Source organism: Buttiauxella sp. 3AFRM03 (genome assembly GCF_003675305.1).
Taxonomy (GTDB): domain Bacteria; phylum Pseudomonadota; class Gammaproteobacteria; order Enterobacterales; family Enterobacteriaceae; genus Buttiauxella; species Buttiauxella ferragutiae.
Genome location: NZ_CP033076.1, coordinates 2,415,536 through 2,473,206 on the forward strand (window position 1 = coordinate 2,415,536; position 57,671 = coordinate 2,473,206).

Sequence of the window (57,671 nt, forward strand, 5' to 3'; positions counted from 1 at the left end):
TGGCAATTCGCTGGCATTGTTGATGCCACCAGAAACCCACGACCGCGGTTTCGCGATGACCAGCAGCATTACCACCATGATGGCGAGTTGCCTTGCGATGTTTGCGCCCGATGTCATCAACAGCGCCACTTTCCAGGATGTTGCCGAACGCTGTGAGCAAATTATTGCCTCGCAATGTGACCTTAGCGAAAGCGTGTTTGGCGACCTGCCTTTCAAACGTGTCGTGTACCTCGGCAGTGGGGGTTTACAAGGTGTGGCACGAGAATCCGCGCTGAAAGTTCTGGAGCTAACGGCAGGAAAATTAGCCGCGTTTTATGACTCCCCAACGGGTTTCCGCCACGGTCCAAAATCGCTGGTCAATAACGAAACGTTAGTCGTGGTCTTTGTCTCAAGCCACCCGTACACACGCCAGTACGATCTCGATTTACTGGCTGAACTGCGCCGTGATCAACAGGCGCTGCGCGTTGTGGCTATCTGCGCTTCACCGTGTCCAGAAGTCGAAGCCGGGCCGCACATCTGGCTGCCCCCTTCCCGCGATTTTATCGATGTCGAGCAGGCTTTCTGCTTCCTGATGTATGCCCAGATTTTCGCACTGACCGAATCAATCAAAGCAGGCATTACCCCTGACACGCCATCTGCCACCGGCACGGTTAACCGTGTTGTGAAAGGTGTGATTATTCATCCGTGGAAAGGCTGAGAGGATTACAACATGAGTATTATTTCCACTAAATATCTTCTGCAAGATGCGCAGGCCCGAGGCTACGCCGTACCTGCGTTTAATATTCATAACGCCGAAACTATCCAGGCGATTCTGGAAGTCTGCAAAGAGATGCAGTCTCCGGTCATTCTTGCGGGCACGCCAGGCACCTTTAAACATATTGCGTTTGAAGAGATCTACGCGCTGTGCAAAGCCTACTCCGAAAGCTACGACATGCCGCTGGCGCTGCATCTGGATCACCATGAATCGCTGGCCGATATCAGCCGCAAGGTGAATGCTGGCGTGCGCAGCGCCATGATTGACGGCAGTCACTTCCCCCTGGCAGAAAACGTACGGCTGGTGAAGTCAGTGGTCGATTTTTGCCACCGTAGCGATTGCAGCGTCGAAGCCGAATTAGGTCGCCTTGGTGGGGTGGAAGACGATATGGATGTGGATGAAGAAAGCGCTTTCCTCACCGATCCGCAAGAAGCACGCCGCTTTGTTGAGCTCACCGGGATCGACAGCCTGGCGGTTGCCATCGGCACTGCCCATGGCCTTTATACCAAACGCCCAAAAATCGATTTCCAGCGCCTGGCTGAAATTCGCGAAGTGGTGGATATTCCGTTAGTTCTGCACGGTGCCAGTGATGTTCCGGATGAATATGTCAGACGTGCCATTGAGTTGGGCGTGTGCAAAGTGAATGTTGCTACCGAATTAAAAATCGCCTTTGCCGCAGCGGTTAAAAAATGGTTTGCCGAAAATCCGGAAGGCAATGATCCCCGCTATTACATGCGTGTCGGAATGGACGCCATGAAAGAGGTGGTAAGAAGTAAAATTAACGTCTGTAAGTCCTACAGTAAATTACAATTAATATCAGTTGATTAATTCTATATTCAAAATATTTTAAAAAAAACAAAAAGAACACACCTCAAATATATCAAAGGTCATGGTTAACTCTTCATGACCTTGTCACTATACTGATTGAAATTAAGGAGTACCCTATATGACCAAGGACAAGTCGTTCAAATCCAGCTTGTGGGAATTCTTCCAAAGTCTCGGTAAAACTTTTATGTTCCCAGTATCCCTGCTCGCTTTTATGGGATTATTATTAGGTGTTGGTAGTTCAGTAACAAGCCCCTCCACAATTAAAAGCTTTCCATTTCTCGGTGGTGAATTTACTCAATTAGTATTTGGTTTTATTAGTATGGTTGGTGGGTTTGCATTTACCTATTTACCAGTAATGTTTGCCATAGCCATTCCATTTGGGATGGCCAAAAGAAATAAAGCAGTTGGTGCCTTTTCAGGTTTTGTCGGATATATGCTGATGAATATGAGCATAAATTATTATCTGAGCGCCACCCACCAACTCGCTGACGCTGCAACAATGAAACAAGTCGGTCAATCTATGGTGCTCGGGATCCAGACGCTGGAAATGGGTGTGCTGGGTGGCATTGTGGTGGGCGTCATTACCTATTTTCTGCATGAACGATTTCAGGACACCGTACTGCACGATGCTTTCGCTTTTTTTAGCGGTATCCGTTTTGTCCCGATCATTACTTCATTAACGCTTTCTCTGGTCGGCCTGTTTATTCCAATACTCTGGACCTATGTAGCAATGGGTATTGCAGGTATTGGCCATATCATTCAAAGCACCGATGTTTTTGGGCCGTTCTTGTATGGCGTAGGCGTGCTTTTATTGAAACCATTTGGTCTTCATCATATCTTGCTGGCCATGGTCCGTTTTACACCAGCGGGTGGGACAGAATTTATAAATGGTCAGGAAATCGCTGGCGCATTAAACATTTTCTATGCAGAGCTTAAAGCCGGTTTGCCTTTTAGCCCCCATGTCACCGCTTTCTTATCACAAGGGTTTATGCCGACCTTTATTTTCGGTTTACCCGCCGTAGCCTTTGCTATATACAGGACAGCAAAACCAGAAAATCGCCATATTATTAAAGGCCTGCTCATATCTGGTGTATTGGTTTCCGTAATAACCGGTATCTCCGAACCGATTGAGTTTCTATTTCTGTTTATTGCCTCCGCACTGTATGTATTCCATATCGTCATGTCTGGGTTAGCACTGATGGTAATGGCATTGCTAGGCGTAACTATCGGTAACACGGATGGGGGGATTCTGGATTTACTGATTTTCGGCGTAATGCAGGGAATGTCCACAAAATGGTATTTAGTCTTCCCAGTCGGCATTATCTGGTTTGCTACATATTTCTTTGTCTTCCGTTGGTATATCCTCAAACACGATATTAAAACCCCTGGCCGCGAAGATAACACAGAGAACACATCCCAATCGGTTACTGCAAATGCCAAAGCTCGCGGAAAGTCAAAATATGATCATGGCGTTATTCTGGCGGCATTAGGTGGCAAGGAAAATATCGAATCTCTTGATAATTGTATTACTCGCTTACGTCTGGTTGTAAAAGATATGACCAGGGTTAATAAACAACAGTTAAAAGAAGCAGGAGCACTGTCGGTTGTCGTACTCGATGCTCATAGTGTTCAGGTCATCATCGGGCCGCAGGTGCAAACCGTAAAAACTGGCATTGAAGCCTTAATATAATAGAGGAGTCACTATGTTCGATTTTGATAAGATCATTGAGCGTAAAAACGATAAATGTCGGAAATGGGATCATCGGTTCGTCTGTTCACGATTCGGTGAAGTCCCTGAAGACTTTATCCCTTTATGGATTGCCGATATGGATTTCAGTGCTCCGCCTGCGGTAATTGAAGGGTTCCAGCGCATCGTGCAGCACGGTACTTTCGGCTACACATCTTGCTTTGATGAATTTTACGACGCGGTGATAACTTTCCAGCGCGAAAGCCATCATGTTGCGGTAGAACGCGACTGGATTACGCTTACTTATGGCACCGTATCAACGTTACATTATGCCGTGCAAGCCTTCTGCCAACAGGGCGATTGCGTAATGATGAATACGCCGGTATATGATCCTTTTGCTATGGCGGCTCAGCGTCAGGGAGTGAGTGTTCTGGCAAACCCGCTCAAAATAGAACATGGTCGCTATATCATTGATTTTTCTTTAGTCGAAGACCAGATAATAACCCATCGGCCCAAAATGTGGTTTTTCTGCTCCCCACATAATCCTTCGGGCCGGATCTGGAACAAAGAAGAAATACGTCAGGTTTCCGATCTGTGTAAACGCCACGGCGTTATCCTCGTGGTCGACGAGGTACATGCTGAACATCTTCTGGAAGGTAAATTTATCAGCTGCCTGGCATCAGGCTGTACCGAACTGGACAATCTTATTTTGCTCACTTCGCCAAACAAAGCATTTAACTTAGGTGGCCTGAAAACATCTTATTCCATTATTCCGGATAAAACGTTGAGGAAAAGATTCCGCCAGCAGTTGGAAAAAAATTCAATTACCTCTCCCAATATATTTGGTATATGGGGACTTATTCTTGCTTACCAGCACGGAAGACCCTGGTTGAATGAACTCAATGTTTACCTGCGCAACAACGCTCAATTTCTTACTGATGCGGTAGTCCTGCATTTTCCTCAATGGAAAATGATGACTCCTGAATCCTCATATCTGGCCTGGATTGATGTAAGCGAAAGCACAATGAGTGCAACGCAATGGGTTAACCATTTCGCCCACCACGCTGGAGTCATTATTGAGGATGGTAGCCATTACGTACAGAACGGTGAAAATTATATACGTATTAATTTTGGCACCCAGCGGTATTGGTTGGAACAGGCAATAGACCGTATGCGCAAACAATACGATTATCAACGTCACAGTTAAAAAAGGGTTTGGCGAAAACCCGAAAGGCAACGATCCCCGCTATGACATACAGTTGGAAATAGATGCCATGATTAAAGATGCTGAGTAGCCAGAAGGCGAAGATAGATTGTTGAGGTTCACAAAATACAATTGCTGGTAGCGGGTGCAGACAAACCTGTTTTCCTGGTCGGGTAACCGTAAACGTTACCCGACCAGGAATTAATCAGCCGCTCGTTCAGCCACCAGCACGATACCCCGGCGGGATTCATCGGGCGCAAGACTCCAGATTTCTGACTCGGGAATACTTTCACAGTCGTAACGAGTGCGTTCACCGTCATAAGGGTAAAAACGCCCGCTTTCCGTATCAAGGATAAATACATCAATTTTTTTAGACACCCTGGCGATGCGTTTCCAGATATTCTGACCGCCAATATATTGATCATGATCGCTCATCAGGATCAGTCCCTTTTCAACGATCAAATGCTCATAAAGCGTTGTCGCTACTCGGGTATCTTGCACAGATCTATCAACCACAACACCCTCAACCTGCAAAACTGCTTTAGATTCCCAATAGCGCTTAACCGCCAGAATAGATTCATTCTGGTTCGTGCTTTTACGCGGAATCAAATCCAGTTTAGCGGCGACAAGATGGCGCAATTCACCATTTTCTTCCTGTGAGGGTTCTGCATAAACAATTGCCGCAGCCGTTTTATCTTTTCGCAGCACAATCAATGCAGGCACACCAAGAATATCGGTAGTGCCGGACACATCAAATGCTCGCTCAAGAGCGGAAGGGCTATAGCTGATAGGGTAAAGAATCATGTTTGAATCTCCCTGATACAACACCGGCATAATTTGCTCATCCTGAACAGACTAAAGTATGAGCAAACTACCATCGCTTATTAAAACCATACTAACAATAGTGATACCTGTAACAAGAGAGTGCGAGGCTTCTCGAAAAACGTTACTTCTCGCTGTTTTCTAACGCATATTTATACAGCGCATTTTTCTTCACGCCGTGAATTTCAGCCGCCAGAGCCGCTGCTTTTTTCAGTGGCAGTTCGGTTTGCAACAGTGCCAACGTGCGCAGTGCATCGGCTGGCAATGCGTCATCGGCTGGCGCTTTAAAGCCTTCGACGATCAGTACCATTTCACCTTTACGGCGGTTTTCGTCTTCTTTAACCCACGCCGCCAGCTCACCAATCGGCGCGCCGTGAATCGATTCCCAGGTCTTGGTCAACTCACGCGCCAGCACCACATAGCGCGATTCACCGAGCACAGCGCAGATATCGTCTAAACTATCGAGCAGGCGATGTGTAGACTCGTAGAAGATAAGCGTACGCGGTTCTTGCTCAATCGCTTTGAGTGCGTCGCGACGGCCTTTAGATTTGGCAGGCAGAAAACCTTCATAGCAGAAGCGGTCGGAAGGTAAACCCGCCGCGCTTAATGCAGCAATGGCGGCACATGGGCCTGGCAACGGAACCACGCGAATACCCGCTTCGCGACAAGTTCGTACCAAATGATAACCAGGGTCGTTAATTAATGGCGTTCCTGCATCAGAAACTAACGCAATGCTTTGCCCTTCTTTTAGCTTAGCCAGCAAAGTTTCTGATTTTTGTTGCTCGTTATGATCGTGCAATGCGAACAATCGCGCATTAATGGCGAAATGTTGCAGCAGTAAACCGGTATGGCGAGTATCTTCAGCGGCAATCAGGTCAACGCTTTGCAACACGGTTAACGCCCGCTGTGTGATATCGCCGAGGTTACCGATGGGTGTCGGAACGATGTAGAGCGTGCTGGCAGAAATAGCCGCCGATTCGAGTTGTTTCATTGTTTCATCCGTATTGCCGATTTAATATTGAACACTGAGATAAAAATTACACTGGATACAGAATGGTACCGTCTAAATTTATTCGTTCTAAAGCCGGGCGCTGTCTGCCGGTTGTGCTGGCCGCGCTGTTCTTTGCCGGCTGTACTACTACTAAAGCACCAGACCAGTCGACCGCGCATATGCAGGGCGAAGCGACTGCCGATTCAGCGTATTACCTGCAGCAAATGCAGCAGAGCGCTGATGATAGCAAGACCACCTGGCAATTACTCGCCATTCATGCGCTGGTAAAAGAAGGTAAAACTCAGCAAGCCGTTGATCTCTACAACCAGCTACCCAAAGAGATGAATGACGAACAGCGTCGTGAACAACAGCTGCTGGTGCCTGAAATCAGAGTCGCGCAGAAAGATTACGCCGCCGCGAACGCCGCGCTCGCCAAAATCAATCCGGCAGAATTGAGCAAAAACCAGCAGGCCCGCTATTACCAGTCTGTTATCGACGCCAGCCAGAATCGTGCGTCGCTGGAGCTGCTGCGTGCTTATATTGCCCAGGAGCCTATCTTGACCGGCCCTGCGCATCAGAAAAATATCGACGGTACCTGGCAGGCATTATCTCAGATGACGCCAGAGCAGATGAATTCACTGGTCATCAATGCTGACGAAAACACGCTGCAAGGTTGGCTGGATCTGCAACGCGTGTGGAATGACAACCGTAACGATCCTGAAATGCTGAAAGCCGGTATTAAAGACTGGCAAACGCGTTACCCGCAGAATCCGGGTGCAAAAACGCTGCCGACTCAGTTAAGCAATATGCAGAACTACAAAGCGGCTTCGACGAACAAAATTGCCCTTCTGCTGCCATTAAGCGGCCAGGCGGCGGTTTTTGGTCGCACGATTCAACAAGGTTTTGAAGCGGCGAAAAACATGGGTTCGGCTCCGGTGGCGCAATCTACGGCTCCTGCCACAACTCCAGATACCAACGCACAACCTGTCGATACCACCCAGGCTGCCTTACCGCAGCCAACTGATGCCAACATGGTGGCGAGCCCGTCAGCCGCATCGGTTGATGACTTAACGCAACAGCCAGCGGCAGATGCTGCACAACCAACGCCAGTGCCGCAATCTGCACCGCAAGTACAATCAGCAGCAACGGCTCCAGCGAATCCATCCGCTGAAATCAAAGTCTACGACACCACCACGCAGCCACTGGCACAGATACTGGCGCAAGCCCAGCAAGATGGCGCGACTATCGTTGTCGGCCCGTTGTTGAAAAACAATGTCGATGAGTTAGCAAACAGCACTTCGCCACTGAACATTTTGGCGCTCAACCAGCCAGAGAAAGTGCAGAATCGTGCCAATATCTGTTACTTCGCACTGTCGCCAGAAGATGAAGCCCGTGATGCAGCTGGCCATATCTGGCAACAAGGCCATCGTGCACCGCTGTTATTGGTCCCGCGCAATGCGCTGGGTGATCGCGTCACTAAGGCCTTCGCTGAAGAATGGATGAAGTTAGGTGGCGGTACTGTTCTGCAACAGAAATTTGGCTCCGTTGCCGAACTCAAACAAGGCATTAATAGCGGTTCTGGCATCGCATTAACAGGTTCTCCAGTCACCCCAGCATCCGCTCAACCGGAAGGTGTGACCATCGGCGGGCTGACTATCCCACCACCACCGACTGACGCACAAATTACCGCAGGCACCTCCGGCGGCGTTGATGCAGCTTATATCGTGGCAACGCCAGATGAAGTCGCGTTGATCAAACCGATGATTGCCATGCGTACCGGAAGCCGCAGTCCAGCGCAACTGTATGCCAGCTCGCGCAGCTCACAGGGCGTGAACGGCCCGGATTTCCGTCTGGAAATGGATGGTTTGCAGTTCAGTGAAATCCCAATGCTTGCCGGTAACAACCCGTCGATGATGCAGCAGGCGCTGAGCAACGTGCATAACGATTACTCGCTGGCGCGTCTGTACGCGATGGGTGTCGATGCCTGGTCTCTGGCAAATCACTTCTCGCAAATCCGCCAGGTACCGGGTTATCAGGTCAATGGCAACACAGGTACGCTGTCTTCAAATCCAGATTGTGTCATTAACAGGAAGTTAAATTGGCTGCAATTCAGTCAGGGTCAAATCGTTCCAGCGTCCTGACACGTCAACAAACTGGCGCGCGCTACGAATTAGCGGCGCGCCATTTTCTTGAACGCAAAGGACTGCGTTTCATGGCCGCCAACGTGCATTCTCGCGGTGGCGAAATCGACCTCATCATGCGACACGGCACCGTTATCGTCTTTGTGGAAGTACGCTACCGGCGCTCTAACCACTTTGGTGATGCCGCCGCCAGCGTCACACCACGTAAGCAACAAAAGTTATTACAAGCTGCCCGGTATTGGCTAGCCGGCACATCAGGAAGTTTTGATACTGTGGATTGCCGTTTCGATGTGTTAGCCTTCACCGGCAATGAAATAGAGTGGTTAACCAACGCGTTCACCGCAGATTTTTAAAGTAACCAGGTAAATAAACGTGCTCGAAAGAATCAAAGCCTGCTTCACGGAAAGTATTCAAACCCAGATTGCCGCAGCTGAAGCTCTGCCAGATGCTATCTCCCGTGCAGCAATGACACTGGTTCAGTCACTGCTCAATGGCAATAAAATTCTGTGCTGTGGTAACGGCACCTCTGCGGCTAACGCCCAGCACTTTGCCGCCAGTATGATCAACCGCTTTGAAACCGAGCGCCCGAGTTTACCTGCCATTGCACTTAACGCCGATAATGTGGTCTTAACCGCTATCACAAATGATCGTTTACACGATGAAGTGTATGCGAAACAAGTACGTGCGCTTGGTCATACCGGCGACATCCTGCTCGCGATTTCAACCCGCGGCAACAGTCGTGATATCGTCAAAGCGGTAGAAGCCGCCGTGACGCGTGATATGACTATCGTGGCATTGACTGGCTATGACGGCGGGGAGTTGGCTGGTTTATTAGGGCCACAGGATGTTGAAATTCGCATCCCTTCTCATCGCAGCGCGCGCATTCAGGAAATGCACATGTTGACGGTAAACTGCTTGTGCGATCTGATTGATAATACGTTATTCCCTCACCAGGACGATTAAGGAGTACAGATGAAGGCCTATAAGCCACTTGCAGTCCTTATTACTGCGTTACTTCTACAAGGTTGTGTTGCTGCTGCAGTAGTGGGTACCGCTGCTGTCGCCACGAAAACTGCGACAGATCCGCGCACAGTCGGTACTCAGGTTGACGATGGCACGCTGGAGCTGAACGTCAGTAGCGCTCTGAACAAAGACGCACAAATCAAGAAAGAAGCACGAATTAATGTCTCTACCTATCAGGGCAAAGTCCTGTTAGTCGGCCAGGCACCAAATACTGAACTCGCAGCCCGAGCCAAACAAATTGCGCTGGGCGTTGATGGCACCACCGAGGTGTACAACGAAATCCGCCAAATGGCGCCAATCGGCCTGGGTACAGCTTCATCAGATACCTGGATTACCACTAAAGTGCGTTCGCAATTGCTGGCAAGCGACCAGGTGAAATCAACCAGTGTGAAAGTCACGACAGAGAATAGCGAAGTGTTCTTGTTAGGTCTGGTGACCGAGCGGGAAGCCAAGGCTGCGGCAGATATTGCCAGCCGGGTTAGTGACGTTAAGCATGTGACGACTGCGTTTACGATTCTGAAGTAATTTCTGCCCTCACCCTAACCCTCTCCCCCAGGAGAGGGAATTTCCCCGCTAAAACCGGCTCAAACAATCCATCGCCACCGCTTTAAACTCCTCAAAATTCTTGCTATCACGCAGCCTCGGCATCGCCCTTTCACGCAGGAAAGTGACAAAAAGATCGTAAATCGCCATCGCCTCCTCGTACTCGCTTTTACTGATTGCCAGTAAGAAAATGACGTGTGCTGTTTCATCGCCCCAACTGATGCCCTGCGGCGCAAGCACGGTATAGACCACGGTTTTATTCGCCATCAGCCCCAATGAGTGCGGAAGCGCGATGCCCTCGCCCAACACGGTACTAACAATCGCTTCGCGTTCGACCACTGACGGATAAAACTCTGCTCCGACAACGCCTTCTTGCTCAAGCTGCTGGCAGAGCGTGCGGAACAACTCCTGCTGTGTCATTGGCTCGTCAATCACCCGGAAATGGCTGGCATCGAAGAATTTATCCAGCATGTACGGGCGCGTTCTGTCCACCAGCACCAGCTTACCCAACTGTTCGAGCTGGTACTCCGTCGGGAACGGGGCGACGACCACGGTAGGCTTTGCTTTATCGGTAACTCTGGCGGTAGAGATAACAAAATCTTCCTCAACGCTTTCGAGCTGTTCGTAGTCGCGTAGCGAAATGATACGTCTGACCTCGATTTGCGGATATTTGCGCAGCAACATTGCCTGAATCATGCGCACCGTGGAATTACCGGTATCGCAAACCAGCAGCACTCGCGGGTTACGCTGATAGCCAATGTTGTAGTGGCGCTCCAGCCCGACACCGATATGCAGCACCAGGAAACCAATTTCGTTTTCGCTGATCACAAAAGGCGTGTACTTCCCCCAACTCGACACCGCCGCCAGCGTCATGTCATACGCCATGGGATAGTGCTGTTTGATGTTGCCAAGCAGCGGGTTAGGGATGTTTATCTGATAACGCACGCGGGTGATCATAGTTTTGATATGCGTGAGCAAATCCGCGTGTAACTGCTTATCACTCAGTAGGTTGTAGTTATAGTTGTTGTTGATAAAACTCAGAATATAGTTCACCAGCGCTTCGTCATCGTCGGCACTAATGGCGCTCGGAGCTACTTCTTGTACCTGACGTGAAGCGATATGCACTTGCAGCCACTGTTCTTCAGCTTCAGAGAGCGGTTTACCGGCCAGCGTCTGTAACAACGCGGTGATTTGCCGCGCGGCTTCACGTACCGCTTCGTCGACATCGTCGGCGCTAAACTCCGGCAATGGGTAGCCTTCGCTAATACGACGCACTGCAACAGCACAGTACAAACGAATAAACTGCTCACCTTCATCCGTCAGCCGGATTCGACAGCGCGTAAAACAGTTGTGTAGTTCCGCTGCCAGTTGTTCTGGCACCCCAGCATTCAATGCTTCTTCGGTTAACAGCGGGTTGTCGCTGTCTTCCTGGCTCAATTGCCAGAGCAGTTCAGTAAGGCAGGCGCGCACCGACATTTCACTACCAAACAACTTCATACCGTGGCGCGGACGAGTTTCAATTACCAGGTTGTAGCGCGCCAGCCATTCACGCACTTCTGCCATATCACTTTGCAACGTCGCGCGGCTCACAAACCACTCGTCGGCCAGGTCTTCGAGTTTTAAAGAGAATGCAGAGGTCAGGAAGCGCGCCACCAGATAATGCACCCGCTCAGGCGAGTTACGCGGAATACGCAACTGGCGCGAAGGCTGCTGCACCAGCGCCTGATAGAGGGCTGTATCGGCAATATTGAGTTGGTAGCCTGCGCCGCGATTCAGAACAAATTGCGCACCATGCCCGGCCATCAGCGCATTTAAGGCGGTAATGTCAGTGCGCACCGTGCGAGTAGAAACAGATAAGCGCCGCGCCAGTTCATCCTGGGGCAGCGTTTCGTTTTGTAGCATCTCAAACAATTGGGCCAGACGTTGGTTCGGGAATCTCACTGCCGTTTCCTTTCGTTAAAAGATACTTTCCATTATGGCTGAGAGTTAACGAATGTGGCGCCCTAACCCTCTCCCCCAGGAGAGGGGGACTGTCCGGTATTCTCCCTCTCCCTCAGGGAGAGGGCCGGGGTGAGGGTGGTGTTAGCCAACCAACTTCTTCGTCATCTCCAGCAAGGTACGCACATCTTGCGGACGCGTATTGCCGCTCGCTTTATCAATAATCGAGCTGTAAATATGCGGAATGATTTTGCGGACACCCGCGTCCAGCGCGATCTTGAGGATCTCCTCGTAGTTTTCGAGATCAATACCGCCGGTTGGTTCGAGCCAGAAATCATGCTTCGCACAAGCAGCAGCAACCGCTACAAACTCCTCGCGGCATTCCAGACCACCCATTGGGAAATATTTGATTGAGCTGCCGCCCATATCTTTCAGCAATTTAATCGCGGTTTCGACAGGCACAATGCCGTCCGGTGCGCCCGAACTCAGCGGGCCGGTGGAGATTTTCACCATGCCAACCGTGCCGGTTGGCGAAACCAGGCCATTGACCACGCTTTCGCTTTGCCCAAGCAGCGCACGCGAAGTGCCAACCCCGGTAAACACCTGGTTTACGTGCTGCGGTTGTACCTGACGGGAGATTTCACTGACCATCGCCGACTGGTTCGGATCGCCCGCGCCAAGGCCAACAGACAGTGCATTTTCAATCAATGCCGCATACTCACGCATGTCCGCAACGGCACTAGCAATATCGGGATAGTTTTTGGAAAGTACCCCGACTAAGACATGGCCTTCTGCCGCGTCATAAATCTCTTTAGCGTTCTCTTTCGAACCCGCCAGCACATTCAGGCAAACACGATCACGGTAAAAATTCGGGGCTAATTTCATGCCTGTTTCTCCTTGCTGACCAACGCTTTAATGCAGTGATAAACAATTTCTAACTGCTGTGGGCTAACGCTGCGTACATCAGCTTCAATAATGCCTTCGTTGGCTTTGTAGCCACGGAAGAAAATCGCATACTCGCCTTGCTTAAGCGCACTCACCAGTTCACTGGTGCTGGTACCAATCACCGCTTCGTCGAACTTGATTTCCGTACGCGCAATATCACGGCCAGCGGCGTCCCACACCACGCGCGCGCTGATGCCATCAAGGGTGTTGAGGTTGTCGATAAATGGCGACATTTTTTCCACCATTTGCGCCCCGCTCTCTTTAGCCGCCGTTAAATAGTGTTCAATGGCGCAGGTCAAACCGAGGATGCCTTCTTTGCCCACTTTCATGGCACGACCAATGCCGCCGGTTTGCAGTTTCACCCACTCAACATATTGCGCCTTGCCAATCACCAGCCCGCTGGTTGGCCCTTCAATGGCTTTGGCACCGCTATAAATCACCAGATCCGCACCCGCACGGTAGTAGCACTGCAAATCTTCTTCGGCAGCCGCATCAACAATCAGTGGTAAGTTATGTTTGCGGGCTACCACAGCGGCTTGCTCCACACTGAGCATGCTTTTCTGCACTGAGTGGTGCGATTTGATATACAGAATGGCAGCGGTGCGCGGGGAAATCGCCGCAGCGAGTTGATCGGCCGAACATTCGTTGGCGTAACCCGCTTCCACAACTTTGCCACCACCGAGATTGACCATGGTGCCAACCGGTGCGCCGAAGTTCACATTGTGGCCCTTTGGCAGCACGATCTCGTTGTTCTCTAGTGGTGCAGCGTGCAGGTTTTCAATCAGCCAGGCGTTGTCTTTCACCAGTACCGCCGCTACGGACAGTGCGATTCCCGCCGAGGCACAAGAGACTACCGTCGCCCCTTCCACTTCCAGCAGATTTGCGATGTAGTCCCCGGTTTTGTTCACCAGGTCTTTCATCTCAAAATAATGATTCATACCATTAGTGACCGCATCGACCACTTCCGCACGCGGGGTAGAAACACCGAGCGCCGTCATACGGCCAGATGCGTTAATCACTTGTTTTAGATTGTATTTTTCATAAATCGAAGACATGTTCTTCTTCCCCTTGTTCGGTTGTAAACCACTGACCGGCGCGAACGACGGCCAATGCGACCAGCAACTGCTCACCTGCGAGCGTCTGATCTTCGGAATCGGTAAATACTGTCGGCTGGCGGCGTTTGGCAAAGATAGTCAGATCACCATCGAGGCCAACCGTCAAACGCCCTTTATTTGCCAGGCGCAGGCCATCGGCGGCATGAGAGGTAACACAATCAATCACTTGTGGCAGCGACATGCCTATCGAGAGGAATTTTGACATCACCACCGCCAGGCTATGTACCGGGCCATTGATGCGGTTGCGGCAGTAAATATCGGAGCTGATAGTGTGTGGCAAAATCCCTTTGCTGATGGCGATTTTCGCCACTTCAAAGCTGAAACTCGCGGTGCCGTGGCCGACATCCAGACGCACGCCGCGCGCAATCGCACTGGCAATCGAGGCGCGTAATTCGCCTGCTGGCGTCAGAATGCGGTTAGGTTTGCCATTGTAGCAATGGGTGATGATATCGCCCGTGGTCAGTAAATCGGTGATTTCATCGAGATCCGGCGGGTTGTTGCCAATGTGCACCATCAGCGGCAGATCACCGTTTTCACGCTGGATTTCTTTGGCACGTTGCAGTGGTTTAATGCCGTTGGCCCCCACCACGCTGCTGCTCATACGCGCTTTAATGCCGACGATAAAACCCTCATGGCGCTGTAGCGCATCACGCACCGCAGCTTTGTCGATATTCGCCATGTCTGACAGTTCGTTTTGCGCAATCAACCCAACGCGGGAGATGTTCAGTATCGCGTAAACCTCTGTCACCGCCTTGCGCGTTAACGCGTAAAAGTCGTCAATATCGTCAGCGCCAGTACTTCCGGCATCCACCACGGTTGTCACGCCAGTGTTGATGCCGATGCTGTCGGGTTCGTCGTGATAAATCGGGGATTTTTGGTAGCAGTGAACGTGAGAATCAATCCAGCCTGCGCTGACGTAATACTCGCCGTTGAGCTGGCGTTCTTCCTTTGCCTCGCCGCTGAACTCACCCAGCGCGGCAATTTTTCCATCCTTCAACGCGATGTCGATAACCGTATCGTCCACCAGACACGCATTGCGCAGGATTAAATCAAACATGGTTTTCTCCTTACTGGCGGATGGCGCGTTGCTTATCCGCCCTACGAATGATGTTGTAGGGTGGATAAGCGCAGCGTCATCCACCACTGGGCTACAAAGCAATCGGGAAGAACGCCCCCAGGAGCATCGCACCCAAAATTGCACCACCGGTGATCGGCTTGTTCCACAGGTAAAACAGCAGAGAACCCACCAGCGAACCGATACCGATTGGAATAGATGCGGTCATCGCACTGAGGATAATCAACGGCCCCAGGAAGCGACCGGAGGCATTACCCGCGCCCATCATCACGTCTGCGCCGTAGGTGGAATTGCTTTGGTTGATGGTGAATTTACGCGCCAGAATAATCACATAACCAATCGCCACGCCAATCGCCAGCCCCGTCACCAGTGATGCGGCAAAGTTGGCTACCGGGAAGACAATCCCCGCGCCCAGCAACAGAGCTGGCACACCTAGCCCGACACCGGTTTGAATCGCGCCGCCGATATCCAGAATACCGACCAGCGAACCTTCAATAATGCGCGCAAACAGGAAGCTGGCACCGAACGCCGCCACCGCGCCATACACGCCGGTATCAATCCCGGCGCGCAGCATGGAAACAAACGCCACTTCGTTAAATGCGCCGATACCGTACAGGTAGTACATGTGTGTCCCGGCGAACACGCCGGAAGAAAGCAGGCCAACAAAAATTGGGAAAGACCAGTCGGCGTACCAAAAACCTTTATTTTCTTCCATCACAGCTTCCTTATTTTCCGCTCAGCGAGTTGTGAATCAGATCGAGCCAGTTCGGCACGGTCAGATGGAAGGATTCGATCATTTTCATATCGAAGCCACGGAAGAAACCGCTCAGCACAAACAGCGCAACAATCGCCACCATCATCACTTTGGTGACGTGGTTCCAGCCGCTCTCTTCAACACCTTTACCAATCAAGATGCCCAGCACCAGGCCTGGTACGGCGTTGCCCATAATCAGTTGCGCACAGCCGCCGAAAATCGTCGCCCAGAAGCCCGATTTCTTACCGGCATCAATCGCTGCCAGCCAGAAAATGACCGGCATCACGGTGTTAACCAGCAAGTTAGCCGCCGGAACCAGCACTTTTACCGCCGTCACCTGCAATGCCGCAGGAACCGCAGAGGCTGTGGAGTTAAGGAAAGCGACCACAATCATGCCGATGATGCCGCAAGCGAAAGCCATCTTTTTCGGGTCGTGCAGGGTTTGGGCAACGTTACGGTTTTTCAGCATTAACGCGGCCGCACCCCAGTTAGGGATAATGCGGTGGTCAACATCCTGCGTGAAAGCACCCGCAGCAACGGAAGATGCCCAGGCGTTAAAGAAGAAGCCCAGACCAAAAGAGAAGTGTGAAGCCGGATCACCCTCACAAGAGTTTAGTTCACCGAGCGTACGAAATGCGCCCATCCCTTGAGTGGTCGGCGCATGGAACATACGTGCCGCCCCGGCGCCAACACCTACGCCAACCAGGCCGCCGATGATCAGCGATTTTATTAATATAATTAAGAACATCAGTCTGTCCTTTCTGTGTGATTTTATTGGGGGATGAAGTCTACTTTGTCCATATTAATGGCTGTTACATTGACCGAAACATCCAACTCCACGCTGAACAATTGTTTCTCGCGCTTGAGAAAGAAGAACAAAAAGGCCTCTTTCTTCACCTGGACTCGCGCCTGAACAACCTGCACATCTTGTGGCTCAATGCGCAGCAAAATATGGGGAGAAGATTTCATCACCGAGCCCTGAACATGATTCAGGGCGTCAGCAAAGGCTTTGGCTTTAGTGTCGCCGCGCCCTTTCACTCTCACCTTTTCGGAGAAGTGTTCTTTCATACTCACTTACCGTACTTCTTGGCCCAGGCCTGAACCAGGCGCTCGCCCAGCTCTTCTTTATCCATAAAGCCGAAGCCCAGCACGTTGTTACCTTCGTTGATGGCGGTGACGCCCTCTTCCACTGAGCGCATACCGTACTTGGCTTTGTAGCCGTGTTTGGTTTGTGCCGTGATGGCACCTGCACCGCCACTGCCGCAGAAGGAGATGCCGAATGTGGCGTTCTCCGCTTTCATCACGTCACCCAGTTTCATATCAGCGGCAACGCCTGCAATAACCACGGCGCGGCCACCCGCTTTTTCGATGCCTGCTGCCACTTTTTGGCCTTTACCCAGGCGGTCGCCAATTACTACGGTAATTTGTTCCATCGTTATCTCCTGATTATTCAAAGATTGTCTTTCGCGACTTCGAAATGCACTGACAGCAACCACGCCTCTTCAACCGGCAGATTGCCAAACTGTTCCACTACCTCTTTTGCCATCACCAGAGAATCTTCAGAGATTTCATCAAACAGGCTCTCTTCGACTTCTGGTAGCGGCTCACCGGTCAGTGACCGATGTGCCATGGCACGAACGTGGGACGTCAACATCTGAACTTGCACCGCGTTCGGTGTGATGTTTCTGTTCTTTAGCAGCGTATCGATAAACGCCAGCACCCGTTCCGTAAGCTGCGTTTGCTCGGTACTCCCGGCTTCATTAACCATTACCGCTCCGTTCTTCACACTGCGTACCTCTTCGCTGTTAGGCTTTTAAGGTATCGGCAGAGGTTAAAGGTTTGTAGCGAGTTGTTTTCCACTTCGAAACGGAAATCGCAGCCGCATTAGTGATACGCGCCACAAAAAGTGCCCGATTCGCGATAATTCGCTGGGTTATTGTGATTTCAGTCACGGATTAGTGAGGGTGAATCTATTGGTGGCAGTGATAGTTTTTGAGCAAATTTGTGATGTGTGGGATGTTTTCGGTTAATTATTGGAAAGGCTTATGGGTGGGTTTTGTTTTGGGGAGTGATTGAGATTGAGTGTTGGGTTAGTGGCAGAATCGTACCTTGCTTACATTACATTAAATTATGTTAATAATTAGACTCAGGTCAGCAGACGAATCGCCTCGTCTACCAGGTCATTGATGAAAAGGACGTTGTCTTTGTCGTTTCAGTTGGGAAAAGAGAACGTTCAGACATTTATTCAGAAGCTGTAAAATGGGTTCTCTGAATCACGATTGGGACACCATCATCAGAACAATCACAACGCAGCGATGTTACAGCGAGAGGGTAAATAAGAATCTATTCTTCAATATTAAATAATCGATTATGGTTTACCTGATCAAAAAAACAACGATATTAATCGTTTTTGTCTATTTCATGATCAAATTTGTTTTCACCAAAGCATTATCCCACAATAAAACTATTGTTTTCCAAGTCGGATATATAAAGTAAAAACAAGAATAAACATTCAATACAAATAGTGAGAAGATTCTCATTCAACAATTCCAGAGAAATACGCCCCCCTCATGTAAATAAATATTTCCACAGAATACTTAAGTCAAATCAACAGACGCTAGATTTTACATCAGGATAACCGCTTGAGTATTAACAGCACCACTTAATGATTACCCTTCAATAACCCATCATTCAAAAACAAATTAAATACATTTAAAATCAATAATTTAAACAATAATAACCATTAAAAAATAATGTCGTTACTTTATATGAAATGGCCAAAAAATTCAGACCGTAATAGCTAATGATTTCTCTTGGCTTCTCGGGAAACTTGAATAATTACACTTAACTCAAATTAATAATAATGGTGATCAATTCCCACCACTCTACCTGTAATGATACATTAACGGGTAACGAGTTGTATAAAAACCAAGCAAACAGCGTCTTCACATGCTGGCTTTCGCTCGTTTTTATATAGCCAGAAATTGTATTTATTGCAACCAGAAACATGGGAATGAATCCCAATCTATTAGAGTATTAATAATAGATTCCGAGATAATAAACGCATGAAATATATTTATAAAGCGGTATCCCGCGAAGGGCTGGGCTTATTTATCGCAGCCTCGCTGTGTACGACTACTGCTCACGCTTTAATGATCAATAAAGACGATACCTTTGCTGACCTTCCTGAAAATCCGGACGCCTTATATGTCGGTAGGAACGGAACAGGCTCGCTGATTATCAAACAAGGTGAGACTGTTGTCGCCGGGCAGACGTCTGGTGGAATCACTGGTTCAGTACTGGGCTACGATAATGGCGACAGCGGGACGGTGGATGTCGATGGCGGCACCTGGTACGACAGTGTTACCTCCTCTAATGACCCATCGGGCAAAGGAACAACCACTGTTGGCGGCAGCGGAGATGGCACGCTGAATATTAAAAACGGCGGCAATATGTACGCCATGTTTATTAATATCGGGCAAAACGGCAGTGGTAACGGTGTCGTTAATGTCGATGGTGCCGATTCCCATTTATTTGTCACTGCGGATTCAAGCTCGGGGATCACCGTCGGAACCAACGGCACCGGGACGTTAAACATCACCAACGGTGGGAAAGTGACCTCCAACTCATCATCCTCCGTTGGCCATGGTAAGAAGGCTAACGGTACCGTGAACGTCAGCGGAAAAGGTTCAAACCTCACGATTACCAGCGGCGGATTAAGTGTGGGTGGCAGCGGAACCGGCACCTTAAACGTTACCGATGGTGGCACCATCAACAGTAATGGTGGGGCCATTGCCGCAGCATCCGGATCGACGGGCATTGCAACCATCAGTGGCGCAGGTTCAAGCTGGGATCTCGGCGCGAATCGCACACTTTCCATTGGTTTTAGCTCCAAAGATGGCACTGAAGCCGAAAGTACCGGAACGTTGGTTGTTGCAAATCAAGGCCGCGTGGTGGCTGGAAATGGCATCAACGTGGCGGGTGATGGCAGCACTATTTACATCGGTGCTGAAGAAGGGTCTGCTGCGACTGCTCCAGGCACACTGGAAACACCAAAAATTGATTTACTCAATGCAAGTAATGCGCTGGTGTTTAACCACTCAGATACCTCAGGAAACTACCTGTTCTCGCCGAAAGTTTCAGGCAAGGGGACGGTCACCAACTTAAACGGCACAACCGTACTGACTGGCGCGAATACCTACACCGGCGGCACCACCATCAGCGGTGGCACTCTGCAACTAGGCGATGGCAGCACGGCTGGCTCCATCGTCGGTAATGTCGTCAACAACAGCGAATTTGTCATCAATAACCCAGCGGAAACCACACTGTCTGGTGTGATTTCAGGCACAGGTTCGATGACTCAACAGGGCGATGGCACCACCATTTTAACCGCCCAAAATAGCTACACCGGCAAAACCATCGTCAATGCAGGCGCGCTGCGTACAGATGAAGTTGACAGTATTGCCACCAGCAATGAAGTGAATATCAATGGCGGCGTGTTTGATCTGAACGGTAACAACCAACTGGTGAATCGCCTTGGTGGCACCGGCGGTGAAGTTCAGTTGAATGGCGCGACACTGACCGTCAACAATGCGACAAGCGCAGATGATTCCCGCTACGCGGGCAATATTGTCGATGGCACTTCCGAAGGCAGCCTGACTAAAACCGGTGACGGTTCTCTGACGCTGACCGGTAAAACAGGCTGGACAGGCGATACCCATATCGATGGCGGCGAGTTGGTGCTTGATGGCAGCAACGGCGGCGCACAGCTAGTCAGTAATATCATCGCCAAAGACAACACTGCGCTGTCTTTGCGTAACGGTGCAAATCTGACCGGCTGGATTGACCCAACCGACGTCAACATCGATAAATCCAGTAGCTGGGATATGACAGCGGATTCCGTAGTCGACGACGTTAACCTCGCCGGGACTATCCGTTATATCGCGCCAACGACCTCACCAATGACCAGCGGACACACCCTGACGGCCAATAACTGGCACGGCCAGGACGGTACTCTGGTGATGAACACCGTTTTGGGTGACGACGCTTCCGTGACCGACAAACTGCTGGTCAACGGCGATACCAGCGGCAACACCTTTATGCAGATCAACAACGTCGGTGGGCACGGAGCGAAGACGGTTGAAGGCATTGAGGTTGTTGATGTCAAAGGCCTGTCTGACGGTACCTTCACCAAATCAGGGCGTATTGTCGCCGGAGCGTATGACTACGACCTGGTGCAGAAAGGGGCCAACTGGTATCTGACCAGCAAGGGGGAAAAACAGCCAATAGTACCGATTGATCCAAATAAACCTATTGCGCCACCGATCGATCCCGTCGACCCGGAAGAACCTGTTGTGCCAATTGAGCCGCCAGCAGAACTGCCAATCACCCCACTTGAGCCGTCAAAACCTACGACACCAGAATCAGGTCAGCAAGGCACACCGACTGTTCGCCCGGAATCAGCCAGCTATACCGCTAACCTGGCGGCAGCTAACACCATGTTTGTGACCCGACTGCATGACCGTTTAGGGGAAACTCAATATACCGATGCGCTGACCGGCGAGCAGAAAGTCACCAGCCTGTGGTTACGTCAGGTTGGCGGGCATAACAACTGGAGAGACAGCAGCGGTCAGCTCAAAACCCAAAGCAACCGTTACGTGGTGCAACTGGGCGGCGATCTGGCGCAGTGGAGCGGCGACGGCCTGCAACGTCTGCACCTTGGGGCGATGGGCGGTTACGGCAACAACAGCAGCAACAGCCACTCCAGTGTTACCGGTTATCATTCCAAAGGTTCTGTGGATGGTTACAGCGCCGGGCTTTACGCCACCTGGTATGAAAATGACGAAACACATCAGGGCACTTATGTGGATAGCTGGGCGCAGTACGGCTGGTTCAACAACGATGTGAAAGGCCAGGATATTCAGGGCGAGTCCTACAAATCAAGCGGCATCACCGCTTCCATCGAGCTGGGTTACACCCACAAACTGGGCGAGTATACCGGCAGCCAGGGTTCGCTGAATGAGTGGTATATCCAGCCTCAGGCACAGGCTATCTGGATGGGTGTTAAGGCAGACGACCACCGTGAAAGTAACGGCACGCGCGTCAACGGTGAAGGTGACGACAATATCCAGACTCGTCTGGGTGTGCGCACTTACCTGAAAGGCCACAGCAAAGTGGATGACGGTAAAAATCGCACCTTCCAGCCGTTTGTGGAAGTTAACTGGATCCATAACACCCAGGACTTCGGCACCCGCATGGATGGCGAGAGTGTTTATCAGAGTGGTGCGCGCGATATCGGGGAAATTAAAACCGGTGTTGAGGGCCAGCTGAATAACAATCTGAATCTGTGGGGTAATGTCGGCGTTCAGGTCGGCGATAAAGGTTATAACGACGCCGCCGCTATGGTTGGGGTGAAGTACAGCTTCTAAATTAAATTTTGAGCGGGGTTTCCCCCGCTCATTTTTTTATTATTTTACCAGACCCATACTCTGTGGCAGCGCCATAGAGATAGCCGGTAAATACGTCACCATCATCAGAACAATCGCAATCACCGCGAAGAACGGCAGCAACGGTTTAATCACGCGCTCAATCTTAATATCCCCGACTTTACAGCCGGTAAATAAGATTGGCCCTACCGGTGGTGTAATCGTGCCGAGCGACAAGTTAAACACCATCATGATACCGAACTGCACCGGGTCCATGCCAAACTGCATGCAGATTGGCAGGAAGATTGGGGTGAAGATTAATACCGCAGGCGTTGGGTCCATAAAGGTACCCACCAGCAGCAATACCACATTCATAATCAGCAGAATAACAACAAAGCTGTCAGTCGCAGAAAGTAGGCCGGAAGCAATCAGCGCAGGGATTTTGGTAAACGCCATCACCCACGACATGATAGAAGACGCCGCCAGCATGAAAATAACAATCGCGGTCATTTTCGCGGTCGCGAGGAATATCTGCGGCAAATCTTCCAGTTTGATGTTGCGATAAATAATGCCGAGCACCAGCGAATAAACCACCGCAATTGCCGACGCTTCAGTCGCGGTAAATACGCCGCCCAGAATGCCGCCAATCACCACAACAATCATCATCAGGCTTGGAATCGCATCAAACAGAATACGCAGCGTCTGGCCTTTGTCAGCTGAACGGTCAGCCACATAACCGCGACGTTTAGCGATTATCCCGGCGACAATCATCACGCCTAAGCCCCAGAGAATACCCGGCACGTAACCGGCCATAAACAGCGCAGAAATTGATACGCTACCCGCAACCGTTGCGTAAACAATCAGTGAGTTGCTTGGCGGGATCAGCATACCGGTTGGTGCAGAAGCGATGTTCACCGCGGCACTAAACGCGGGATCGTAGTTCTCTTTTTTCTGAATCGGCGACATGATGCCGCCCACTGCCGCCGCCGAGGCCACGCCAGAACCACTGATGGAGCCAAACAGCATGTTGGCGACCACGTTGGTTTGTGCCAGAGGGCCAGGCAGGAAATTACTGACCATTTTTGCGCAGTTAATTAAACGAATGGCTATCCCGCCATTGTTCATTAAATTCCCCGCCAATATAAAGAAAGGAATGGCTAATAAGGCAAAGGAGTCGAGGCCAACAAAAACACGCTGAGCAGAAGTTAATATCGCACCATCGAACGGCAGAATAAGTAACATCGCTGCAAAAGAAGAAATGCCGATACTGATACTAATTGGCGCACCCGCCATCAGCAAAATTAACACACCGCTAAACATTACTAGCGCAACAACAATCGCAATATCCATGTCGACACCTAATCAATCTTGTTTCGAAGAGAACTTTCTGAACAGCCCATATTGGTTATACAGGCAATAGAACAGCGTCAATGCGCCGCTTAGCGGGATCGCAATGTAGATAATGCCGATAGGAATTTGTAAGGCGGAATCAAGCTGTGCCATCTGGCGGTTCATACCGATATACCCACCAATAGTCAGCACCAGCAATGCAAATACAGAAGTGGCAAGCTCACCCAATATTTCCAGCGAAAGGCGGAATTTACGCGGCATTTTGTCGCGCATAAAAGTAATCGCCATATGCTCGCGCAGGCCAAAAACATAAGCCCCACCAATCAGTACCAGCCAGATAAACAAATAACGCGCCAGCACTTCGCTAACCGCACTCGGGCTATTAAATAAATAACGGGAGGCCACCTGCCAGGTCACCAGCAAGGTCATTAAACCGACAATCAGAATACACAGTGAGGACGCAACTTTATCAACGGCCTGTTTTACTCGCGTCAGCTGCGAATAAAAACCAGATGTGGACACGGGGGCGGGTTGAGCAACTTTCATTTTAATCTCCAAGGGGGATGAAAACATCCCCCTAAACTTCTCTACTCAAGCGACTTCAGGATGGGTAATTACTTGGCCAGCTCACGAATTTTTTCGTACAACGCTTTTTGTTCAGGCGTGGTTAACATCGCAGATTGCAGTGGCTTGCAGCTTTCCTGGAAAGGCTTGATATCCACTTCGGTAAAGGTTGCACCCTTATCTTTTGCAGTTTGACGCGCGCCATCAAGGGCTTTATCCCACAGCTCAAATTGAGTCACGGTGCTCTCTTTGGCTAATTTGCGGAACAGTTCGCGGTCAGCTTCATCCATTTTGGCGAGGAAGCTTTCGTTAGCCACTAACAAGTCAGCCACCATCACGTGACGCGTGTTTGAGAAGTAAGGTGCCACTTCGTATTGTTTGAGGTCAGCGTAAGTAATTTCGTTGTTCTCAGCACCGTCCAGCACGCCCTGTTGGATGGCGGAGTACACTTCACCCTGCCCCATTGGTACGCCTGTGCCGCCCATGCAGCTCAGCATTTTGATCATCGTGTCAGACTGCATCACACGGATTTTCTTGCCCTTCATATCGGCCGGGCTGGTGACTGCGGCACCTTTGGTATAAACGCTACGTGCGCCCGCGGTATACGCGGTGACCACTTCAAAGCCGGTTCCTTTGGTGGAAGCAAACAGGCTGTCGAGCACACCAGAAGTAAACACTTTGCGCTGGTGTTCAGGGTTGTCGTAGACGTATGGCATCGCCAGAACAGAGAAGTTTTTATTGAAGTTTTCGACCAGTGGGTTAGCCACTACGGCCAATTGAATTGCACCGGACTGAACCAGTTCCAGTGATGCACGCTGGTCGCCTAACAGTTCATTCGGGTGGATTTCGAGTTTGTAACGGCCTTTAGTTTCAGATTCCAGCTTTTCGCTGAAAGAGACTAATGCTTTGTATTGTGGGTTATTTTCGGATTGGTTGAACGCAGTTTTCAGCGTTACGGTGCCTGTTGGGGCAGCGTCATCGCCACATCCGCTCAGCAAAATCGTGGCCGCGACAGCGGTAGCAACTAGCGAAATTTTTGGCAAAACATGTTTCAAATGCAGCATCCCTAAGACTCCCTAATATCCATAGTTTCGATGTGGAACTAATTCGATTCGGAAGTATTTACTCACTGAAAGCCGATAAAATGAAACATTATTTCACTCAAAAAGAAATTTCGATTCATTTTGTAATTAAGATCTCAAAACCACGCCGCCTGAAGATCAAAAAACACACAGTCTTTGTGTCAAAAAACAACAAATGGGTTATGAACCAGTGAAGAAAATGTGGTTTCAGGACACTTTATCGGAAACTTTTAAGGGGGAGGCATTCAGGCAATCAATGAAAAATGGTGATTGCGAGACATGCCGCAGAGTGAAGTTATGACGGTGGGCGGAGGGAAGAAAGTTTGTAAAATGGTTACGACTGTTTGAGGCGAACGGTTTCAGGTGATGACTTTGCCGTAGTTGAATAAGTCCGAATTGTAGCTACAATGAAGCCACTCAAACAAAGGAGGCAATAATGGACTCAGTCATTCGTACTCGCATCGACAGCCAGACAAAACAAAAAGCCACCGAAATCCTCGAAAGTTGTGGTCTGACAATGAGCACCGCACTGCGGCTTTTTGTCGAACAAGTGGTGATTAATGAAGGCCTGCCATTCGACATTAATCGTAAACCCAGTCCTCGCCTGATTCAGGCCATGCGCGAAACGCAAGAGATCCTTCAAAACGGCAAAAGTGGATTTTCCGATGTAAACGAGCAAATGGACGCACTGAATAATGGCCAACAACAAACGGGTGAAGCTGCCGTATCAGACAAAACACACAAAATCATTTAGCAAAGCCTGGGAGCGTTACAACAAAGCTGGCCGCCATGACATGAACGCTGTTTCAGCGGCAATGTGGCTTATTGCTTCACGTAATCCTTTACCGGCTTATTACTTCGACCATGCTCTAACGGGGGAATATAGCGGGTACAGAGAACTGCATATTGGGGGTGATTATTTACTGGTGTATTACGTTGATGAAGCCAGCAGAACTGTTGCCTTTTCTGATTTAGGCACCCATGCCGAACTGTTTGAATGAGTGATTAGCAAGCTGCTGTTATTTCCCCTCTCCCCAAAATCAGAAAGAGGGGTTCAACGCATGGCGGGTTATTTAGCCTGCTGAGCAGTGATTTTAATCGAGTCGGTGTAGGTCACACGGACACTTTGGTTCACTTTCATCTCTTTCAAACGCGCCTGAACTTCTGGGTCTTCAACAGTAATCACTTTCTCCTGCCCTTTAGGGCCGACGAAGGTCACGGTGTTGTTTTTCAGATCGATATGTTTGATTTTAAGCTGAACGTTAACCTGACGGAAAGCTTCGTGCTCTGGGCTTGCTTCGGTGGCTTTCTCCATCCCTTTGGTGGATGAAGCGGTTGGCGCGGCTTTATCAACATTGGTATCAAAAGCGACGGCAACAGAGCGTGTCACGGTGGTGTCGACAACATCACCCGCTTTCAGATTAGCCAGCGTACCGGTTTCTTCTGGCACGTTGAATGAGACTTTATTGCCCTTCTCTCCCTCTAAAACCACGACATGGTTTTTTTGATCAACGGAAACGACTTTCGCAGAAAAATGATCGGCCTGGAAATCTCCCGCGACTGGCAAAATTTGGGCATTGGCGGAAAAAACGCTAAACGCGAGTAACGAAACGGTAGCGGCACTTTTAATAATCGTTTGAATCGGTTTCATAAATCAGATGTCCTTATAAAGATATGCAGATATGTTCAGGCCCTCAATGGAAGGACCAGTATCAGCTTAGCGGTATTTTTTATGGTAGGCATTACGAGTGGTTTTAAACTCTTCCGCCGCCGCTTGTGCTTCTTTCACTTTGCCTTCGTTGGCCAGTTTCAGCGCACCATCGATTTGACCGACCAGTAAATCCAGGCCGTGGCGGTAGTCTTTCATCTCCGCGCTATCCGCGGCTTTGCTTTCAAGTTTAGGGGGAGTGCCTTTTTGCGCATCCAGTGCTGCGGTACGCATATTGTTGAGCGAGGTTTTTAGCTCAGCCGCGTTATCGGTCTTCAACACGGTTTTGTAGTTCTCCGCGATGATATCCATATCATCACCCACATCTTTCGCCATGCTCGTTGCGGAAAATAACACGGTCGATACAGCCAACATTGCAATCAGTTGCTTTCGCATGAATCAATCACCTCTTTATTATAAGAAGGGTGCGGCAGGTCGCACCCTTTGCCAATTTACTGACCGGCGATTTTCATCTCCGGCAACAGCACTGAACCACATTGAATATTACTGCGCTTCTCAATATCGCTACCTACTGTGACAATTTCACGCCACATATCTTTCAAGTTTCCGGCGATAGTGATTTCGCTCACCGGATATTGAATTTCGCCATTCTCAACCCAGAAACCAGACGCACCGCGTGAATAGTCACCAGTGATACCGCTCACGCCTTGCCCCATCAATTCAGTCACCACTAAACCGGTGCCCATTTCTTTGAGCATGCCTGCGAAGTCCAGGCCGCGCCCTTCGATGCGCCAGTTGTGAATGCCACCCGCATGGCCGGTGCTTTTCAGGCCCAGTTTGCGTGCGGAATAGTTGGTCAGCAGCCACTGTTGCAGGATGCCGTCCTTGATGATGTCACGGCGCTCGGTACGTACGCCTTCGCTATCGAACGGCGTAGACGCCAGACCTTTGAGCAGATGCGGATGCTCTTCAATGGTCAACCATTCCGGCAGGATTTGTTTACCCAAAGAATCCAGCAGGAAAGTAGATTTACGGTACACCGAACCACCCGCAATCGCGCCCACCAGGTGACCGAACAAACCTGTCGCCGCTTCTGCTGCAAACATCACCGGAGCTTTCATAGTAGACAGTTTACGCGGAGACAAGCGCGCTAAAGTGCGGCGCGCACATTCAATACCCACGGATTCAGGGCTATCCAGGTCTTCCATCGCGCGGCCAATGGTGTAGGCGTAATCACGCTCCATCTCACCGTTCACTTCAGCAATCACGCAGCTGGAAAGTGAGTGGCGTGTGGAGCAATAGCTTTGCAGCATGCCGTGGCTGTTGCCGAAAACTTTGATGCCGTAGTGGCTGTTAAAGCTCCCGCCTTCGGTATTGTTGATGCGCTTATCGACGTTCAGCGAAGCATTTTCAGCACGTGCGGCTAACTCAATAGCGCGGTCAGCGTCCATTTCTGTCGGGTGGAAAAGATCTAAATCTGGCGCTTCAAAGGCCAGTAATTCTTTTTCTGCCACACCGGCGAATGGGTCCGGGGAGGTGTATCTGGCGATATCCAAAGCCGCCTGCACGGTACGCGCAACGGCATCCGGGCTTAAGTCAGTCGTGGAGGCGCTGCCTTTACGGTTTTGATGATAAACGGTGATGCCTAACGCACCATCGCTATTAAATTCGACGTTTTCCACCTCACCGTATCGGGTGCTTACGCTGATACCAGTGGTTTTACTGACGGCGACTTCTGCGCCATCGGACTGAGCGGAAGCCAATTCCAGCGCCTGAGATACCGCTTGTTCCAGAACCTGACGTTGTTGTGCTACTTGCGTGTTTACTTTCATCGCTACTGCCATAATGTAAGGTGAGTGAATTAAGTCTAACCCAGAACAGAACAATTTCGCAGTGAACAGGCTTTACTGGTAGAATTAGCCACTTTTTTTAAGGAGCCTAATATGACTAAGCAGCCCGATGACTGGCTCGACGACGTCCCAGATGACGAAAATGAAGACGAAGATGATGAGATTATCTGGGTCAGTAAAAGCGAAATTAAGCGTGATGCCGAGGAATTAAAACGCCTGGGTATGGAACTGATGGAGTTGGGCAAGAACGCGCTCGACAAAATCCCTCTTGATGAAGATTTGCGTGCCGCGATTGATTTGGCTCAGAAAATCAAAAAAGAAGGCCGTCGCCGTCAGGTTCAGTTAATTGGCAAAATGATGCGTTCGCGCGACATGGACCCAATCCGCGTAGCGCTCGATAAACTGAAAAACCGCCACAACCAGCAAGTTGCCCTGTTCCACAAACTGGAAGCATTGCGCGATCGTCTGGTTGAAGAAGGTGATGACGCGATGACCGAAGTGCTAAGACTTTACCCAGAAGCTGACCGCCAGCAACTGCGCGTATTGATCCGCAACGCCCAGAAAGAGAAGGCCACTAACAAGCCGCCAAAATCTTATCGTCAGATTTTCTCTTATCTGCGTGAACTGGCTGAAGCCCAGGGTTAGGACATCAGAATTTGTAGGGTGGATAAGCGCAGCGTCATCCACCAAATAATGTCGGATGGCGCGTTGCTTATCCGACCTACGAATGAATTTTACCGCCTTTAAAAAAACCCGCATTTGCGGGTTTTTCCATTACTGGTTTTCAGCTTTCTTCGCCAACGCATCCAGCAATTTCTGGTGGATACCACCAAAACCGCCATTGCTCATCACCAGAATATGGTCGCCAGGCAGAGCGGTTTTCACCACCATATCCACCAGCGTGTCGACATCCGCACTCCAGTGCGCTGGTTGAATGCAGGCTTCCGCGACTTCTACCACTTGCCATGGAATATGCGGAGGCTGAAGCAAGAACACTTCATCTGCACGACCTAAAGATGGCGCGAGATCGTCTTTGCTCAGCCCCATTTTCATGGTGTTAGAACGTGGCTCAAGCACCGCCAGAATACGTGCGGTTCCGCCTACTTTGCCGCGCAGTGCCGCAAGCGTTGCCAGAATCGCTGTTGGATGGTGAGCAAAATCGTCGTATACCGTTACGCCGTTTTCTTCACCGCGCAATTCCAGGCGGCGACGGGCGTTCACAAAACTATCCAGTGCTTTCGCGGCATCCGCAGGTGTAACACCAACATGACGCGCAGCGGCAATCGCCATCAGCCCGTTATGCATATTGTGTTCGCCAACCAACTGCCAGTGCACTTCGCCGACACGCTCGCCATCCAGATACACTTCCCAATGGGAAGCATCAGGGTTGAGTTTCTTAGCCTGCCAGTGGCCTTGCTCACCCACCAGCTCTTGCTCGCTCCAGCAACCCATCGCCAGCGTCTGCTTAATATTGGCGTCGTTTTCCGGCCAGATGATTTTCCCCTGCCCCGGAACGATGCGCACCAGGTGGTGGAACTGTTTCTGAATCGCTTTCAGATCGTCAAAAATATCCGCGTGATCGAACTCAAGATTATTGAGGATCAACGTGCGCGGGCAGTAATGCACGAATTTGGAACGTTTATCGAAGAACGCACAGTCGTATTCATCTGCTTCAATCACGAAGAATGAGCTTTCACCCAAACGTGCAGAAACATCAAAATTACCCGGCACGCCGCCGATGACGAAACCAGGCTTGTAGCCGCAGGCCTCCAGAATCCAGGTCGCCATGCCTGCCGTCGTCGTTTTGCCGTGCGTCCCCGCCACCGCAATCACCCAACGGTCGCGCAGCACAAAGTCGTGCAACCACTGTGGGCCTGACATGTAAGGAATGCTTTTCTCCAGCACCGCTTCAACACACGGATTACCGCGAGTCATGGCGTTGCCGATGATCACCAAATCCGGTTGTGAGTCGAGCTGGCTTGGGTCGTAACCCTGGATTAAATCAATACCCTGCTCTTGTAGCAGAGTGCTCATTGGCGGATACACATTAGCGTCCGAGCCAGTAACTTCATGGCCGAGCGAGCGAGCCAGCATTGCCAGACCACCCATGAACGTGCCGCAAATACCCAAAATATGAATGCGCATAAAACTGTCCTTTTATTCTTAGGCACACATTCTAACCGCATGTTGAATGGTGGCAAATCGCATTTCAGGTTATTCCGCATTTAGCTGGCGCGATTCACCTGTACGCTACTATTTGAATATTTGTTAGGATTGTTGCAATCGTTTTACTCAACTGACAGATGCAGGGAAAGGGTTATGAAAACGTTAGGTGAATTTATTGTCGAAAAGCAGCACGAGTTCTCGCACGCAACCGGTGAACTGACTGCCTTGCTGTCGGCGATAAAGCTCGGCGCAAAAATTATCCACCGCGATATCAACAAAGCGGGTCTGGTGGATATTCTGGGTGCCAGCGGAGCTGAAAATATCCAGGGCGAGGTACAGCAAAAACTCGATCTGTTCGCGAACGAAAAACTGAAAGCAGCATTGAAAGCCCGAGGGATTGTGGCCGGTGTTGCTTCCGAAGAAGAAGATGACATTGTTGTTTTCGAAGGCGCGGAACATGCCAAATATGTGGTGCTGATGGACCCGCTCGACGGCTCATCTAACATCGACGTCAACGTGTCAGTCGGGACTATTTTCTCTATCTATCGCCGTATCACGCCGGTAGGTACGCCAGTCACCGAAGCCGACTTCCTCCAGCCTGGCAACCGCCAGGTCGCGGCAGGTTATGTCGTTTACGGCTCCTCAACCATGTTGGTTTACACCACCGGTTGTGGTGTACACGCCTTCACTTACGATCCTTCACTGGGCGTGTTCTGCCTGTGCCAGGAACGTATGCGCTTCCCGGAAATTGGCAGCACCTATTCCATCAACGAAGGGAACTACATCCGCTTCCCAACTGGCGTGAAGAAATACATTAAGTTCTGTCAGGAAGAAGACGCCAACACGCAGCGCCCATATACCTCGCGCTACATTGGTTCTCTGGTGGCAGATTTCCACCGTAACCTGCTGAAAGGCGGGATTTATTTGTATCCAAGTACCGCAAGCCACCCACAAGGGAAATTGCGTTTACTGTATGAAGGTAACCCGATGGCGTTCCTTGCGGAACAAGCCGGCGGTAAAGCCAGCGACGGTAAAGAGCGAATTCTGGATATCATCCCTGAAACCCTGCATCAACGCCGCCCGTTCTTTGTCGGTAACGAGCATATGGTTGATGATGTTGAGCGTTTTATTCGTGAGTATCCGGACGCATAATTTTTGCCTTCACCCTCTTCCACGGGAGCGGTCTCTTATACACAACTCGTCCTGGCAATCTTGTCAGGACGAGATCTGTTAGCCTCGCAGGTTTTCCGTTCACCCTTGCGTTCAGTTACCTCTTTAATTCCAGTAAACGGTGAACGTATCAAGGGGTTAACGCCAACCCCTTGATAATCCAGGCGCCCGGCAAATCAATCGCCGCTAAAGCGGTAAACACCGTTTTTCACCCAACATTCGGGGTCGTTCGCGATCCGTTCCCGACGATCGCTCTCTCACGTGGTTCCCGACCACGTGACCCCAACTGAAGGGTAAAAAACACCGCGATTGAAGCCGGGGACAAGGTCAAAACCGCTCTGGCTTTTGACTTTGACCTTGAATTTCGGGTCCGGCTCGGCAGGAAGCGGCCCTCAAAGATGTGACTAAGAGACAGCCCACGGGAGAGGGATTGCCCGGTTTTCTCCCTCTCCTTCAAGGAGAGGGTCGGGGTGAGGATGGCTTTCAAAAAATCAACACCTGAACGTCGCCATTGCCGCCACCAAATGCTGCGACTGCTCCTCCAGTGAACGTGTAGCCGCGGTCGACTCCTGAACCAATGCCGCATTCTGCTGTGCCGCTTCATCCATCTGACTCACCGCAATATTCACCTGTTCGATACCATAACTTTGCTCATTTGACGCATTAGCGATTTCACTTACCAGGCGGGTCATGCGCATCACTTCTTCGGCAATTTCATCCATCGTTTCACCGGCTTGTTGAGCCAGTTCCCGACCTTCGCCAACATGATTTTGCGACTCAGAAATCAACGAGCGGATCTCTTTTGCTGCATCGGCGCTGCGGCTTGCCAGAGTGCGAACTTCGCCTGCCACCACCGCAAAGCCACGCCCTTGTTCACCGGCTCGCGCCGCTTCAACCGAGGCATTCAACGCCAGGATATTGGTCTGGAAGGCGATACCGTCGATAACGCTAAGGATGTCGGCAATACGATCGGAACTGCTGGAGATATCACGCATTTTTTCAATCACGTAGCACACCATTTCGCTGCCACGGTCGGCGGTATCGGACACGTCTTTGGCGAGTTTATGCGCTTGCCCAGCGTTATCGGCGTTCTGTTTCACCGTCGCGGTGATCTGTTCCATGCTGGCAGCGGTTTGCTCAAGAGAAGTGGCGGTCGATTCAGTACGCTGAGCCAGGTTCTGGTTGCCTGCCGCCAGTTCGCGGCTGCCGGTATCAATTTGCGAACTGGCGTCACGCACGCGGCTTACCGATTCCATCAGCGAATCACGCATGATGGTAATTGCCGCGGCCAGACGGCCAAATTCGTTATTACCCGCAGGCGGCAACGGCTGGGTCAAATCGCCTTTGGCGACAAACTCCAGTTGCTCAATCGACTGATTCAGCGGTTTAAGCAGTAAGTGACGTAGCGCCAGCCACACCAGCACGATAATCCCGGCGGTGAGCAATGCCGCGATAATAATCAACGTCAGAACAATTTTTTTGTGCAACTGCACCGCTTCAACTTCGCTGTTGCCGCGCGCCTCGCCCCACTGCTTGAAAATATCAACGTCAGTATCAAACTTTTGCGATAGCGGAATCAGCGTCTTTTCCAGCAGGTCGTAGTAATCATCAGGGCTTTGTTTGCTAAGGGCGGCAAGCATTGGGTTAATGCCTTTTGCGAGGTACTCCGCATAACTTTGCGATAAATTCTGCACCAGGCGGTTGCCCTCGTCGTCATTCACGCCGCTGTCGATAAACTCTTTGAGCTGCTGTTGCGCCTGAGTGACATCACTAGCCACGTAATCTGTGGATTTGGCCGCATCCTCCAGCAAACCAATCTCCATCTGCCTGACCGCCTGCCCTGCACCATTACGCGCCCGTAGCAAAGAAACATAGCCATCAGACAAACGCACCATCTGTTCTCCCTGTAAGCGATTGATTTTCTGAAGTGAAGTCGAGCTTTGTTGCAGCGCGTAAATGCCCATGCCGCTGACAAATAACAACAGGAAGGTCATGACTGCCAGTAACGTCAGCAGCCCCGTGCGAATAGACAAATTTCTCAACATGCTCTTTTCCCGGTGACAGAACGATGGGTGTGTTATCGGCCATCACCGGGGAAAGTTTAATCAAAGCGATTGAGCTTTGTTCGGCTTCACATCAACACGCTTCACTGGCGAGCTCTGGCGGTTTTCCCACAGCACTGTCAGGCCGCGCTGTAGGGCGATGAAAATGAACAGCAAAATGCCGATGGCGATTTTCGTCCACCACGAACTGAGCGTACCGTCGAAGTTGATATACGTCTGAATCAGCCCCTGAATCGCCACGCCAAACAGCGTGCCAAGAACGGTTCCCACGCCACCACTCAGCAACGTGCCGCCGATAACCACCGAAGCAATGGCGTCCAGCTCAACGCCCATTCCCGCCAGCGCATAACCCGCTGAGGTATAGAGCGAAAACACAATTCCGGCGAGCGTGGCAAGCCCGGTCGAGAGCATGTAAATGCGGATGGTGGTGCTGCGTGTGGAAATCCCCATCAGGTTTGCTGAAGTGGCGTTGCCGCCAATCGCATAAACCTGGTTACCAAAGCGGGTACGGTGCGCAAGGAAAATGCCGATCACTACTACGGCTAACATCAGCAGCCCCATGGCACTTAAACGGCCGCCACCAGGAATGCGCCAGGCGAGGTTGGAAAGCGTGTCGTAAATCGGGTGATCAATGGGAATGGACTCTTCGGACACCAGATAGCTAACCCCGCGCAGGAAGAACATTCCAGCGAGCGTAATGATAAAAGCGGGGATTTTCAGCCCATCAATCAGCAGCCCCATAAACGCGCCAAAGGCACAACCCATTGCCAGCACCAGCGGGAAAGCCACCAGCGGCGATAACCCCCAGAAGCCGATCGCTTTGGCGAGGAATACCCCGGTAAAGGCGATCACCGAACCGACCGAAAGATCGATGCCGCCGGAAAGGATCACAAAGGTCATGCCGACGGCAATAATCCCCAGAAACGCGTTATCAGTCAGAATATTGCAAATTACCCGCGTTGAGGCAAAACCGGGGAATTGCGTCAGGCAATACAGATACCCCAGCACAAACACCGCCAGGGTAATCATCAACGGCAAGTTACGTTTGATCATGGCGACGGAGTCCTTTGAGCAAAGCAATAAAACGCGGTGACTGAACAATCAGCACGCACATCACCACCACTGCTTTCACCACCTGGTTAAGCTCAGGCGGGAAACCAGAAAGCAGAATGCCAGTGTTCATCCCCTGGATAATCAGCGCGCCAATCACGGAGAGCGCGATGTTAAAGCGCCCACCCATTAACGAACCGCCACCGATCACCACCGCCAAAATGGCGTCCAGCTCTAGCCACAATCCAGCGTTGTTGGCATCGGCACCGCGAATATCTGCGGTGACGATGATCCCGGCAATTGCAGCGCACAGGCCGCTGAGCACGTAGGTCAGCATCACGACGAGGCGCGTATTCACCCCGGCGTTTTTCGCCGCGCGGATGTTAATCCCAACCGATTCAATAAACAGACCCAGCGCCGTTTTACGGGTGAATAGCCAGAAAACCAGCAGCGTTGCCAGCACGATAATCACCGGCGTCGGGAAGAAGAACAGCGCGCCGCTGCCAAGGTATGAAAGGTTGGGCGAGTTGAAGGTAACAATTTGCCCGGCAGTAATCAGTTGCGCCACACCGCGCCCGGCAACCATCAGGATAAGTGTCGCGACAAACGGCTGAATCTTGAGGATCGCTACCAAAATTCCGTTCCACAAACCCGCCAGAATACCGACACCAAGTGCAGAGAGGATCACCACCGTCAGGCTGTGTCCGTCGACGGTTAACGTCGCTGCCGTGGCACCTGCAATCGCCATCACTGCGCCAACGGAAAGATCGATACCGCCGGTGGCGATCACCAGCGTCATGCCAATGGCTAATAATGCGACCGGTGCCGCACGGTTAAGAATGTCTATCGGGCTGCCAAATAACCGCCCGTTTTGCACCACAATATCGAAGAAATGGTTGGCGACCAGGCTATCAACCAGCAACACCAGCACCAATGCGACCAGTTGCGGAATGCCTGGTGGCCAGCGAAAACTGCGCTTTGGCTTTTCAACTTCGGCCTGCGGCAATGAACGAGGCATCACGTTTAACTCCTTATGCCGCAATGGCATTCATAATTGCCGATACAGAAAGCTCAGCGAGTGGGATCTCCGCCACTTGCTGCCGGTCACGCATGATGATCACGCGATCCGCATACCCCACCAGCTCTTCGAGTTCGGAAGAGATAACCAGCAGCGCCAGTCCATCGGCACACAGCGTTTCGATCAGACGGATAATTTCAGCATGTGCGCCAACGTCGATCCCACGCGTCGGTTCGTCGAGGATCAGGAATTGCGGTTTGGTCAGTAACCAGCGCGACAGCAGGACTTTTTGCTGATTGCCACCGGAGAGAAATTCAATCGGTTGATCCGGGCCGGGCGTGCGAATCCCCAACTGGCGGATAAAGCGTTCCGCTATCTGATACTGCTCGCGTTTTGGGATCGGGCGCAGCCAGCCGCGCTGGGCCTGCAACGCCAGAATGATGTTTTCGCGTACCGAGGCGGCGGCAATAATGCCGTCGGTTTTCCTGTCTTCCGGGCAAAAACCAATCCCGAGCGACGAGGCTTTATGCGGCGATCGCAGCGATTGTTGCTTGCCTTTGATCCACGCATTACCGCTGTCTGCGGGCTTGATCCCAAATATCACTTCGGCGGTTTCGGTGCGACCCGATCCTAATAAGCCCGCCAGGCCGACGATCTCACCGGGGCGGACTTCAAGATTGAACGGGTTGATCACCCCTTTCTTGCCGAAATCTTTGAACGCTGCAACGGGCTTATCGCTTAGTAAGGTGCGGCCTGCGCGGTTCAATGCGTTGGTTTCCAGCTCACGACCTAACATCATTTTGACCAGCTCGATCTGCGGTAACTCGGCGGTTTTGCGCGTGCCGACAAACGCGCCGTTGCGCAGAACGGTGATCCTGTCGGTAACTTCATAAACCTGATCGAGAAAGTGAGTGACAAAGATCAGGCTGACGCCCTGATCGCGCAGCTGGCGCATCAGGGTAAAAAGCATTTCGACCTCTTTGGTATCGAGGCTGGCGGTCGGTTCATCAAGGATCAGCACTTTGGCTGACAGATCAATGGCGCGGCAGATCGCGACGATCTGCTGCATCGCCACGGAATAGCGGTTCAGCGGCTCGGAAACATCCAGCGAAAATCCGTAGGATTCCATCAAGCGGGTGGCGCGCTTTTCCATCTCTTTGCGCTGTAAAAAACCAAAGCGACGCGGCTCGCGGCCAATAAACAGATTGTCTGCCACCGACATGTTCGGCAGCAGGTTAACTTCCTGGTACACCGTGCCGATACCGAGTTGCTGGGCGTGGGCGGTGTTTTTTGGCGAGATAAGCTCACCTTCGAGGTAAATATTGCCGCTATCGCGCTGATAAACGCCGGTAAGGGCTTTGATTAGCGTTGATTTACCTGCTCCGTTTTCACCCAGTAACGCCATGATTTCGCCACGATTAAGGCTAAAGTCCACTTTGTCGAGCGCTTTGACCCCTGGGAAATGTTTCGATAAACCTTCCGTGCGCAGAATTTCCTGGTTGTTATTTGTGTTCATTATTAGACCCTCACCCCAACCCTCTCCCTAAAAGAGAGAGGGGGAAAAATCAAACCACACTCGATCCAATCCCCTCTCCCCTTAGGAGAGAGGGCTAGGGTGAGGGGTAAAGCAGCTTAGTAGCCCATCGATTTTTTCTTCTCTAGCTCTTCTTTCGCGGTATCCGGGAGGTACAGCGTTGATTTAGTGATGGTCACTTTTTCCGGCAGGGTGCCGTCTTTCTTGAATTTCTCGAGTGCGTCAAACGCCGGGCCTGCCATGTTTGGCGTCAGCTCAACACTGGCGTTAGCTTCGCCATCCATCATCGCTTTGTAGATGTCCGGTACGCCGTCGATTGAACCGGTCAGAATATCTTTGCCTGGTTTCAGACCCGCTTCTTTAATCGCCTGAATCGCCCCGATCACCATGTCATCGTTATGCGCGTAAACCATGCAGATGTTTTTGCCGTTGTCCTCAGCTTTGATGAAGCTCTCCATAACTTCTTTACCTTTGCTGCGGGTAAAGTCACCAGACTGAGAACGGATGATTTTCACGTTAGATGCTTTAGAAATGGCGTCCGCAAAACCTTTTTTACGGTCGATTGCTACGCTCGCACCCACGGTGCCTTGCAGCTCAACCACGTTACACGCTTTGCCGTTCAACTCTTTGAGCAACCATTCGCCAATGAGCTGGCCTTCCAGCACGTTGTTGGCGGTGACGACGGTCATATACAGCGATTTATCTTTAACATCGATATTACGGTCGAGCAGGAATACCGGGATTTTTGCCTCTTTTGCTTCTTGTAATACCGGCTCCCAACCCGTGGCGACGATTGGCGCAATGAAGATGGCGTCTACGCCCTGGGCGATAAATGAACGTACAGCTTTAATCTGGTTTTCTTGTTTTTGTTGGCCATCGGCGATTTTCAGCGTGATTCCACGTTTTTGAGCTTCGCTCTTTGCAACGGACGTTTCTGCTGCGCGCCAGCCGGATTCAGAACCTACCTGCGAAAATCCGACCGTTAACGGAGCCGCTATCGCCATAGACGACATGGCTGCGGAGACAGCTGAGACCAAAAGTAAGCGCTTCCACATAGGTACATCCTCGTAGGGTTATTGTTGGTTAAATTGTGGACTTCGAAAAAAACTATAGTCGACGTGCGGCGTAACAGAATGAGTTACATCACAATTCAAACAAGTCACCTGCAAGCTTGTAACCGCTTACACAATTTTATTAATAATACGGCTATGTTTATGGATTTTTCCGGTGTCGGAAGGTTCTGGAAACGGGTGCTGGTGAGAAGTGAAGGCAAAAAGAGGCGAAGACATTTAAATCGAGTTAGCTATAATACGCGGCACTTGAATGACATCAGTTTAAAGGAAAAAGACATGAGCTTACTCAACGTCCCTGCGGGCAAAGATATGCCGGAAGACATCTACGTTGTTATCGAAATCCCAGCGAACGCTGACCCTATCAAATATGAAATTGATAAAGACACCGGCGCGCTGTTTGTTGACCGTTTCATGTCCACTGCAATGTTCTATCCGTGCAACTACGGCTACATCAACCACACCCTGTCTTTAGATGGTGACCCGGTTGACGTTCTGGTTCCAACTCCGTACCCACTGCAACCAGGTTCTGTGATTCGCTGCCGTCCAGTTGGCGTGCTGAAAATGACCGACGAAGCGGGCGAAGATGCCAAGCTGGTTGCGGTTCCGCACACCAAACTGAGCAAAGAATACGATCACATTAAAGATGTGAACGACCTGCCAGAACTGCTGAAAGCGCAGATCTCCCATTTCTTCGAGCAGTACAAAGCTCTCGAGAAAGGCAAATGGGTTAAAGTTGAAGGCTGGGACAACGCAGCAGCGGCTAAAGCAGAAATCATTGCTTCCTTCGAGCGCGCTAAGAAGTAATCATTCTTGTAGCGGAATTTCCGCCAGCAACTCAACAGCACCCAAACCGGGTGCTGTTTTTTTTGCGAATAATTGATGTAATAAATAACCGACAAGATTAATTAATTATTTTTATCTATTATACCTTCACGTTATTGGTAATATATAACAATACAAATAATTTATATTTCTCCATTTTATTAATCCACAGTGCGTGCCTGTTCACAAAATAGACACTGATATTGTTTACTCTGAAATAGCAATGTGAGCTAATCGATATTAGCTCGCGACATGCCTTATTCACCCGCTGCGAGATTCACAGCTCAAAAGCTTCAATACCGTTATCTATGCCTACCACCCTGTCATTTGATGACGCATTCATCACAGCGACCCGGAAAATGAACCATATAAAATAATTATTAATTTGAGATTCTTATGAATGAAAATAAATTATTAGGTCTTGCCTGGATATCACCTTATATAATCGGATTGTTTGTCTTTACCCTTTTCCCGTTTGTCTCTTCATTCCTGCTTAGCTTCACCGAATATGACTTAATGACTCCCCCCACATTTAACGGGATAGAAAATTACCGTTATATGCTGACCGACGATACGCTGTTCTGGAAATCTGTCGCGGTCACCATCACCTATGTATTTTTAACCGTTCCCTTAAAGCTGGCATTTGCACTAGGCGTCGCGTTTGTCCTGAATTTTAAACTTCGCGGTATTGGCTTTTTCCGCACGGCTTTTTACATCCCTTCGATTCTTGGCAGCTCCATTGCCATCGCGGTGCTGTGGCGGGCGCTTTTTTCCATCGATGGCCTGTTGAACAGTTTTCTCAGCCTGTTTGGCACAACACCGATCAACTGGTTTGGCGAGCCGCCTCTGGCCTTACTCTCTGTGACACTATTACAGGTATGGCAGTTCGGCTCTTCAATGGTTATCTTCCTCGCAGCGCTTCAGAACGTTCCACAATCGCAATATGAAGCGGCCATGATTGACGGCGCAACCCGCTGGCAGATGTTCACCAAAGTAACGATCCCTCTAATTACCCCGGTGATTTTCTTTAACTTCATTATGCAAACCACTAATACCTTCCAGGAGTTTACCGCGCCATACGTCATTACAGACGGCGGGCCAACGTATTACACCTATCTGTTCTCGCTCTATATCTACGACACCGCATTTAAATACTTTGATATTGGTTACGCTGCGGCGCTGGCCTGGGCGCTGTTTATATTGGTCGCGCTCTTTGCCTGCTGTTTATTCAAGTCGTCGAAATACTGGGTGTTTTATTCCGCCGATAAGGGAGGCAAAAATGGTTAACCGTAGCGTTCGCTATTTTATCTTGCTGTTTATCGGGCTGCTGATGCTCTACCCGCTGGCGTGGATGTTTTCTGCTTCGCTCAAACCCAACAATGAAATATTCACCAACCTGAGCCTGTGGCCCTCAAACCTGACCTGGGACGGCTTTATCAACGGCTGGAAAACCGGCACCGAATATAACTTTGGTCATTACATGCTTAACACCTTTAAGTTCGTGATCCCAAAAGTGATCCTCACCATTATCTCTTCCACGGTGGTGGCCTACGGCTTCGCCCGATTCGAGATCCCGTGGAAGACATTCTGGTTCTCTGCCCTTATCGCCACCATGTTACTGCCAGGCACGGTGCTGCTCATCCCGCAGTACCTGATGTTTCGTGAAATGGGGATGCTTAACAGCTATTTGCCGCTGTATCTGCCTACCGCCTTCGCCACACAAGGCTTTTTTGTGTTCCTGCTCATCCAGTTTTTGCGCGGCGTGCCGCGTGATATGGAAGAGGCGGCGCAAATCGATGGCTGCAACTCAGCACAGGTGCTGTGGTATGTGGTCGTTCCCATTCTTAAACCCGCCATTATCTCCGTCGCACTATTTCAGTTTATGTGGTCGATGAACGACTTCCTGGGGCCATTGATCTACGTCTATAGCGTTGACAAATACCCCATCTCCCTGGCGCTGAAAATGTCGATAGACGTCAGCGAAGGGGCTCCGTGGAACGAAATACTCGCGATGTCGTGTATCGCGCTTATGCCCTCCATCATCGTCTTCTTCCTGGCACAGCGTTACTTCATCCAGGGCGTGTCCAGTAGCGGTATTAAAGGTTAAGGGGAAAATATTGTGGCTGCAGTCACTTTCAAGAACGTGGAAAAAATCTATTCCAACGGGTTCAGAGCCGTCAACGGCATCGACCTGCATATCGCCGACGGCGAATTTATGGTGATTGTCGGGCCGTCCGGCTGCGCGAAATCCACGACTCTGCGAATGCTGGCCGGGTTAGAAACCGTCAGCGGAGGTGAAATTTATATTGGTGAAAAAATCGTCAATAACCTTGCACCTAAAGCGCGGGGTATCGCGATGGTATTCCAGAACTATGCGCTCTACCCGCATATGACGGTGCGCGAGAATCTGGCCTTCGGCCTTAAGCTCGCAAAGCTGCCCAAAGAAAGAATCGCTCAGCAGGTGAATGAAGCGGCGAAAATACTCGAACTGGAAGAGCTGCTCGATAGCCTGCCGCGCCAGCTCTCCGGTGGTCAGGCCCAGCGTGTCGCCGTAGGGCGCGCCATCGTCAAAAAGCCGGATGTGTTTCTGTTCGATGAACCGCTTTCCAATCTTGATGCGAAGTTGCGCGCCTCCATGCGCATCCGAATTTCCGATCTCCACAAGCAACTGAAGCTGTCTGGCAGCCCGGCCACCACCGTTTATGTGACTCACGATCAGACGGAAGCGATGACCATGGGCGACAGGATCTGCGTGATGAAACAAGGCCATATCATGCAGGTTGATACCCCGGATAACCTCTATCACGCCCCGCTGAATATCTTTGTGGCGGGCTTTATCGGCGCGCCGGAAATGAACATCAAACCCACCAAAATCATTCGTAAAGAGGGTTTGCTTCACATCACGGTTGGCCAAAACACACTGGCGCTGAATGCCAGCCAACAGGAGAAAGTCGCCCCCTTTGTCGATAAAAACGTCTTTTTCGGTATTCGCCCTGAAGCGGTGATGGTGTCAGCGCAGCCGTTTGCCAGCGAAGGCGCGGAAGGAACGCTTATCCGTACTGAAAATATGGGGCACGAATTCTTTCTCTACCTCGCCGTCGCAGACGTCGAACTCACCGCCCGCGTCACCGCCGAAGAGGCAAAGACGATCATCGAGGGCGGGTTAAACTGTCCGGTTTGGTTCCGCTTCAACATGGAAGAATGCCATCTCTTTGACGCCGAAAGTGAAAAGAATATCTCTTTGTAATACAGGGCAATATCGCATTTTTTCGGGGATAGAGCCGTACGCAGTATTCTGACTAACAGGAGCATCGTATGCATTTTCAATGGACACCATCACAGGCGCAGGCCTGGCAGGAGCAGCACGGCTGGACGTGTGGATTCAACTATCTGCCGCGAACCAGCGTGAACTGGACGGAAATGTGGCAAGCCGACACCTTCGATCCGCAAACTATCGATCAGGAACTGGGCTGGGCGCGGCGTCATGGCTATAACGCCCTGCGCACCAACCTGCCGTTTATCGTCTGGGAACACGATCGAGACGGGCTACTAAATCGCATCGACACTTTCCTCGAACTGGCGGCGAAACACCAGATTCAGGTGATGCTGACGCTGATGGACGATTGCGCCTTTTCCGGCGATGAGCCGTTCCTCGGCCCGCAAAAAACCCCTCGCCCAGGCGTGCATAACAGTCAGGCTGCGGCAAGCCCTGGGCGTGGAATTGTGATGGATCCCAGTCGCTGGCCAGCGGTGGAAGCCTATATCCGTGACGTCATTGAACGCTTTAAACACGATGAACGGGTCGCCATCTGGGATCTGTACAACGAACCGGGCAATCGTGGCATCAACGTGAGCGCCACCGAATCCGGGGAGGCCGACATCAGGATTGAGGAGTTCGCGCTACAACTGATGATTAACGCCTTTCGCTGGGCCCGTGAGGTCGGCCCTTCTCAACCGCTGACGGTTGCCGCGTGGCATCTCGACATTGAAAGCAACACGTTGTTTGGGCATCCGATCGATAGCGCAGCGCTTCAGCTTTCAGACATCATCAGCTATCACGCCTATGTTCCCGCAAACTATCAGCTCACGGCATTGCACCACCTATCACAACTCAATCGTCCTGTGCTTTGTACCGAGTGGCTGGCGCGGCATATGGACTGCACCTTCAGCGAGCAACTGCCGTTGTTCGCCGCTTATGACGCGGGTTGCTACCAGTGGGGATTGGTACAGGGTAAAACCCAAACCTGGATCCCCTGGACCGGCGTCAACAAAACACATCCCGATCCGCAATCGTTATGGTTTCACGATGTTCTAAACGATCAGGGAAATCCGTGGAACGAAGAAGAAATGCGCCTGGTTAGCCTCTTAACGGCTTGCCGACATAAGAGAGCTCGCGGTTAATCACATTGAGGATGGAACCATGAAGACAGCACTTCTTTTTTTACTGGTCTGTTGCACGCTTGGCAATGCATCGCTGGCTTTCAGCAGCGAGCAAGTGGAACTGCGCTTCTCCTGGTGGGGCGGAAAATCCCGTAACGTCGCCACCCTGGAAGCCCTGAAGGCATTCGAAGTACGCTACCCCAGCATCAAAGTTAAAGCAGAATATACCGGTTGGGACGGCTATTCCTCTCGTGTCACCACGCAGCTCAACAGCGGCACGGAAGCAGATGTTATCCAGACAAACTGGAACTGGCTGACGCTGCTTTCCCGCACCGGAGATGGTTTCTACGATCTCAACAAAGTCAGTAAAGAGATCGGGTTAGAGCACTATTCCCCTGAGTCACTCGCCACCACCACGGTTAACGGCAAAGTGAATGCGATGCCCATTTCCAGCAATGTCATGTTGTTCTATTACAACGCACATACCTGGGAAAAAGCAGGCGTTCCATTCCCTACTACCTGGGATGAATTACGTGCTGCGGGTCAACAGTTTAAAGAGAAACTCGGCGATAACTATTTCCCTCTCGTTTTATCAGAACAAGATGCGCTGATGCTGGTGCGTTCTTACATGTACCAGAAGTACCAGAAAGAGATGATAGACGTTGAGAGCAAAACATTTGCCTGGAGTCATGAGGAGCTGGTTGAAGGGTTAACCTTTTACAAAAGCCTGATGGACGCGCATGTCGCCCCGAACATGAAGCAAATTGCTTCTTTCGGCAAAGGTATCAACTATGAAATGAAGCCCTGGATCAATGGCGAATGGGGTGGTGTTTATAACTGGAATGCGTTGTATACCGCTGAAGCCGGGAACCTGATTCTTCCTGACAAATTGGTCATGGGCCCCTACCCGATGCTCCCTGGCGCGAAAGATGCCGGACAGTTTCGTAAAACCGCGCTGATGTATTCGATAAGTCGTCACACAATGCATCCAAAAGAAGCCGCGTTGCTGCTCAATTTCCTGCTCAATGAAAAGGAAGGCGTGGTGCCTGTTGGCCTTGAACGTGGGGCACCATTGAGTCAAACCGGGGAAAAAGCACTGCGTGACGCCGGGATCTGGCAGGATAACGATCCTGTTATTCAGGGGCTCGCACAATCGGCAAAACTCCCTAATGCTTCGGCTACATTGCCACAACTGGAAGATGGGCAGTTTGTCACCCTGTTCGACAACGCCAGAGAAGCGATTGATTACGGTAAGAAAACCGTCGATCAAGCCGCGACGGAATTTGAACAGCAGGTGAACAGAATATTAAAACGCATCATGCGCTAAGGTGAAAGTTCACCCTCTTGTCAGCAGAAATCATGCCCGCTGACAGAGGGTGAGAGCGATCGCAGGACGGTTACCGGTCTACCCAGTCTCCGCTTTCAATGCGGGTTAATCCATCCACCTGCCGTTGGTAAACATACATCCATGCACTCCCGTAAGGTGTCTGAATTAGCTGACGTTTATACTCACCACCCTTGGTGCGCAAGGCATCGAGCTCGGAAAGTGTTGAAGCATCTATGCGATACACTTCGCCCACAACTGAACCTTCACCCGGCACAACTCCCGGATAATGGCCAAGATTGTATAAGGCGTAATTATCGACATGATGATCCCCAAGCCACTGGGCGTTGGTCATCCAGTGGCTGTTACCTTGCTTGCGTCGTAAACTGCCGTAAACAAATATTCGCATTGCTAAAACTCAAACTGATAAAGCAGATCAAGTGCCTGATCGATACCAGACACAGCTTCCAGATACAACTTAGGCATCAGGCGATAGCGCAGTGTTAGTGTCGCCAACGAGTCAAAAATACCCACGCCATATTTTACCTGGAGACCTGGCAGTACGTAGCCACTGACCACCACTTGTGAGGAATCCCCCACCCCTGCGGTGTCCAGCGCCAGATTGCTTACGCCAAACGTCTCGCCGATTTTACCCACAACCTGACCACTTTGTGCAACCCCCAAACCGACAAGCATGGATGTCATGGCGTTGCCATCGTCACCAGAATTGTCTAAACCCTGGCCGCGAAGCAGGTAGGACAAGGCTTCTTGCTGTGACATGGCTGGGTCCGAAAATATTTCAGCTTTCGGTTCATCAGCCGTTCCTGTGACACGAACACCGGCAATAACGTCGTTTTCGGTAGATTCAGGGTTACGAATCGCCTCGATATTCAGCAATGGTTGATCCGGTGGCCCCGAGAACAGCAGGATGCCTTTGCGCACGATCAGATCCTGTCCGTAAGCGTGGAAGCGCCCTTCGGGAATGTTGATCTGCCCGTTAAGACCGAGCCCTTGCTTATCCTGAACCATTTTCAAATCGCCGTTCAAACGCGCTTTCAAACCAAACGCATCCAGGCGCACGTTATCACCAACGTGGATAACCAGATTACTGTTGATCGGAATACCCGCGGTTTGCGGTTTAATTGGCTTGAGGTTTTGATCCAGCATCACTTCGTCGCTGGAAACGCCGACCGAGCTTTCAGGCACGTCATGCACCACGATACGCGCCCAGGGAATATCGACGCGACCATCGAGTGTGAACAGGCTTGGCGTTGCCACAAACTCAACATCAGGCGAGACATCGAGGCGCACCATCGGTGGCACCGTAATGCGCACCTTATTGCCTTTCGCCGCCACACGCGCCCGCCAGTTGTCGATTTGCGTCCAGTCCGCGTCACCATTAAGCGCGATATCACCCTTTTTGGTGTGCACCGTCCCCACCAGCGTGGAATTGGTGCCGTTAAAGTTCATCGCCACCTGGCTTGGCTGCATATCAAACGGCATAAAGTTACCGTCGACATCGATGCCGTTCAGCTGCAATTGCCCGAACAGTTGCGGACGCTCGGCGTTACCCGCCAGGCGTAAATTCACATTCAGCTTCCCGGCAGCTTTTTCCCCGCGTGAGAAAATCGAGTTGGCGATCGCCAAATCAAAGTTACGCATATTCACGTTACCGCCCAGATTACGGCGGCCTTGTGGATCGGTAATTTGCACCTGGCCATCAAACTGGCCGTTTTGCGCGACGCGGATCATCCAGCCAAGCTGCGCCTGGTTATTTTTCAGTTCCGCATTCAGATTCAGCGTATCAAACGCCACCAGCAGTGGGCTGTCGTTGACCACTTGTGTGACTTTCACGCCGTTGCCTTGCAGCGTGACGTTGCCTTGCGGCAACCCCTTAGATTCACTGTCCCAGCTCACATCCGCGCGGCCACTAAAGGTGCCCACGGCCTGGGTATCTTCCGGCATAAACGGTTTGAGCATCGCCAGATCAAAGCGATTCAGGTTGACGACAGCTCGCCCTTTCGCGCCCGCATCAATCGGTTGCGGCACGCAAAGCTCGGCATTCGGGTTAGTCCAGCAATGCGCACCAATATTGATCTTCTGTTCTTTATTGCGGTAATCGAGTGCCAGAGCGCGGTTAAGCGACCACGGGCCAACCGGCGTTTCAAAGCGCGTGTTGGTCAGGTTGCCGCGCCAGCGTTCTTCTGCACGAGAGAAACTGCCGCTTAAGTCGAGTTGTCCGGAAACCGGCTCGCCCTGAATCCGCAATTTCAATTGATGCTGTTTTTCAGAACCTTTTGCTACCAGCGTGGCGAGGTTGATGTCGACGCCAGGCTGGGAAACACGCTCGACGCGCAGATCCAGGTTACCGGCGATTTGATCGGTGGATTTGACGTCACCTTTCAATAGAACCCGCGCAATGGACAGCTCCTGCCAGCGCAGATTATTCGCCGTGACATCCGCCAGCAATTGCGGGGCTTTGACATCACCACGGACTTTAATCGTCCCTTTCGCGGTGCCGCCCAGGCCTGGCAAAGCATTGTCGAGATTCGGCGCATCAATATTGGCATCCAGCGCCAGCTCTTTCGGCCCTAATTCCCCTTTAACATCAGCACTGTTTCGCCCAAGCTCAACATGCAAACCCGGGATTTTCCACTGCATGTAGCTGTTGCCTTTAAGCTTCCCGGCCACATTCACTTTGTTATTTTTGACGTTACCGGCGAGCTTCAGTTCTGACACATCGACCTGCCAGCTGCCGCCATACAAACTGCCGCTGGTTTTCACCAGGCCGTCAAGCTTTGCAGGCCAGTCAGGGAATTGCTTCGCGGTATTGATACCATCGAGTTTTAGCTCGCCACGCCAGCTAATCGCTTTGCTCCAGTCGAGCACCGCTTTCAGATCGGTGTTGCCCTGCAAAGCCGCCACGCGCAGTTTATCGAGATTAAGCTGTTGTTCGTTGCCTTTGCTGTCGAGCGTGATAGTGGCAGGCGGGATTTGCTCGCCTTTCACATCGCTACGGAATGACAGCGCGTAATCGGTCATTTTGCCACTGAATTTCAGTTTGAGATTGTCTGCCTGGTACTCTTTTTTACCGGTAAACGGCCAGTAAAGCTGCTTGCTGACCACTTCCAGATTGAGTGGCAAACCGGCCACGGCAAGCTGGGTATGCGCGGTAAGTTCCATATCGACCGGTCCTGAAAGATTGACGCCAACTTTCAGCACATCCCGCAGCTCGCCGCCGATCTTCATTTTCACCTTTTCGCCTTTTATCGGATCGATGTTCAGCGTGGTGTTCAGGGTTAAATCTACCGGCCATTTATCGCGCAATTCCGCGCTACCGGTGGCGTTGACCTGGCCTTGCGAAGAGTCGACATCCAGCGCATCGAGCTTCAAAGAACCGTCGATACTGCTGACTTTCAACAACAGGCTGCTGACCAACAAATCGGTGTCGCCAGTCAGGCGCATTTGCGAGCCACGAAACTCCTGAATATTCAGATTCAGCGGCAAATGCACATCGGTCATTTCAGGTAAAACAGGCTTTTCAAACAGCTGCCTGAGCGTTTCACCCAGCGGTAATTCTTCCGGCTGCGGGTTCTGGATCTTCGGCTCAACTACCTCTTCTTGCGCCACTTTGGCGACTTTCGGCAGCGCAATCAGCAAGCCTTCAAGGTTGGTCGGCGTCAGCGTGACATTACGTTCCTGCCAGTTCAGGCCGGAGGTAAACTCCATCACCGAAACGGTGGTGTTATCAATTTTGAGATTGACGTTATTAAGCGCAAAACGACTCAGGGTGATGGGATACGGCGTGGTGAGATTGAGTGGGCCAGTGTCCTCTTCCTGAACAGGTGCTGACGGCGGCATTTTTTTGCTATCGACCACCACGTCGATATCTTTGAGTGAGAGATTATTCACGCACAAACTGCTGTCGCGCAGGCAGCCAAGTTTAACCGCCAGGTTAATTTCACCCGCCGTGACGTTGACGCCCGGCTGTTGGTAGCGCAGGCCTTTGATAGTCAGATTGCGCCAGCCGCCTGTGACGCTGGCAATATCCAGCCCAGGTACCCAACGGTTGGCGGCGTTAAATAAGACGTGTAGCCCAGTGGTAGTGCCCACCAGGAAGCCCACCGCACCAATCAGCAGCACCACAAAAAATAACACCGCGAGGCTTATCTTCTTCCAACGACTCATAGTTCAGGCCCCAAACCGATGTAAAACTGTAAACCGTGTTCATCTTTATCGCCCACCGGAACGGCTAAATCGAGCTTGATTGGCCCAACCGGTGACTGCCAGCGCACACCGAACCCTGCGCCAGTTTTAAAGTTGCTCTTTTTAATGTCATCGACCGCTTCGCCGGAGTCGACAAACACCGCACCCCACCATTTCCCGGTCACGTTGTATTGATATTCCAGTGAACCGGTGACTAATTTTGAGGCACCCGTCAGTTCACCTTTGTCGTTCTCAGGGGAGATGGATTTGTAGGAATAACCGCGAATACTGCGGTCACCACCGGCAAAGAAGCGCAAGTCAGGTGGGACTTTGTCGAAGTCATTGGTTTCAATCCAACCGACGTTGCCACGCACCACAAAGCGGTGTTTTTCCTGCAAGGTTCGAATCCAGACTTGTTGTGCCTGAATCACCGCGAAGTCGACATCCGAACCCCACATGGTGTCGGAAACGTCTAGCGAATAACGCTGTGAATCACCCCAGGTGGGCATCAGGCCACCACGCGAGCGAGTACGGCTGAGGCTTAAACCCGGATAAAGCAGCATCGTGGTGTTAGTCACGTCTGCCTGAGTAAAGTGGTCGAGGCTCCAGCGCAGGTTGATGGCGTGCTGCCACCCGCTGGATAAATCCCAGAATCGTGAAACCGCAAGGGTGCTGGAATCGGACTTGGTATCGTTTAAATCTGTCGCTTTAAAGCCACCCTGCACCAGATAATATTGTTCCAGCGGGTTTTTGAGCAATGGCATTTTGTAGCTGAAATCAATGATTTGCTCAGGCGCAGAAAGGCTGATGCTGCTGGTCAGGCTGTGGCCGTAAGAGTTCATCCACGGTTTTTTCCACGACGCTTTGACGCGCGGCCCAACGTCAGTGGAATAACCCACACCGGTTTCAATGGTGTTTTCAGTTCTTGGGGAAACGACGCCCTGCAATGGCAATACTTTGGTTTTGCGAGCTTTGTCGAATTCCGGCGCCACCACCACCGAATTAAACCAGCCTGTCGCCGATAAGCGGCGGTTTAGCTCTGCCAAATCACTTGAGGTGTAGTAATCGCCCTCTTTAAAAGGCACCAGATTTTGCAGGTAATCTTCGCGAATTTGTGAGCCCTGGAAAGTCACGTCACCAAAACGGTAGCGCTCACCGCTGTTGTAATCGATGTCCCAGTACGCCCGGCGGCGCTCAAGGGAAACCCCGAGTTGGCTTTTGAGGAATTCACTGTCGAAGTAGCCTTTCCGTACCGCAATATTGGAAAGATCTTTTTTGAAGCTGTCGTAATCGTGGTGATTGAGAACGGTGCCAATTTTCGGGCGGTCGGCCAATAATGCAATGTAATCTTTATCGGTACGCGCACCGCCGCGCAGAATCACGTCAGTGCCGCCAATCAACACTGGCGGGCCGGGATCGACTTTGGCAATCAATACCTGTCGCCCTTTAGCCGGTGGTGGCCGCAGGTCAAATTCAATGGTTGGTTCGTAATATCCGAGCGCTTTCAAACCATTACGGATGGCGTCATCCACACGCGCGCGAAAACGCCGGTCCGGCGTCACTTCATCACTTTGGATGGTAGAAAGTTGCGCACGAACGTTTTTTTGTAGCTCGCCGCTTAACCCATCAACCTGTAAACGTACGTTGGCAGCTCCCGCCCACGTGCTTACCAGGCACAAACAGGCCGAGCAAAATATACGGATTTGTGGCACGTTTTCTCCTGAATATCCTTGTTCCCACCCCTGGAAGGAAACGTTATCGCCGCCTTAGGCTTAACAAAATTACAACAATTAGGGTTGAAAACTGCACAATAACCCAAATAATTCTTATATGTACTGTAGTCTCATAATGCTGGGTTATTGTCTGAAATAACTCGCCGCGTTACAACCGCTTGACGGTTGTTACTAAATTTTACCGATATCGGGAGAGCATGACTGATGAAATTATTTGAGAAAAACCATCCCGTGACCCAGTCTGAAGCGTTGCCAGGCCGCAACACCCCGATGCCGATCGCCGCTTTACATGCAGTTAACGAGCATTCCATGACAAATGTACCAGATGGGATGGAAATCGCTTATTTTGCGATGGGTTGTTTCTGGGGCGTTGAACGTTTGTTCTGGCAACTGCCGGGGGTTTATAGCACCGCCGCAGGTTACGCTGGCGGCTTTACGCCCAATCCAACTTACCGTGAAGTATGTAGCGGGATGACGGGCCACACCGAAGCGGTGCGCGTGGTGTACGACCCACAAGTCATCAGCTATGAGCAATTGCTGCAACTGTTCTGGGAAAATCACGATCCGGCTCAGGGCATGCGCCAGGGCGGTGATGTCGGCACCCAATATCGCTCGGCGATTTACCCCCTCACACCTGAGCAAGATGCTGCCGCCCGCGCCAGTTTTGAGCGTTTCCAGGACGCTATGGCATTGGCTGGTGATGAGCGCCGCGTCACAACTGAAATTGCCAACGCCGGTCCGTTCTACTATGCCGAGGACGACCACCAGCAATATCTGCATAAAAACCCGTATGGCTATTGCGGCATTGGTGGCATTGGTGTCTGTTTACCGCCGCAAGCTTAAGCGTGCTCCCGCGGGATTGAGCGGGTAGTGCGGATCACCGAATCACGCACCAGCAAACGCCCCTGCAGCATCAGGTTGAATACCGGGGTGTGGGGGCGAGTAATACGGTTTTGTAATAAATGCACCGCTTCAATGCCCAATTCACGACAAGGCACCTGAATTGCCGTTAATGCGGGGCTAAAGGGCTCGGAGAGTGTCCAGCTAAAGTCGGTGACCATCAGCGAAACTTCCTGCGCGACAGTAAGGTTACGGCGCTGCAAGACTTGTTGCGCCCCTTTTGCCATAAATACCCCAGCGCAAAGAATGGCCGTCGGCCATTGTTCCTGGGAATGTTGTGAAAACCAGCGTTCCAGCGCCGCTTCTGATTCCACCGCGCCAAATCCTTCCGTCACCACCAAATTGAGAGCTTCATCGAATGGAGCATGGAAGTAACGCGCCGCTTCTTTGACCCCCTCCAGGCGGCTCACCATAGTGTCGCGCCGCAGGCTGGTCAGACACAGCAGGCGCCGATGCCCCTGTTGATAAAGATGACGAGCGGCACTAAAACCGATGGCCCGATGGTCTGGCGAGACGTTATCCAGAAGCATTTCCCGGTCGGTGGTATTAATAAGAATGCAGGGTTTGTTTAGTGTGGCGGCGAGTTTATGAATGGTTGGGTCGTCCACGCCAATAATGATCATCGCGTTAATATTGCTGTCGCTGGCTTTTTTAAGAAACAACTTCAAATCTGCCTGCTGCTCTTCCAGCCCACAATAACGGATATAAATATCATGCGGAGCAATAGCTTCGACGATGCCTTTGATGACTTCATTATAAAATGTGTCATCACGGCTATTAAAAGCACGGTCCGGGGCAAATATAATCACACCGTTAATTAATAAACGCCCACTGATAAGTTCATCTAATACACCAAACTCCTGAGCACTACGCAGTATAGCGCTACGCGCCTGTGGGCTGGTGTTCGATTTCCCGGCTAAAACTCTTGAAACCGTACTGACAGAATATCCTGTCATTACGGCTATTTGTTGCATCTTTAATTTACCTGCCATTTTGTGATCCCTGACACAATGCATCCATGCAAATATTATCACGGATATTTCTTTGTTTTTAAAAGATAAATATTAAAAACAAGACAGGTAATTACTTAAGCTGCGAATATTATCACAAAATCCGTTTGCTGAGATTCGGGCAGTTTCTTACTGTAGCGCCAATTAACATCCAGGTGAGAAATGCACAATGAAAAAGACTCTCTTTAAAGGTTCCGTTATTAGCTGTGCCCTCGCTCTTTTGACGAGTTATTCTGCACACGCTATTACGTTAAAAGTCGCAGATAACCATCTCGCTATCGATTCGACCGTTTTAGCGCTCAAATCTATGAACGACGAATTAAAAAAAACCACTAATGGCGAAGTGAAATTACGTATTTTTGCCAACGGTGCGCTGGGCGATGAAACTCAGGTTTTACAGGATGTGCAGAAAGGGACCGTCGATATGGCGCGTGTTTCTGTTTCTAACCTGCAATCGTTCAATGACAAGTTTTCGATTCTTTCCATGCCGTATCTGTTCCCCAGCAACGAAGCTTATCTGAAGTTCAGTCTCAGTCCGTTGGCTGATACTTTCTACGCCTACCCAGAATCCAGCGGTATTAAAGGGCTGACGTTCTATACCAGCTCGTTCCGTTCGTTCTATACCCGCGATAAAGGCATCGAAAAACCCGCAGATTTAAAAGGCGTCAAAATTCGCGTCATGGCCGACCCAACCGTACTGAATATGATGAAACGCCTGGGCGCAACCGCCACACCGCTGCCGTACAGCGAAGTCTTCGGTGCCATGCAGCAGGGTGTGGTCGATGGCGCAGAAAATGCCGTTTCGACGCTAACGGATGCCCGCCATGGCGAAATGATGAAAGCCTACTCTTTTGATGAACATACGCTGGTGCCTGACATTGTGGTTATCAGCAGCAAAACGTGGGCAAAACTGACGCCAGATCAACAGGTAAAACTGAAACAAGCCGCACTGAACTCCGCCGTAATGCAGACCGAAGAGCAGGCAAAAGTACAGGCGAAAGCGAAGAAAGATGCCGAAGCGATGGGCGTGAAATTCTACTACCTGACTAGTCCTGCTATAGGTTGACACTTTTCGGCCTTACAACGCCCGATGAACTTCATCGGGCGTTTTGTATTTTAGCGACAGATGTGGCCGCCGCGTGTTGTAGATTTCCACCGACTCCCTGACCATCTTTCTTGCCTGTCCGATATCTTCTGGCTTCCCGAGCAGATATTCCATTTTTAATATCCCGTTTACCCGTTCCGCCAGCGCATTCTGATAACAGTCATACCCGTCTGTCATCGAGCAGATGACCCCATGGCGTTGGTGTAGTGCCTGATATTCTGTTGAACAGTACTGCACACCCCGATCTGAGTGATGCACCAGTGGATGTGCTGTACGCCTGCTGACCAGCGCCATTCTGAACGCCTTAGCCACATGATGGGTATGCAGACTTTCATGCACATGATATCCCACGATTTTTCTCGACCAGACGTCTGTTATCAGACTGAGGTACGCCGTTCCCTTACGCAGGGGAATGTACGTGATATCCGCGACCCACACCTGCTCCGGGCGGCTGGCAACAACCTGATTTTCTCCCGCCTTCAATAAGTTAGGATGACGATAAAAGCGATGATGGCTTTGAGTCGTTTTGTGATACGCCCGTTTCGGTATTACCAGTAATCGTGCGCCACGCAGTATCTGGAACAAACGATCCCGACCGACATGGAGTGCCGGCTCTGGTTGCTGTCGCAATAAATAATGCAGTTTACGTGTCCCCAGCCGGGGCTGGTGTAGCCGGATGGTCGTCACCTGTTCAACGATATGCTGCGCCTGTCTTTCTCTTCCGCGCTCACGTTGCAGGGATTGATACCACGCCTGTCGGCTGATCCCCATGAACCGGCAAGCACGCATTACTGTGAGTCCCGGCGTTTGTGCTTGCGTGATAAGGTGGCCAACTGCTTTTTTGTCAGTGTGGCTCCGAACTCGGTATTCATTACCTTCACGACAGCTTCAAAAAACTGGGCTTTTATTTCTGATTCAGCCAGTTGCTGCTCGAGTTCTTTGATCCGTTGTTCGGGAGTAAGAGGTATTTTGGGCATAGTAGCTCCGCACTTTCTTGCGAGAGAGGGGGAGTGCCAGTCGAGTTGACCGTATCTGCGCAACCACGTCATGACGGTGTGGCTACCCTGAATACCGTAGCGGTCTTGCGCCTGACGGTAAGTCATTTCCCCTTTTTCGACCTGTTCGACAACGGCCAGTTTAAAGGATAGAGGGTAATCGCGTTGTGTGCGTTTAACATATTGGTTCATCACATTTTCCTCTGCCTGCGAGTTAAATGTGTCAACGCTATTTAGGACGGGTCAACCCAGAGAAAAAAGCCTTCCAGGATTTAGTGGAACCGATGTACGCCGAGCTTCCCGCCGACAAAATGCAGCAAGTAACCGAAATCCGTAATTCAATGCAATAAAAGCAATTAGCCTGTAAAGCCAGACGGCTGGCTTTACAGGGCGAGCTTTTCCGGAGTACTTCATGAACCTTCAAACCTTTAAGTCATACCTTGATAAAGGTATCGGGCTGCTGGTGGCGTGCCTGCTCACCGCCTTGTGCCTGATTGCGATGTGGCAGGTTTTTACCCGCTATATCCTTAACGACCCCAGCACTTATACCGAAGAATTACTGCGTTACATTATGATTTGGATGGGCTTTTTAGGGGCAGTTTGCTGCTTCTCTTCCCAGCGTCATTTAGCTCTGACGCTGCTGGAATCGAAACTCAATATCCGCCTGCGTGTAAAGCTAAACACTCTGCATCACGTGATTATTATGGTTTCCATTTTCTTCGTCATGATCCTCGGCGGCTGGCAATTTATGCTCGAAGGCATGGGTCAACGCTCCAGTACGCTGGGCATTCCAATGGGTTGGATCCACGCCATTATTCCTTTGAGCGGCGTGCTTATTATTTTGCTGGAAATCATCAATATCATCAGCAATTGCCAGGGAAAGAATGCCCATGATTGATTCCGAAATTCTCATCGCCTGCAGCATGCTACTGGGCAGCTTTATTTTCTTTTTAGTGCTCGGATTACCGGTGGCGATTGCCATTATGGTGTCGTCGATTTTCACGCTGATTTTCAGCATGTCGGTGGGGGATATTCTCTATTCCGGTAGTCAGAAAATGTTTACCGGCATCAACAACTTTGGCCTGTTAGCGGCACCGTTCTTTATACTTTCCGGTAACTTAATGAATAAAGGTGGGATAGCCCGACGGCTGGTTAACTTAGCGATGCTGCTTGGCGGGCGCATTCCTGGCTCGCTGGCGCATGCCAACGTTATCAGTAATATGCTGTTTGGAAGTGTGTGCGGTTCCTCCGTTGCCGCCGCTTCTGCGGTCGGTGGTTTTATGGGGCCGCTGCAAAAAGAGAAAAACTACGATCCGTACTTCTCCGCCGCCGTTAACATTGCTTCAGCACCTACCGGTTTGCTTATTCCCCCAACTGGTTTGTTTATTGTCTTCTCATTAATGACCGGAACTTCGGTAGCAACGTTGTTTGTTGCCGGTTATGTGCCGGGGATTTTAATGGGCCTCGGTGTGATGTTTTATGCGTGGATCTATGCCAAAAAACATAACTATCCGGTAGAAGATAAAGTGCCGTTAAAACAGGCGCTGCGTATTGTTTTTGATGCCATTCCTAGCCTGTTAATGATTGTGGTGGTGATTGGCGGAATTATTGTTGGCATATTCACCGCGACCGAAGGCGGCGTCATCTCGGTTTTCTACGGGCTTATTCTTTCGCTGTGTTATGGCACCATTAAGCCGAAAGATTTACCGGCAATTATGATCGAGTCGGCGATTATTTCCGGCATGATTTTATTCCTGATTGCCGCTTCGTCGTTTATGTCGTGGGCGATGACCTGGCTGTCTATTCCGGATACCGTCAGCGAACTGCTGCTGTCTGTTTCGGAAAACCCGATTATTATCTTGTTGATCATGAACTTGCTGCTGGTGATTGTCGGCACCTTTATGGATATCAGCCCGGCATTACTGATTTTCACACCGATCTTTTTCCCGATTACACAAAGCATCGGCATGGACCCGATTCACTTCGGCGTGATGCTGGTCTTTAACTTGTGTATCGGCAATATCACACCGCCGGTGGGCAGCGCCTTATTTGTGGGTTGCAGCATCGCCAATGTGCCGATGGAAAAAGTCATTAAACCGTTATTACCGATCTTCGCCATCGAATTTATTTTATTGCTGGTGGTGACTTATATTCCTGAAATTTCATTATTCCTTCCCCATTTATTTGGCATGAGCTAAGAGGTTTATCTGATGCACCAATTTACTTTATCTGCCTTTGCAGATGAGATTTCGCCGTGGCTGGAAACACAAATGGATGTGCTGGATAAATTCAATATCCGCCATATCGAGATGCGCGGCGTGAATGACCGCCCGCTGGTAGAACACACCTTAGATGAAGTGAA

At 50.7% G+C, this 57,671-nt stretch carries 52 protein-coding genes and 2 pseudogenes (2 of these 54 running past the window's edge); 26 read left to right on the top strand and 28 right to left on the bottom strand.

The window, feature by feature from the left end; genetic code table 11:
- The 4 genes from D8682_RS12785 to D8682_RS12800 all read left to right on the top strand — a co-directional run.
- A protein-coding gene (locus D8682_RS12785; protein WP_121814428.1) for an SIS domain-containing protein crosses the window boundary here: on the top strand, positions 1–697 show its 3' portion. Its footprint begins 458 nt before the window's first position; only the last 697 of its 1,155 coding nucleotides appear in the window; its start codon lies beyond the left edge, outside the window; it ends in the stop codon at positions 695–697.
- A gap of 12 nt (positions 698–709) precedes the next feature.
- The gene (gene kbaY / locus D8682_RS12790) at positions 710–1,582 is read left to right on the top strand and encodes a tagatose-bisphosphate aldolase subunit KbaY (RefSeq protein WP_121814429.1); all 873 of its coding nucleotides are present in this window, start codon (positions 710–712) and stop codon (positions 1,580–1,582) included.
- A gap of 118 nt (positions 1,583–1,700) precedes the next feature.
- Positions 1,701–3,272: a maltose/glucose-specific PTS transporter subunit IIBC gene (gene malX, locus D8682_RS12795; protein ID WP_121814430.1), complete on the top strand. Its 1,572-nt coding sequence runs from the start codon at positions 1,701–1,703 to the stop codon at positions 3,270–3,272.
- A 13-nt stretch (positions 3,273–3,285) separates the two neighbouring features.
- Positions 3,286–4,476, top strand: coding sequence for a MalY/PatB family protein (locus D8682_RS12800; RefSeq protein ID WP_121814431.1), 1,191 nt, complete (start codon positions 3,286–3,288; stop codon positions 4,474–4,476).
- 198 nt (positions 4,477–4,674) lie between these two features.
- On the opposite strand, the gene D8682_RS12805 is transcribed toward D8682_RS12800, so the two are convergent.
- Positions 4,675–5,277: a hypothetical protein gene (locus tag D8682_RS12805; RefSeq protein WP_162303017.1), complete on the bottom strand. Its 603-nt coding sequence runs from the start codon at positions 5,275–5,277 to the stop codon at positions 4,675–4,677.
- Between the two features lie 142 nt (positions 5,278–5,419).
- Positions 5,420–6,286 carry a 16S rRNA (cytidine(1402)-2'-O)-methyltransferase gene (rsmI, locus tag D8682_RS12810; protein ID WP_064540497.1) on the bottom strand — a complete coding sequence of 289 codons (867 nt, stop codon included), beginning with the start codon at positions 6,284–6,286 and terminating at the stop codon, positions 5,420–5,422.
- A gap of 62 nt (positions 6,287–6,348) precedes the next feature.
- On the opposite strand from rsmI, the gene D8682_RS12815 reads away from it, so the two are divergent.
- Genes D8682_RS12815 through dolP form a run of 4 tightly spaced genes read left to right on the top strand, consistent with a single transcriptional unit; the run spans position 6,349 to position 9,975 of the window.
- Positions 6,349–8,427 carry a penicillin-binding protein activator gene (locus D8682_RS12815; protein WP_121814433.1) on the top strand — a complete coding sequence of 693 codons (2,079 nt, stop codon included), beginning with the start codon at positions 6,349–6,351 and terminating at the stop codon, positions 8,425–8,427.
- Positions 8,385–8,780, top strand: a complete 396-nt coding sequence (locus D8682_RS12820; protein WP_121814434.1) for a YraN family protein — start codon at positions 8,385–8,387, stop codon at positions 8,778–8,780. Before D8682_RS12815 ends, D8682_RS12820 begins: the two co-directional genes overlap by 43 nt.
- A gap of 19 nt (positions 8,781–8,799) precedes the next feature.
- The gene (gene diaA, locus D8682_RS12825) at positions 8,800–9,390 is read left to right on the top strand and encodes a DnaA initiator-associating protein DiaA (protein WP_064540507.1); all 591 of its coding nucleotides are present in this window, start codon (positions 8,800–8,802) and stop codon (positions 9,388–9,390) included.
- Between the two features lie 9 nt (positions 9,391–9,399).
- On the top strand, positions 9,400–9,975 hold the full coding sequence (dolP, locus tag D8682_RS12830) for a division/outer membrane stress-associated lipid-binding lipoprotein (protein ID WP_064540510.1): 576 nt from the start codon (positions 9,400–9,402) through the stop codon (positions 9,973–9,975).
- A gap of 48 nt (positions 9,976–10,023) precedes the next feature.
- Here dolP and D8682_RS12835 read toward each other — a convergent pair whose 3' ends face one another.
- The 9 genes from D8682_RS12835 to D8682_RS12875 form a co-directional block, all read right to left on the bottom strand.
- The gene (locus D8682_RS12835; protein ID WP_121814435.1) at positions 10,024–11,934 is read right to left on the bottom strand and encodes a transcription antiterminator; all 1,911 of its coding nucleotides are present in this window, start codon (positions 11,932–11,934) and stop codon (positions 10,024–10,026) included.
- A gap of 141 nt (positions 11,935–12,075) precedes the next feature.
- Positions 12,076–12,816 carry a KDGP aldolase family protein gene (locus D8682_RS12840; RefSeq protein ID WP_064540515.1) on the bottom strand — a complete coding sequence of 247 codons (741 nt, stop codon included), beginning with the start codon at positions 12,814–12,816 and terminating at the stop codon, positions 12,076–12,078.
- On the bottom strand, positions 12,813–13,931 hold the full coding sequence (locus tag D8682_RS12845; RefSeq protein ID WP_064540518.1) for a DgaE family pyridoxal phosphate-dependent ammonia lyase: 1,119 nt from the start codon (positions 13,929–13,931) through the stop codon (positions 12,813–12,815). Before D8682_RS12845 ends, D8682_RS12840 begins: the two co-directional genes overlap by 4 nt.
- Entirely contained in the window at positions 13,915–15,048 is a 1,134-nt protein-coding gene (locus D8682_RS12850; RefSeq protein WP_064540521.1) for an amidohydrolase/deacetylase family metallohydrolase, read from the bottom strand. Before D8682_RS12850 ends, D8682_RS12845 begins: the two co-directional genes overlap by 17 nt.
- Before the next feature lie 91 nt (positions 15,049–15,139).
- Entirely contained in the window at positions 15,140–15,781 is a 642-nt protein-coding gene (locus D8682_RS12855) for a DUF4310 family protein (protein ID WP_064540524.1), read from the bottom strand.
- A 10-nt stretch (positions 15,782–15,791) separates the two neighbouring features.
- Entirely contained in the window at positions 15,792–16,568 is a 777-nt protein-coding gene (locus tag D8682_RS12860; RefSeq protein ID WP_064540527.1) for a DUF4311 domain-containing protein, read from the bottom strand.
- Between the two features lie 23 nt (positions 16,569–16,591).
- Positions 16,592–16,888 (bottom strand): DUF4312 family protein, encoded by a 297-nt coding sequence (locus D8682_RS12865; RefSeq protein WP_064540530.1) that lies wholly within the window; start codon positions 16,886–16,888, stop codon positions 16,592–16,594.
- Positions 16,889–16,890: 2 nt separating this feature from the next.
- A complete protein-coding gene (locus D8682_RS12870; protein ID WP_064540533.1) occupies positions 16,891–17,253 on the bottom strand; it encodes an SFCGS family glycine-rich protein in 363 nt (120 codons plus the stop codon).
- Between the two features lie 17 nt (positions 17,254–17,270).
- The gene (locus D8682_RS12875; protein ID WP_064540536.1) at positions 17,271–17,588 is read right to left on the bottom strand and encodes a glycine dehydrogenase; all 318 of its coding nucleotides are present in this window, start codon (positions 17,586–17,588) and stop codon (positions 17,271–17,273) included.
- 396 nt (positions 17,589–17,984) lie between these two features.
- Here D8682_RS12875 and D8682_RS12880 point away from each other — a divergent pair.
- A pseudogene (locus D8682_RS12880) lies at positions 17,985–18,092 on the top strand (type II toxin-antitoxin system RelE/ParE family toxin); the annotation flags it as partial.
- Between the two features lie 793 nt (positions 18,093–18,885).
- Positions 18,886–22,248, top strand: coding sequence for an autotransporter outer membrane beta-barrel domain-containing protein (locus D8682_RS12885; RefSeq protein WP_121814436.1), 3,363 nt, complete (start codon positions 18,886–18,888; stop codon positions 22,246–22,248).
- A gap of 39 nt (positions 22,249–22,287) precedes the next feature.
- Here D8682_RS12885 and D8682_RS12890 read toward each other — a convergent pair whose 3' ends face one another.
- The 3 genes from D8682_RS12890 to D8682_RS12900 all read right to left on the bottom strand — a co-directional run bounded on the left by D8682_RS12890 (position 22,288) and on the right by D8682_RS12900 (position 25,223).
- Complete coding sequence (locus D8682_RS12890) at positions 22,288–23,595, bottom strand: TRAP transporter large permease (RefSeq protein WP_121814437.1); 1,308 nt, start codon at positions 23,593–23,595, stop codon at positions 22,288–22,290.
- A 12-nt stretch (positions 23,596–23,607) separates the two neighbouring features.
- Entirely contained in the window at positions 23,608–24,141 is a 534-nt protein-coding gene (locus D8682_RS12895) for a TRAP transporter small permease (protein ID WP_121814438.1), read from the bottom strand.
- Positions 24,142–24,209: 68 nt separating this feature from the next.
- Entirely contained in the window at positions 24,210–25,223 is a 1,014-nt protein-coding gene (locus D8682_RS12900) for a TRAP transporter substrate-binding protein (protein ID WP_064540549.1), read from the bottom strand.
- A 454-nt stretch (positions 25,224–25,677) separates the two neighbouring features.
- Here D8682_RS12900 and D8682_RS12905 point away from each other — a divergent pair, with 454 nt between their 5' ends.
- Both D8682_RS12905 and D8682_RS12910 read left to right on the top strand, forming a co-directional pair.
- Positions 25,678–25,995, top strand: coding sequence for a type II toxin-antitoxin system RelB/DinJ family antitoxin (locus D8682_RS12905; RefSeq protein ID WP_121814439.1), 318 nt, complete (start codon positions 25,678–25,680; stop codon positions 25,993–25,995).
- Positions 25,937–26,242 (top strand): type II toxin-antitoxin system YafQ family toxin, encoded by a 306-nt coding sequence (locus D8682_RS12910; RefSeq protein ID WP_121814440.1) that lies wholly within the window; start codon positions 25,937–25,939, stop codon positions 26,240–26,242. Before D8682_RS12905 ends, D8682_RS12910 begins: the two co-directional genes overlap by 59 nt.
- A 68-nt stretch (positions 26,243–26,310) precedes the next feature.
- Here the strand turns inward: D8682_RS12910 and D8682_RS12915 are convergent, their stop codons facing one another.
- The 3 genes from D8682_RS12915 to pmbA form a co-directional block, all read right to left on the bottom strand.
- A complete protein-coding gene (locus tag D8682_RS12915; RefSeq protein ID WP_064540558.1) occupies positions 26,311–26,892 on the bottom strand; it encodes a hypothetical protein in 582 nt (193 codons plus the stop codon).
- 66 nt (positions 26,893–26,958) lie between these two features.
- Positions 26,959–27,345, bottom strand: a complete 387-nt coding sequence (gene cybC, locus D8682_RS12920; RefSeq protein ID WP_064540559.1) for a cytochrome b562 — start codon at positions 27,343–27,345, stop codon at positions 26,959–26,961.
- Between the two features lie 56 nt (positions 27,346–27,401).
- Entirely contained in the window at positions 27,402–28,754 is a 1,353-nt protein-coding gene (gene pmbA / locus D8682_RS12925) for a metalloprotease PmbA (RefSeq protein WP_064540562.1), read from the bottom strand.
- A gap of 99 nt (positions 28,755–28,853) precedes the next feature.
- Here pmbA and yjgA point away from each other — a divergent pair, with 99 nt between their 5' ends.
- Positions 28,854–29,405, top strand: coding sequence for a ribosome biogenesis factor YjgA (yjgA, locus tag D8682_RS12930; RefSeq protein ID WP_064540565.1), 552 nt, complete (start codon positions 28,854–28,856; stop codon positions 29,403–29,405).
- Positions 29,406–29,534: 129 nt separating this feature from the next.
- On the opposite strand, the gene mpl is transcribed toward yjgA, so the two are convergent.
- On the bottom strand, positions 29,535–30,905 hold the full coding sequence (mpl, locus tag D8682_RS12935) for a UDP-N-acetylmuramate:L-alanyl-gamma-D-glutamyl-meso-diaminopimelate ligase (RefSeq protein ID WP_064540567.1): 1,371 nt from the start codon (positions 30,903–30,905) through the stop codon (positions 29,535–29,537).
- Between the two features lie 174 nt (positions 30,906–31,079).
- Between mpl and fbp the strand changes: the two genes are divergently transcribed.
- Entirely contained in the window at positions 31,080–32,078 is a 999-nt protein-coding gene (gene fbp / locus D8682_RS12940) for a class 1 fructose-bisphosphatase (protein ID WP_064540570.1), read from the top strand.
- A 509-nt stretch (positions 32,079–32,587) separates the two neighbouring features.
- Here the strand turns inward: fbp and D8682_RS12945 are convergent.
- From D8682_RS12945 to ytfQ, 5 genes are all read right to left on the bottom strand, one after another.
- Positions 32,588–34,141, bottom strand: a complete 1,554-nt coding sequence (locus D8682_RS12945) for a methyl-accepting chemotaxis protein (protein WP_064540573.1) — start codon at positions 34,139–34,141, stop codon at positions 32,588–32,590.
- A 60-nt stretch (positions 34,142–34,201) separates the two neighbouring features.
- Positions 34,202–35,212, bottom strand: coding sequence for a galactofuranose ABC transporter, permease protein YjfF (gene yjfF, locus D8682_RS12950; protein WP_121814441.1), 1,011 nt, complete (start codon positions 35,210–35,212; stop codon positions 34,202–34,204).
- Positions 35,199–36,230, bottom strand: a complete 1,032-nt coding sequence (gene ytfT / locus D8682_RS12955) for a galactofuranose ABC transporter, ATP-binding protein YtfT (RefSeq protein ID WP_121814442.1) — start codon at positions 36,228–36,230, stop codon at positions 35,199–35,201. Before ytfT ends, yjfF begins: the two co-directional genes overlap by 14 nt.
- 10 nt (positions 36,231–36,240) lie before the next feature.
- On the bottom strand, positions 36,241–37,743 hold the full coding sequence (ytfR, locus tag D8682_RS12960; RefSeq protein WP_064540582.1) for a galactofuranose ABC transporter, ATP-binding protein YtfR: 1,503 nt from the start codon (positions 37,741–37,743) through the stop codon (positions 36,241–36,243).
- A gap of 116 nt (positions 37,744–37,859) precedes the next feature.
- The gene (ytfQ, locus tag D8682_RS12965; RefSeq protein ID WP_064540585.1) at positions 37,860–38,816 is read right to left on the bottom strand and encodes a galactofuranose ABC transporter, galactofuranose-binding protein YtfQ; all 957 of its coding nucleotides are present in this window, start codon (positions 38,814–38,816) and stop codon (positions 37,860–37,862) included.
- Between the two features lie 294 nt (positions 38,817–39,110).
- Here ytfQ and ppa point away from each other — a divergent pair, with 294 nt between their 5' ends.
- The 6 genes from ppa to D8682_RS12995 all read left to right on the top strand — a co-directional run bounded on the left by ppa (position 39,111) and on the right by D8682_RS12995 (position 45,363).
- Positions 39,111–39,638 carry an inorganic diphosphatase gene (gene ppa, locus D8682_RS12970; protein ID WP_064540588.1) on the top strand — a complete coding sequence of 176 codons (528 nt, stop codon included), beginning with the start codon at positions 39,111–39,113 and terminating at the stop codon, positions 39,636–39,638.
- A 414-nt stretch (positions 39,639–40,052) separates the two neighbouring features.
- The gene (locus tag D8682_RS12975) at positions 40,053–40,943 is read left to right on the top strand and encodes a carbohydrate ABC transporter permease (RefSeq protein WP_064540591.1); all 891 of its coding nucleotides are present in this window, start codon (positions 40,053–40,055) and stop codon (positions 40,941–40,943) included.
- Positions 40,936–41,763, top strand: a complete 828-nt coding sequence (locus tag D8682_RS12980; protein ID WP_083963193.1) for a carbohydrate ABC transporter permease — start codon at positions 40,936–40,938, stop codon at positions 41,761–41,763. The genes D8682_RS12975 and D8682_RS12980 overlap by 8 nt, the downstream gene beginning before the upstream one ends.
- Before the next feature lie 12 nt (positions 41,764–41,775).
- Positions 41,776–42,903: an ABC transporter ATP-binding protein gene (locus tag D8682_RS12985; RefSeq protein ID WP_064540593.1), complete on the top strand. Its 1,128-nt coding sequence runs from the start codon at positions 41,776–41,778 to the stop codon at positions 42,901–42,903.
- Between the two features lie 68 nt (positions 42,904–42,971).
- Complete coding sequence (locus D8682_RS12990) at positions 42,972–44,057, top strand: cellulase family glycosylhydrolase (RefSeq protein ID WP_121814443.1); 1,086 nt, start codon at positions 42,972–42,974, stop codon at positions 44,055–44,057.
- Positions 44,058–44,076: 19 nt separating this feature from the next.
- Complete coding sequence (locus tag D8682_RS12995; RefSeq protein ID WP_121814444.1) at positions 44,077–45,363, top strand: ABC transporter substrate-binding protein; 1,287 nt, start codon at positions 44,077–44,079, stop codon at positions 45,361–45,363.
- Positions 45,364–45,433: 70 nt separating this feature from the next.
- On the opposite strand, the gene D8682_RS13000 is transcribed toward D8682_RS12995, so the two are convergent.
- Genes D8682_RS13000 through tamA form a run of 3 tightly spaced genes read right to left on the bottom strand, consistent with a single transcriptional unit; the run spans position 45,434 to position 51,278 of the window.
- A complete protein-coding gene (locus tag D8682_RS13000) occupies positions 45,434–45,769 on the bottom strand; it encodes a gamma-glutamylcyclotransferase (RefSeq protein WP_121814445.1) in 336 nt (111 codons plus the stop codon).
- A gap of 2 nt (positions 45,770–45,771) precedes the next feature.
- Positions 45,772–49,548: a translocation/assembly module TamB domain-containing protein gene (locus tag D8682_RS13005; RefSeq protein WP_121814446.1), complete on the bottom strand. Its 3,777-nt coding sequence runs from the start codon at positions 49,546–49,548 to the stop codon at positions 45,772–45,774.
- Entirely contained in the window at positions 49,545–51,278 is a 1,734-nt protein-coding gene (tamA, locus tag D8682_RS13010) for an autotransporter assembly complex protein TamA (RefSeq protein ID WP_064540607.1), read from the bottom strand. Before tamA ends, D8682_RS13005 begins: the two co-directional genes overlap by 4 nt.
- Before the next feature lie 225 nt (positions 51,279–51,503).
- Between tamA and msrA the strand changes: the two genes are divergently transcribed.
- A complete protein-coding gene (gene msrA / locus D8682_RS13015; RefSeq protein ID WP_064540610.1) occupies positions 51,504–52,142 on the top strand; it encodes a peptide-methionine (S)-S-oxide reductase MsrA in 639 nt (212 codons plus the stop codon).
- Here the strand turns inward: msrA and D8682_RS13020 are convergent.
- Positions 52,139–53,191, bottom strand: coding sequence for a LacI family DNA-binding transcriptional regulator (locus D8682_RS13020; protein WP_121814447.1), 1,053 nt, complete (start codon positions 53,189–53,191; stop codon positions 52,139–52,141). The genes msrA and D8682_RS13020 overlap by 4 nt on opposite strands.
- A gap of 187 nt (positions 53,192–53,378) precedes the next feature.
- Between D8682_RS13020 and D8682_RS13025 the strand changes: the two genes are divergently transcribed.
- Positions 53,379–54,275 carry a TRAP transporter substrate-binding protein gene (locus tag D8682_RS13025; RefSeq protein WP_121814448.1) on the top strand — a complete coding sequence of 299 codons (897 nt, stop codon included), beginning with the start codon at positions 53,379–53,381 and terminating at the stop codon, positions 54,273–54,275.
- On the opposite strand, the pseudogene D8682_RS13030 reads toward D8682_RS13025, so the two are convergent.
- Positions 54,265–55,501, bottom strand: a pseudogene (locus tag D8682_RS13030) (IS3 family transposase). The gene D8682_RS13025 and the pseudogene D8682_RS13030 overlap by 11 nt on opposite strands.
- 26 nt (positions 55,502–55,527) lie before the next feature.
- Between D8682_RS13030 and D8682_RS27355 the strand changes: the two are divergent.
- The 4 genes from D8682_RS27355 to D8682_RS13045 all read left to right on the top strand — a co-directional run.
- Entirely contained in the window at positions 55,528–55,659 is a 132-nt protein-coding gene (locus tag D8682_RS27355; RefSeq protein WP_255424170.1) for a hypothetical protein, read from the top strand.
- A gap of 62 nt (positions 55,660–55,721) precedes the next feature.
- A complete protein-coding gene (locus D8682_RS13035; RefSeq protein WP_064540619.1) occupies positions 55,722–56,207 on the top strand; it encodes a TRAP transporter small permease in 486 nt (161 codons plus the stop codon).
- Positions 56,203–57,507, top strand: a complete 1,305-nt coding sequence (locus D8682_RS13040; protein WP_370090873.1) for a TRAP transporter large permease — start codon at positions 56,203–56,205, stop codon at positions 57,505–57,507. Before D8682_RS13035 ends, D8682_RS13040 begins: the two co-directional genes overlap by 5 nt.
- 12 nt (positions 57,508–57,519) lie before the next feature.
- Positions 57,520–57,671 carry the 5' portion of a sugar phosphate isomerase/epimerase gene (locus D8682_RS13045; RefSeq protein WP_121814449.1) on the top strand. It continues 706 nt past the right edge of the window, so the window shows 152 of its 858 coding nt (coding positions 1–152); its start codon is at positions 57,520–57,522; its stop codon lies off the right edge, out of view.

Bases quoted from the DNA above. Each gene is read 5' to 3' on its own strand.
- kbaY (WP_121814429.1), top strand. From the start codon at position 710: ATGAGTATTATTTCCACTAAATATCTTCTGCAAGATGCGCAGGCCCGA.
- malX (WP_121814430.1), top strand. From the start codon at position 1,701: ATGACCAAGGACAAGTCGTTCAAATCCAGCTTGTGGGAATTCTTCCAA.
- D8682_RS12800 (WP_121814431.1), top strand. From the start codon at position 3,286: ATGTTCGATTTTGATAAGATCATTGAGCGTAAAAACGATAAATGTCGG.
- D8682_RS12805 (WP_162303017.1), bottom strand. From the start codon at position 5,277: ATGATTCTTTACCCTATCAGCTATAGCCCTTCCGCTCTTGAGCGAGCA.
- rsmI (WP_064540497.1), bottom strand. From the start codon at position 6,286: ATGAAACAACTCGAATCGGCGGCTATTTCTGCCAGCACGCTCTACATC.
- D8682_RS12815 (WP_121814433.1), top strand. From the start codon at position 6,349: ATGGTACCGTCTAAATTTATTCGTTCTAAAGCCGGGCGCTGTCTGCCG.
- dolP (WP_064540510.1), top strand. From the start codon at position 9,400: ATGAAGGCCTATAAGCCACTTGCAGTCCTTATTACTGCGTTACTTCTA.
- D8682_RS12840 (WP_064540515.1), bottom strand. From the start codon at position 12,816: ATGAAATTAGCCCCGAATTTTTACCGTGATCGTGTTTGCCTGAATGTG.
- D8682_RS12845 (WP_064540518.1), bottom strand. From the start codon at position 13,931: ATGTCTTCGATTTATGAAAAATACAATCTAAAACAAGTGATTAACGCA.
- D8682_RS12850 (WP_064540521.1), bottom strand. From the start codon at position 15,048: ATGTTTGATTTAATCCTGCGCAATGCGTGTCTGGTGGACGATACGGTT.
- D8682_RS12855 (WP_064540524.1), bottom strand. From the start codon at position 15,781: ATGGAAGAAAATAAAGGTTTTTGGTACGCCGACTGGTCTTTCCCAATT.
- D8682_RS12860 (WP_064540527.1), bottom strand. From the start codon at position 16,568: ATGTTCTTAATTATATTAATAAAATCGCTGATCATCGGCGGCCTGGTT.
- D8682_RS12865 (WP_064540530.1), bottom strand. From the start codon at position 16,888: ATGAAAGAACACTTCTCCGAAAAGGTGAGAGTGAAAGGGCGCGGCGAC.
- D8682_RS12870 (WP_064540533.1), bottom strand. From the start codon at position 17,253: ATGGAACAAATTACCGTAGTAATTGGCGACCGCCTGGGTAAAGGCCAA.
- D8682_RS12875 (WP_064540536.1), bottom strand. From the start codon at position 17,588: ATGGTTAATGAAGCCGGGAGTACCGAGCAAACGCAGCTTACGGAACGG.
- D8682_RS12885 (WP_121814436.1), top strand. From the start codon at position 18,886: ATGAAATATATTTATAAAGCGGTATCCCGCGAAGGGCTGGGCTTATTT.
- D8682_RS12890 (WP_121814437.1), bottom strand. From the start codon at position 23,595: ATGGATATTGCGATTGTTGTTGCGCTAGTAATGTTTAGCGGTGTGTTA.
- D8682_RS12895 (WP_121814438.1), bottom strand. From the start codon at position 24,141: ATGAAAGTTGCTCAACCCGCCCCCGTGTCCACATCTGGTTTTTATTCG.
- D8682_RS12900 (WP_064540549.1), bottom strand. From the start codon at position 25,223: ATGCTGCATTTGAAACATGTTTTGCCAAAAATTTCGCTAGTTGCTACC.
- D8682_RS12905 (WP_121814439.1), top strand. From the start codon at position 25,678: ATGGACTCAGTCATTCGTACTCGCATCGACAGCCAGACAAAACAAAAA.
- D8682_RS12910 (WP_121814440.1), top strand. From the start codon at position 25,937: ATGGCCAACAACAAACGGGTGAAGCTGCCGTATCAGACAAAACACACA.
- D8682_RS12915 (WP_064540558.1), bottom strand. From the start codon at position 26,892: ATGAAACCGATTCAAACGATTATTAAAAGTGCCGCTACCGTTTCGTTA.
- cybC (WP_064540559.1), bottom strand. From the start codon at position 27,345: ATGCGAAAGCAACTGATTGCAATGTTGGCTGTATCGACCGTGTTATTT.
- pmbA (WP_064540562.1), bottom strand. From the start codon at position 28,754: ATGGCAGTAGCGATGAAAGTAAACACGCAAGTAGCACAACAACGTCAG.
- yjgA (WP_064540565.1), top strand. From the start codon at position 28,854: ATGACTAAGCAGCCCGATGACTGGCTCGACGACGTCCCAGATGACGAA.
- mpl (WP_064540567.1), bottom strand. From the start codon at position 30,905: ATGCGCATTCATATTTTGGGTATTTGCGGCACGTTCATGGGTGGTCTG.
- fbp (WP_064540570.1), top strand. From the start codon at position 31,080: ATGAAAACGTTAGGTGAATTTATTGTCGAAAAGCAGCACGAGTTCTCG.
- D8682_RS12945 (WP_064540573.1), bottom strand. From the start codon at position 34,141: ATGTTGAGAAATTTGTCTATTCGCACGGGGCTGCTGACGTTACTGGCA.
- yjfF (WP_121814441.1), bottom strand. From the start codon at position 35,212: ATGATCAAACGTAACTTGCCGTTGATGATTACCCTGGCGGTGTTTGTG.
- ytfR (WP_064540582.1), bottom strand. From the start codon at position 37,743: ATGAACACAAATAACAACCAGGAAATTCTGCGCACGGAAGGTTTATCG.
- ytfQ (WP_064540585.1), bottom strand. From the start codon at position 38,816: ATGTGGAAGCGCTTACTTTTGGTCTCAGCTGTCTCCGCAGCCATGTCG.
- ppa (WP_064540588.1), top strand. From the start codon at position 39,111: ATGAGCTTACTCAACGTCCCTGCGGGCAAAGATATGCCGGAAGACATC.
- D8682_RS12975 (WP_064540591.1), top strand. From the start codon at position 40,053: ATGAATGAAAATAAATTATTAGGTCTTGCCTGGATATCACCTTATATA.
- D8682_RS12980 (WP_083963193.1), top strand. From the start codon at position 40,936: ATGGTTAACCGTAGCGTTCGCTATTTTATCTTGCTGTTTATCGGGCTG.
- D8682_RS12990 (WP_121814443.1), top strand. From the start codon at position 42,972: ATGCATTTTCAATGGACACCATCACAGGCGCAGGCCTGGCAGGAGCAG.
- D8682_RS12995 (WP_121814444.1), top strand. From the start codon at position 44,077: ATGAAGACAGCACTTCTTTTTTTACTGGTCTGTTGCACGCTTGGCAAT.
- D8682_RS13000 (WP_121814445.1), bottom strand. From the start codon at position 45,769: ATGCGAATATTTGTTTACGGCAGTTTACGACGCAAGCAAGGTAACAGC.
- D8682_RS13005 (WP_121814446.1), bottom strand. From the start codon at position 49,548: ATGAGTCGTTGGAAGAAGATAAGCCTCGCGGTGTTATTTTTTGTGGTG.
- msrA (WP_064540610.1), top strand. From the start codon at position 51,504: ATGAAATTATTTGAGAAAAACCATCCCGTGACCCAGTCTGAAGCGTTG.
- D8682_RS13020 (WP_121814447.1), bottom strand. From the start codon at position 53,191: ATGGCAGGTAAATTAAAGATGCAACAAATAGCCGTAATGACAGGATAT.
- D8682_RS13025 (WP_121814448.1), top strand. From the start codon at position 53,379: ATGAAAAAGACTCTCTTTAAAGGTTCCGTTATTAGCTGTGCCCTCGCT.
- D8682_RS27355 (WP_255424170.1), top strand. From the start codon at position 55,528: ATGTGTCAACGCTATTTAGGACGGGTCAACCCAGAGAAAAAAGCCTTC.
- D8682_RS13035 (WP_064540619.1), top strand. From the start codon at position 55,722: ATGAACCTTCAAACCTTTAAGTCATACCTTGATAAAGGTATCGGGCTG.